The organism is Bacillota bacterium (assembly GCA_012842395.1).
Taxonomy (GTDB): domain Bacteria; phylum Bacillota; class SHA-98; order UBA4971; family UBA4971; genus UBA6256.
In genome coordinates, this window is record DUSX01000002.1 from 173014 (window position 1) to 230031 (window position 57018).

General features: G+C 62.0%; 60 protein-coding genes and 4 tRNA genes (2 of these 64 cut by a window edge). 62 read left to right on the forward strand and 2 right to left on the reverse strand.

All coding sequences use genetic code 11. The features are described 5' to 3' along the window. From GX515_01005 to disA, 12 genes are all read left to right on the forward strand, one after another. A protein-coding gene (locus GX515_01005) for a methylated-DNA--[protein]-cysteine S-methyltransferase (GenBank protein HHY31591.1) crosses the window boundary here: on the forward strand, window positions 1-458 show its 3' portion. Its footprint begins 64 nt before the window's first position; the window shows 458 of its 522 coding nt (coding positions 65-522); its start codon lies off the left edge, out of view; the stop codon is at window positions 456-458. A gap of 340 nt (window positions 459-798) precedes the next feature. Continuing rightward, complete coding sequence (locus tag GX515_01010) at window positions 799-1260, forward strand: CtsR family transcriptional regulator (GenBank protein HHY31592.1); 462 nt, start codon at window positions 799-801, stop codon at window positions 1258-1260. Window positions 1261-1610: 350 nt separating this feature from the next. Beyond that, window positions 1611-2135: a hypothetical protein gene (locus GX515_01015; protein ID HHY31593.1), complete on the forward strand. Its 525-nt coding sequence runs from the start codon at window positions 1611-1613 to the stop codon at window positions 2133-2135. A 15-nt stretch (window positions 2136-2150) separates the two neighbouring features. After that, window positions 2151-3218 (forward strand): protein arginine kinase, encoded by a 1068-nt coding sequence (locus GX515_01020; protein ID HHY31594.1) that lies wholly within the window; start codon window positions 2151-2153, stop codon window positions 3216-3218. A gap of 8 nt (window positions 3219-3226) precedes the next feature. Further along, the gene (locus GX515_01025) at window positions 3227-5668 is read left to right on the forward strand and encodes an ATP-dependent Clp protease ATP-binding subunit (GenBank protein ID HHY31595.1); all 2442 of its coding nucleotides are present in this window, start codon (window positions 3227-3229) and stop codon (window positions 5666-5668) included. Between the two features lie 374 nt (window positions 5669-6042). Further along, window positions 6043-6648, forward strand: coding sequence for a sigma-70 family RNA polymerase sigma factor (locus GX515_01030; protein HHY31596.1), 606 nt, complete (start codon window positions 6043-6045; stop codon window positions 6646-6648). A 38-nt stretch (window positions 6649-6686) separates the two neighbouring features. Further along, window positions 6687-7133, forward strand: coding sequence for a hypothetical protein (locus tag GX515_01035; protein ID HHY31597.1), 447 nt, complete (start codon window positions 6687-6689; stop codon window positions 7131-7133). A gap of 109 nt (window positions 7134-7242) precedes the next feature. Further along, the gene (gene lepB, locus GX515_01040; GenBank protein ID HHY31598.1) at window positions 7243-8424 is read left to right on the forward strand and encodes a signal peptidase I; all 1182 of its coding nucleotides are present in this window, start codon (window positions 7243-7245) and stop codon (window positions 8422-8424) included. Window positions 8425-8613: 189 nt separating this feature from the next. Next, window positions 8614-9009 (forward strand): DUF1893 domain-containing protein, encoded by a 396-nt coding sequence (locus GX515_01045; protein HHY31599.1) that lies wholly within the window; start codon window positions 8614-8616, stop codon window positions 9007-9009. Between the two features lie 19 nt (window positions 9010-9028). Beyond that, entirely contained in the window at window positions 9029-10075 is a 1047-nt protein-coding gene (locus GX515_01050; protein ID HHY31600.1) for a lipoate--protein ligase family protein, read from the forward strand. Window positions 10076-10295: 220 nt separating this feature from the next. Further along, window positions 10296-11657, forward strand: coding sequence for a DNA repair protein RadA (gene radA / locus GX515_01055; GenBank protein ID HHY31601.1), 1362 nt, complete (start codon window positions 10296-10298; stop codon window positions 11655-11657). A 49-nt stretch (window positions 11658-11706) separates the two neighbouring features. Further along, a complete protein-coding gene (disA, locus tag GX515_01060; GenBank protein ID HHY31602.1) occupies window positions 11707-12756 on the forward strand; it encodes a DNA integrity scanning protein DisA in 1050 nt (349 codons plus the stop codon). A gap of 60 nt (window positions 12757-12816) precedes the next feature. Here the strand turns inward: disA and GX515_01065 are convergent, their stop codons facing one another. Continuing rightward, window positions 12817-13212 (reverse strand): DUF1573 domain-containing protein, encoded by a 396-nt coding sequence (locus GX515_01065; GenBank protein HHY31603.1) that lies wholly within the window; start codon window positions 13210-13212, stop codon window positions 12817-12819. Window positions 13213-13777: 565 nt separating this feature from the next. On the opposite strand from GX515_01065, the gene GX515_01070 reads away from it, so the two are divergent. From GX515_01070 to GX515_01130, 13 genes are all read left to right on the forward strand, one after another. Then, entirely contained in the window at window positions 13778-14254 is a 477-nt protein-coding gene (locus tag GX515_01070; protein HHY31604.1) for a CarD family transcriptional regulator, read from the forward strand. Window positions 14255-14557: 303 nt separating this feature from the next. Further along, window positions 14558-15667: a PIN/TRAM domain-containing protein gene (locus GX515_01075; GenBank protein ID HHY31605.1), complete on the forward strand. Its 1110-nt coding sequence runs from the start codon at window positions 14558-14560 to the stop codon at window positions 15665-15667. A 94-nt stretch (window positions 15668-15761) separates the two neighbouring features. Continuing rightward, window positions 15762-17036 carry a 2-C-methyl-D-erythritol 4-phosphate cytidylyltransferase gene (gene ispD, locus GX515_01080; protein HHY31606.1) on the forward strand — a complete coding sequence of 425 codons (1275 nt, stop codon included), beginning with the start codon at window positions 15762-15764 and terminating at the stop codon, window positions 17034-17036. 450 nt (window positions 17037-17486) lie between these two features. Next, window positions 17487-18239, forward strand: coding sequence for a CBS domain-containing protein (locus tag GX515_01085; protein HHY31607.1), 753 nt, complete (start codon window positions 17487-17489; stop codon window positions 18237-18239). Between the two features lie 157 nt (window positions 18240-18396). Next, window positions 18397-19668 carry a UDP-N-acetylglucosamine 1-carboxyvinyltransferase gene (gene murA / locus GX515_01090; protein ID HHY31608.1) on the forward strand — a complete coding sequence of 424 codons (1272 nt, stop codon included), beginning with the start codon at window positions 18397-18399 and terminating at the stop codon, window positions 19666-19668. 392 nt (window positions 19669-20060) lie between these two features. Beyond that, on the forward strand, window positions 20061-20642 hold the full coding sequence (locus GX515_01095; protein HHY31609.1) for a septal ring lytic transglycosylase RlpA family protein: 582 nt from the start codon (window positions 20061-20063) through the stop codon (window positions 20640-20642). A 119-nt stretch (window positions 20643-20761) separates the two neighbouring features. Beyond that, on the forward strand, window positions 20762-22270 hold the full coding sequence (locus GX515_01100) for a cysteine--tRNA ligase (protein HHY31610.1): 1509 nt from the start codon (window positions 20762-20764) through the stop codon (window positions 22268-22270). Then, a complete protein-coding gene (locus GX515_01105; GenBank protein ID HHY31611.1) occupies window positions 22267-22689 on the forward strand; it encodes a ribonuclease III in 423 nt (140 codons plus the stop codon). Before GX515_01100 ends, GX515_01105 begins: the two co-directional genes overlap by 4 nt. Next, window positions 22686-23420: an FAD-dependent thymidylate synthase gene (locus GX515_01110; GenBank protein HHY31612.1), complete on the forward strand. Its 735-nt coding sequence runs from the start codon at window positions 22686-22688 to the stop codon at window positions 23418-23420. Before GX515_01105 ends, GX515_01110 begins: the two co-directional genes overlap by 4 nt. Then, window positions 23407-24243 carry a 23S rRNA (guanosine(2251)-2'-O)-methyltransferase RlmB gene (gene rlmB, locus GX515_01115; GenBank protein ID HHY31613.1) on the forward strand — a complete coding sequence of 279 codons (837 nt, stop codon included), beginning with the start codon at window positions 23407-23409 and terminating at the stop codon, window positions 24241-24243. The genes GX515_01110 and rlmB overlap by 14 nt, the downstream gene beginning before the upstream one ends. A 4-nt stretch (window positions 24244-24247) precedes the next feature. Continuing rightward, complete coding sequence (locus GX515_01120) at window positions 24248-25624, forward strand: hypothetical protein (protein ID HHY31614.1); 1377 nt, start codon at window positions 24248-24250, stop codon at window positions 25622-25624. A 102-nt stretch (window positions 25625-25726) separates the two neighbouring features. Next, window positions 25727-26383 carry an RNA polymerase sporulation sigma factor SigH gene (gene sigH / locus GX515_01125; GenBank protein ID HHY31615.1) on the forward strand — a complete coding sequence of 219 codons (657 nt, stop codon included), beginning with the start codon at window positions 25727-25729 and terminating at the stop codon, window positions 26381-26383. 234 nt (window positions 26384-26617) lie between these two features. Then, window positions 26618-26692: transfer RNA gene (locus GX515_01130), tRNA-Thr, on the forward strand. A 949-nt stretch (window positions 26693-27641) separates the two neighbouring features. Here GX515_01130 and GX515_01135 read toward each other — a convergent pair. Beyond that, entirely contained in the window at window positions 27642-28946 is a 1305-nt protein-coding gene (locus GX515_01135) for a cysteine desulfurase-like protein (GenBank protein HHY31616.1), read from the reverse strand. A gap of 539 nt (window positions 28947-29485) precedes the next feature. Here GX515_01135 and GX515_01140 point away from each other — a divergent pair. The 37 genes from GX515_01140 to rpmD all read left to right on the forward strand — a co-directional run. Continuing rightward, window positions 29486-29571, forward strand: a tRNA-Tyr gene (locus GX515_01140). Window positions 29572-29586: 15 nt separating this feature from the next. Next, a tRNA-Gly gene (locus GX515_01145) sits at window positions 29587-29663 on the forward strand. Window positions 29664-29677: 14 nt separating this feature from the next. Next, window positions 29678-29753, forward strand: a tRNA-Thr gene (locus GX515_01150). Window positions 29754-30149: 396 nt separating this feature from the next. Further along, window positions 30150-30299 carry a 50S ribosomal protein L33 gene (gene rpmG, locus GX515_01155; protein ID HHY31617.1) on the forward strand — a complete coding sequence of 50 codons (150 nt, stop codon included), beginning with the start codon at window positions 30150-30152 and terminating at the stop codon, window positions 30297-30299. Between the two features lie 269 nt (window positions 30300-30568). Further along, on the forward strand, window positions 30569-30769 hold the full coding sequence (secE, locus tag GX515_01160) for a preprotein translocase subunit SecE (protein HHY31618.1): 201 nt from the start codon (window positions 30569-30571) through the stop codon (window positions 30767-30769). 82 nt (window positions 30770-30851) lie between these two features. Beyond that, window positions 30852-31517 (forward strand): transcription termination/antitermination protein NusG, encoded by a 666-nt coding sequence (nusG, locus tag GX515_01165; GenBank protein HHY31619.1) that lies wholly within the window; start codon window positions 30852-30854, stop codon window positions 31515-31517. A gap of 133 nt (window positions 31518-31650) precedes the next feature. Next, a complete protein-coding gene (gene rplK / locus GX515_01170; protein ID HHY31620.1) occupies window positions 31651-32079 on the forward strand; it encodes a 50S ribosomal protein L11 in 429 nt (142 codons plus the stop codon). Window positions 32080-32271: 192 nt separating this feature from the next. Continuing rightward, entirely contained in the window at window positions 32272-32982 is a 711-nt protein-coding gene (gene rplA / locus GX515_01175) for a 50S ribosomal protein L1 (GenBank protein HHY31621.1), read from the forward strand. 669 nt (window positions 32983-33651) lie between these two features. Continuing rightward, entirely contained in the window at window positions 33652-34185 is a 534-nt protein-coding gene (locus tag GX515_01180) for a 50S ribosomal protein L10 (protein HHY31622.1), read from the forward strand. A gap of 132 nt (window positions 34186-34317) precedes the next feature. Then, window positions 34318-34695 (forward strand): 50S ribosomal protein L7/L12, encoded by a 378-nt coding sequence (rplL, locus tag GX515_01185; protein HHY31623.1) that lies wholly within the window; start codon window positions 34318-34320, stop codon window positions 34693-34695. 272 nt (window positions 34696-34967) lie between these two features. Further along, complete coding sequence (rpoB, locus tag GX515_01190; GenBank protein HHY31624.1) at window positions 34968-38906, forward strand: DNA-directed RNA polymerase subunit beta; 3939 nt, start codon at window positions 34968-34970, stop codon at window positions 38904-38906. A gap of 24 nt (window positions 38907-38930) precedes the next feature. Then, a complete protein-coding gene (gene rpoC / locus GX515_01195; protein HHY31625.1) occupies window positions 38931-42806 on the forward strand; it encodes a DNA-directed RNA polymerase subunit beta' in 3876 nt (1291 codons plus the stop codon). A 202-nt stretch (window positions 42807-43008) separates the two neighbouring features. After that, the gene (locus tag GX515_01200; protein ID HHY31626.1) at window positions 43009-43260 is read left to right on the forward strand and encodes a 50S ribosomal protein L7Ae-like protein; all 252 of its coding nucleotides are present in this window, start codon (window positions 43009-43011) and stop codon (window positions 43258-43260) included. 110 nt (window positions 43261-43370) lie between these two features. Next, window positions 43371-43790 carry a 30S ribosomal protein S12 gene (gene rpsL / locus GX515_01205; protein ID HHY31627.1) on the forward strand — a complete coding sequence of 140 codons (420 nt, stop codon included), beginning with the start codon at window positions 43371-43373 and terminating at the stop codon, window positions 43788-43790. Window positions 43791-43930: 140 nt separating this feature from the next. Further along, the gene (gene rpsG / locus GX515_01210; protein HHY31628.1) at window positions 43931-44401 is read left to right on the forward strand and encodes a 30S ribosomal protein S7; all 471 of its coding nucleotides are present in this window, start codon (window positions 43931-43933) and stop codon (window positions 44399-44401) included. A gap of 97 nt (window positions 44402-44498) precedes the next feature. Beyond that, window positions 44499-46577, forward strand: coding sequence for an elongation factor G (gene fusA, locus GX515_01215; protein ID HHY31629.1), 2079 nt, complete (start codon window positions 44499-44501; stop codon window positions 46575-46577). Window positions 46578-46615: 38 nt separating this feature from the next. Continuing rightward, complete coding sequence (tuf, locus tag GX515_01220) at window positions 46616-47821, forward strand: elongation factor Tu (protein ID HHY31630.1); 1206 nt, start codon at window positions 46616-46618, stop codon at window positions 47819-47821. 221 nt (window positions 47822-48042) lie between these two features. Further along, a complete protein-coding gene (gene rpsJ / locus GX515_01225; protein ID HHY31631.1) occupies window positions 48043-48351 on the forward strand; it encodes a 30S ribosomal protein S10 in 309 nt (102 codons plus the stop codon). Between the two features lie 76 nt (window positions 48352-48427). Continuing rightward, the gene (gene rplC / locus GX515_01230; protein ID HHY31632.1) at window positions 48428-49072 is read left to right on the forward strand and encodes a 50S ribosomal protein L3; all 645 of its coding nucleotides are present in this window, start codon (window positions 48428-48430) and stop codon (window positions 49070-49072) included. A gap of 15 nt (window positions 49073-49087) precedes the next feature. Then, on the forward strand, window positions 49088-49714 hold the full coding sequence (gene rplD, locus GX515_01235; protein ID HHY31633.1) for a 50S ribosomal protein L4: 627 nt from the start codon (window positions 49088-49090) through the stop codon (window positions 49712-49714). Next, on the forward strand, window positions 49711-49998 hold the full coding sequence (gene rplW / locus GX515_01240) for a 50S ribosomal protein L23 (protein ID HHY31634.1): 288 nt from the start codon (window positions 49711-49713) through the stop codon (window positions 49996-49998). The genes rplD and rplW overlap by 4 nt, the downstream gene beginning before the upstream one ends. Window positions 49999-50069: 71 nt before the next feature. Next, window positions 50070-50894, forward strand: a complete 825-nt coding sequence (rplB, locus tag GX515_01245; protein ID HHY31635.1) for a 50S ribosomal protein L2 — start codon at window positions 50070-50072, stop codon at window positions 50892-50894. Window positions 50895-50915: 21 nt separating this feature from the next. After that, window positions 50916-51200, forward strand: a complete 285-nt coding sequence (gene rpsS, locus GX515_01250; GenBank protein HHY31636.1) for a 30S ribosomal protein S19 — start codon at window positions 50916-50918, stop codon at window positions 51198-51200. Between the two features lie 33 nt (window positions 51201-51233). After that, window positions 51234-51572 (forward strand): 50S ribosomal protein L22, encoded by a 339-nt coding sequence (rplV, locus tag GX515_01255; GenBank protein ID HHY31637.1) that lies wholly within the window; start codon window positions 51234-51236, stop codon window positions 51570-51572. A 3-nt stretch (window positions 51573-51575) separates the two neighbouring features. Then, the gene (gene rpsC, locus GX515_01260; protein ID HHY31638.1) at window positions 51576-52235 is read left to right on the forward strand and encodes a 30S ribosomal protein S3; all 660 of its coding nucleotides are present in this window, start codon (window positions 51576-51578) and stop codon (window positions 52233-52235) included. A 2-nt stretch (window positions 52236-52237) separates the two neighbouring features. Further along, complete coding sequence (rplP, locus tag GX515_01265; protein ID HHY31639.1) at window positions 52238-52672, forward strand: 50S ribosomal protein L16; 435 nt, start codon at window positions 52238-52240, stop codon at window positions 52670-52672. Next, window positions 52662-52865: a 50S ribosomal protein L29 gene (rpmC, locus tag GX515_01270; protein ID HHY31640.1), complete on the forward strand. Its 204-nt coding sequence runs from the start codon at window positions 52662-52664 to the stop codon at window positions 52863-52865. Before rplP ends, rpmC begins: the two co-directional genes overlap by 11 nt. A 28-nt stretch (window positions 52866-52893) precedes the next feature. Beyond that, entirely contained in the window at window positions 52894-53136 is a 243-nt protein-coding gene (rpsQ, locus tag GX515_01275) for a 30S ribosomal protein S17 (GenBank protein HHY31641.1), read from the forward strand. Between the two features lie 64 nt (window positions 53137-53200). Beyond that, window positions 53201-53569 carry a 50S ribosomal protein L14 gene (rplN, locus tag GX515_01280; protein HHY31642.1) on the forward strand — a complete coding sequence of 123 codons (369 nt, stop codon included), beginning with the start codon at window positions 53201-53203 and terminating at the stop codon, window positions 53567-53569. Between the two features lie 30 nt (window positions 53570-53599). Then, window positions 53600-53920: a 50S ribosomal protein L24 gene (locus GX515_01285; protein ID HHY31643.1), complete on the forward strand. Its 321-nt coding sequence runs from the start codon at window positions 53600-53602 to the stop codon at window positions 53918-53920. 19 nt (window positions 53921-53939) lie between these two features. Next, window positions 53940-54482: a 50S ribosomal protein L5 gene (gene rplE, locus GX515_01290; GenBank protein ID HHY31644.1), complete on the forward strand. Its 543-nt coding sequence runs from the start codon at window positions 53940-53942 to the stop codon at window positions 54480-54482. A gap of 190 nt (window positions 54483-54672) precedes the next feature. Beyond that, complete coding sequence (locus GX515_01295; GenBank protein ID HHY31645.1) at window positions 54673-54858, forward strand: type Z 30S ribosomal protein S14; 186 nt, start codon at window positions 54673-54675, stop codon at window positions 54856-54858. 43 nt (window positions 54859-54901) lie between these two features. Next, window positions 54902-55300 (forward strand): 30S ribosomal protein S8, encoded by a 399-nt coding sequence (gene rpsH, locus GX515_01300; protein HHY31646.1) that lies wholly within the window; start codon window positions 54902-54904, stop codon window positions 55298-55300. Between the two features lie 104 nt (window positions 55301-55404). Then, window positions 55405-55962, forward strand: a complete 558-nt coding sequence (gene rplF / locus GX515_01305) for a 50S ribosomal protein L6 (GenBank protein ID HHY31647.1) — start codon at window positions 55405-55407, stop codon at window positions 55960-55962. 33 nt (window positions 55963-55995) lie between these two features. After that, the gene (locus GX515_01310; protein ID HHY31648.1) at window positions 55996-56364 is read left to right on the forward strand and encodes a 50S ribosomal protein L18; all 369 of its coding nucleotides are present in this window, start codon (window positions 55996-55998) and stop codon (window positions 56362-56364) included. A 25-nt stretch (window positions 56365-56389) separates the two neighbouring features. Next, the gene (gene rpsE / locus GX515_01315; GenBank protein ID HHY31649.1) at window positions 56390-56881 is read left to right on the forward strand and encodes a 30S ribosomal protein S5; all 492 of its coding nucleotides are present in this window, start codon (window positions 56390-56392) and stop codon (window positions 56879-56881) included. A 58-nt stretch (window positions 56882-56939) separates the two neighbouring features. Further along, window positions 56940-57018, forward strand: the beginning of a protein-coding gene (gene rpmD, locus GX515_01320) for a 50S ribosomal protein L30 (protein ID HHY31650.1). 101 nt of this gene lie beyond the right edge of the window; 79 of the gene's 180 nt are visible here — the first part of the coding sequence; it begins with the start codon at window positions 56940-56942; its stop codon lies off the right edge, out of view.

Genomic DNA, 57018 nt, shown 5'->3' on the forward strand with positions numbered 1-57018 from the left:
CAGGGGGTCTGGTGAAGGTGAGCCTCCCGGCCGAAGGCGAGAACGGGTTCCTGGCATGGCTGGCGCTCCGGTTCCCCGGCGCGGACCTCGTTTGCTCAAGCGACGAGAATGGCGAGTTTCATCGGCAGCTCGAAGAGTACTTTCAGGGTTCCCGGACGGCCTTCGACTGCCGGGTCAAGGTCGCCGGGAGCGCGTTCACCAGGCAGGTCCTGGAAGAGACTAGAAGGATCCCGTTTGGCGGCACGGCCTCTTACGGTGAAGTTGCGGCCGCCATAGGTCAACCGCTTGCGGCGAGGGCGGTTGGCAGAGCTCTCGCGGCCAACCCACTTCCCATAATCATCCCCTGCCACCGGGTGATCGGGAAAGGCGGATCGCTCGTGGGGTTCGGCGGGGGCCTTGTCTTGAAAGGGTGGCTCCTTGCTCACGAGCGCAGGGTGCTGTATGGGCAGCCCACATAGCACGTCTGGGTCAGGGAACGTCTTGCCACCCCCCTGCCGTGCGAGCGGAGTCGAGCAAGGCCATGGGTCGCCTTGCGGCGACCCGCGCCTCCATATTGTCTGTGGGCGTGTTGACGCGCGCGAGCGAACAGTGGCGCGATATATAGTGAAAGTGCAAGCTCGCCCCGCGAGTCCGGCGATCGCGGCCGCACACGGCGCATCGCGCCGGTTATTCCATGATGCATCTTTTAGAAGGCTTGGTGCTATAATATGGTCGAAAGGTCAGGAAAGGTCAAAGTGGTTCCTGGCAATACCAAATCGTAGATGCCGCGATATCGCAGGACATCGGGAAGGGAAATCCGTGGGCAACCTCGCAGACTACATTGAGAGCTACCTGAAACGGCTCCTCGAAAACGCCGAGCAGGGCATGATAGAGCTGCAAAGGCGCGAGCTTGCGGAGATGTTCAAATGCGTGCCTTCACAGATCAACTACGTGCTGACGACGAGGTTTACGCCTGATAGGGGTTACATCGTGGAGACCCGCAGAGGGGGTGGCGGTTACATCCGCATAGTCCGGCTGTCCTTTCGACCGAGCCAAGACCTGAGGTCTCTCATTGAGGCGGAGATTGGGGACGAGATCACGGAGAGGCGGGCTGACGCGCTGCTGCTCCGGCTCGAGGACGAGGGGCTGCTCGATGAGGGCGATCGCGCATTTGTGAAGGCCGTCATCGAGCGTGAGACGGGAAGGCTGCACCCGAGCTACCGCGGTATGGTACGGGCGAGCCTTCTGAGAGCCATGGTGATGTCGTTGCTGCGCGAGTAAGGTGTGAGCACGCCCGTAAGTCACGGCGGGGAAATGCTCCCGGCTTTCGGGCGGGGCTGCCGGTCGTTGCACGAGGTGTGTCAGAATCCAGCCGCTTGCGGTGCGGGCGGGATTCTGGCGGAGCGCTTCCCGGTTGAGGCGCTGTCCCTGGATGCGGCACGGGCGACCCTGCACGTGACGGGAACAGTCCGTCGATGGACGTAGCTTCGTCGACGCAACCTTACTTGGGGCCGCGGGCGTTGTGCGGGAATGGCGCGAGAGATGGCGAAGAGATGACGAGAGCCACGCGAGAAACTCGTGGCGCCATACTTAGACACATAGACACATACGGAATGTGGGGGGTGTGAGCGATGGTATGCGACGAATGCGGAAAGAGACCCGCGAACGTTCACCTAACCAAGATAATCAACGGTGTGAAGACCGAGTCGCACCTTTGTGAGCAGTGCGCGCGTGAGAAGGGCGAGCTCGACTTCTTCTCCGAGCCCAAGTTCTCGTTTCCAAGCCTTCTCGCAGGGCTGCTCCAATATGACCCCGGCTTCACGGCGCCGCTCACCATACCGGGCGGCGTGACAAGCCGCTGCCGGAGTTGCGGCCTGGACTTCTCAGAGTTCCGGAACACCGGGTTCCTCGGATGTCCCGACTGCTACGAGGAATTCCGCGGGAGGCTGGAGCCGCTTCTGAGGCGCGTCCACGGCAGCGTGCGCCATACTGGGAAGGTTCCTGGAAAGACGGGCGCGACAGCGGGCAAGAGGCGGGAGATCGAGGAGCTGCGTGCCGAGCTTGCGAGATTGGTGGCGAAGGAGCAGTACGAGGAGGCCGCGAAGGTCCGGGACAGGATCCGCGCTCTTGAGAAGGATCTCGCGGGCGAGTCGTGAGAGGAGGGTGCCGACGTGTCTCTTGAGGACATAATAGACAAGACGACCAGCGCTTGGATGCAGGCCGACGCGCCGTCCGCCGACGTGGTTTTGAGCTCTCGAGTGAGGCTCGCCCGGGATCTCGCGGGCATACCCTTTCCGCACCGGGCGTCAGAAGCGGACCTAGCGAGGGTGGCGGACCAGGTTCAGCGGGCGATTAGGACCACGAAGGAGCTCTCAGACCTCGTTGTGATCCGCCTGGCGGAGACGCCCGCACTTGACCGACAGATCCTCGTCGAGAAGCATCTCATCAGCCCGCAGCACGCGCAGGGCGCGAGACACCGGCTCGTGGCGATTCGTCCAGACGAGACCGTGAGCGTGATGGTGAACGAGGAAGACCACCTTCGCATCCAGGCCCTTCTCCCGGGGCTGCAGCTCGAGGAGGCCCTCAAGCTTGCGAGCCAGGTTGACGACCTGTTCGAGACCAAGCTGGATTACGCCTTCGACGAGAAGCTGGGCTATATCACGGCGTGCCCCACAAATGTGGGCACGGGGCTGCGCGCATCGGTCATGGTGCACCTGCCCGCCCTGGCCGCTACAGGCCAAGTCGGTCGTGTGCTGGCCACCGTTTCCAACGTGGGCATCGCCGTCAGGGGACTATATGGCGAGGGGTCCGAGGCCACGGGCAATGTGTTCCAGCTTTCGAACCAGGTGACCCTGGGTCGCTCCGAGGACGAGCTCGTGGACAACCTCGTGGGCGTGACCAAACAGATCATCGGCCAGGAGCGGAGCGTGCGCGAGAAACTGGTGCGTGACAGGAGAGACCAACTTGAAGACAAGGTGAATCGCGCCTACGGGCTCCTGTCTCACGCCCGGCTCATAACATCCCAGGAGGCGTTGGGGCTCTTGTCGGACGTACGGCTCGGCGTCGAGGCTGGGCTCCTCCCCGGCGTCGACGCGAAGACCCTGAACGAGCTCATGGTCATCACGCAGCCCGCATACCTCCAGAGGATAATGGGGAAGGAGCTCGGGCCCCACGAGAGAGACGTGCGACGGGCCGCGCTGATAAGAGAGAAGATAAAGGCGAGGAAGGAAGGTAGATAAACATGATGATGTTTGGAGGGCTTACCGAGAGGGCGCAGCGAGTCCTTCAGCTCTCGCAGGAAGAGGCGAGAAGGCTCGGCCACGACGTCGTCGGAACCGAACATCTCCTGCTCGGCCTCGTCGGTGAGGGACAGGGCATCGCCGCCCGCGCGCTGCAGAATCTTGGCATAAACCTGGACAACGTGCGCCAGGCTGTCGAGAGCATGGTCGGCCGTGGCGACCCGGACCGGGTGCGCATGTTGACGCTCACGCCTCGCGCCAAGAAGGTACTGGAGCTTGCCATGGCTGAGGCGAGGCAGCTTGGCCAGGGCTACATCGGCACGGAGCACATCCTTCTTGGGCTCATCCGGGAGGGCGAGGGCGTGGCCGCTCAAGTGCTCACGAGCCTCGGCGCTGACCTCGAGAAGGTGCGCAAAGAGGTCGTGAGTCTGCTCGGTGAGGCCCCAGGTGCGGCTGTCAAGGGCAAGAAGGCGCACAAGACGCCCACCCTGGACCAGTTCGGCCGCGACCTCACCGCTATGGCCGAGGAGGGCAAGCTTGATCCGGTCATAGGACGCGCCAAGGAGATCGAACGGGTGATCCAGGTCCTGAGCCGCAGGACCAAGAACAACCCAGTGCTCATAGGCGATCCGGGTGTTGGCAAGACCGCCATCGTCGAGGGGCTCGCCCAGAACGTGGCGCGGGGCGACGTGCCGGAGGTGCTTCGCGGGAAGCGCGTCATCGCCCTCGATATGGGGTCGATAGTGGCAGGCACGAAGTTCAGGGGCGAATTCGAGGAACGCCTCAAGCGCATAGTGGACGAGATCAGGGCTTCCGGCGATGTGGTGCTCTTCATAGATGAGATGCACACGATAGTGGGGGCAGGCGCGGCCGAGGGGGCGATCGACGCTGCCAATATCCTCAAGCCCGCGCTTGCCAGGGGTGAACTCCAGTGCATCGGCGCGACGACCATTGACGAGTACCGCAAGTACGTTGAGAAAGACGCCGCGCTGGAGCGGCGGTTCCAGCCCATCATGGTCGGCGAGCCGACCGTGGATGAGACTATCGCTATCTTGGAGGGGCTGCGCGACAGGTATGAGGCCCACCACCGGGTGAAGATCACCGATGAGGCGCTCCGCGCCGCGGCGCGTCTGGCTGACAGGTATATCACTGACAGGTTCCTGCCGGACAAGGCCATCGATCTTGTGGACGAAGCGTCGTCGAAGGTCCGGCTCGCGACGACCATCGAACCGCCCGACATCAAGAAGCTCGAGGACGAGTTCAACAGGATAAGGACGGAGAAGGAGGCTGCCATCAAGAACGAGGAGTTCGAGAAGGCGGCGGCCCTCAGGGACAAGGAGCAAAAGATCAAGGAAGAGATCGACGCGAAAAAGAACGAGTGGCAGAGCAAGCGCGGCATGGCCGAGGCCACCGTCACCGCGGAGGACATCGCCCAGGTTGTGTCGTCGTGGACTGGAATCCCCGTGGCACAGCTTGCTGAGGAGGAAACCCAGCGGCTGCTCAAGCTGGAGGAGACCCTCCACAAGCGGGTCATAGGCCAGGACGAGCCGGTCGAGGCCCTTGCCAGGGCCATCCGGAGGGCGCGCGCAGGGCTCAAGGACCCGAGGCGCCCGATCGGGTCGTTCATCTTCCTCGGGCCGACGGGTGTTGGCAAGACCGAGCTTGCGAGAGCGCTCGCCGAGGCCTTGTTTGGCGACGAGGACGCAATGATAGCGTTCGACATGTCCGAGTACATGGAGAGACATACGGTGTCGAGGCTCATAGGCGCGCCTCCTGGCTACGTCGGCTACGAGGAAGCTGGCCAGCTCACGGAGAGAGTGCGAAGGCGGCCGTACTCGGTGGTCCTGTTCGACGAGATCGAGAAGGCGCACCCGGACGTGTTCAACGTCCTGCTGCAGGTGCTCGAGGAAGGTAGGCTCACGGATGGCAAGGGACGGACTGTGGACTTCCGAAACACGGTCATAATAATGACCTCTAACGTGGGCGCGAACCTTATCGACCGGGAGTCCCGGCTGGGGTTCACCGCCCGTGAGGATGAGGAATACAGCTACGAGCAGATGAAGGAAAAGATCACGTCGGAGCTGCGACGGACTTTCAGGCCGGAGTTCCTCAACAGGGTGGACGAGATCATCGTGTTCCGTGCGCTTACCCCCGAGCAGATCAGGCGGATCGTCGATCTCCAGCTCAAGGACGTGGAGGCGAGGCTCAAGGATCACGACATCCATCTGGAAGTGACGGATGAAGCCAAGGACCTCCTTGCGAAAGAGGGGTTCAGCAAGGAATTCGGAGCGCGTCCGCTCAGGAGGACCATCGAGCGCATGATCGAGAACAGGCTCTCCGAGGAGCTCCTCCAAGGCCGCATCAAGGATGGCGACACGGTGCGAGTCTCGGTTGTGGACGGGACCATCGCCGTGCAGCGCAAGGAAAGAGAGGCCGTGCGTCAGGCATAGCGCAGGCGCAGGCGTCACTCGCCGGCCCGACGGGCGCGACCAGCGCAGCCTCGCCGCCCCGCGACTCGCGGAGGTCGCGCGTCATCCCATGACGGAAAGTAAAGAGCCCCGGGCGCGGACGCCACGGCGCCCGGAAAGTTCGGTGGGCTGCGGGCAATCCTGAGCAACGAAAACGGCCGAGCAGGGACTCGTCTCAAGAGGCGACGCCTTGCTCGGCCGATTCATGCTTTTGGGTGAAGGGGATCCGTCGTCGCGCGGCGAACCCTGCCACAAGCCTATTCCATTGAAGAATCTCCGCGCCACAGCGTCTGATCATACGAGACCTCAAGAACGTGCGGGTGCGGCGCGGGGCAGGGATGAGGAGGGTCGCGGGGGTGGTGACGCCCGACGATGCCCTCATAGAACGGTGTCGCGCCGGGGAGCAAGCGGCATTCGAGGAAATGGTTGCGATTTACCACCGGCGAGTGTGGAGCATCGCATATCAGATGAGCGGTGACCCTGACGACGCGGACGATATCACTCAAGAGACGTTCGTCAGGGTTTACCGGGCCATTGGCAAGTTTCGAGAGAGGTCATCGTTCACCACGTGGCTCCATCGGATCACGTTGAACCTGTGCACCGACTTCCTAAGGCGGCGTCGACGCCACTACGACACCATATCGCTTGACCTCGTCGACGCCGAAGGGTGCGGTGAAGTGAGGCAAACGCCGGTTGCCGCCGGCAGCCCTGCCGGAACCCACAATCCCTCGGCAAGTCCGCTGCGGGAGGCAGAGACCGCGGAACTCCGGGCGAAGCTGCGAGAAGCCATACTCTCTTTGCCGGAGCACTACCGTGCGGTGATAGTGCTGCGAGACATCGAAGGCATGTCGTACCGGGAGATTGCGTCCGTGCTCGCCTGCCCAGAAGGAACCGTCATGTCGAGGCTTTTCTACGCGAAGAGAGCGCTGCGGGAAAAGCTGCGCGGCTATGTAGAGGAATGATGTGCGTGGGACGAGTTCGCCGACAGAGGAACCGGCCGTTGAGCTGTCGTGACCTTCGTTGGAAGGTGCTTATGTACGCGGAGGGGACACTTGAAGGGCCGGAGCGCGGGGCGGTGGAGGCTCACCTCGAGGCGTGCGAAAGCTGCAGAACCACGGCGGGGCACATGCGCGACGTCACCAACGCGCTCACCGTGCTGCGCGACGAGCCTGCGACCCAGCTCGACCCCGTGAGGCTCGCGCTGATCGCGCGGCGAGAGGTTGCCCGGAGACGCGGCGTCCGTGGCCTGGCCCTCCAGGTGGGCTCGAGGATGGATGCCTTGGTTGGCCCGGTGCTGGACCACCCCACCGAAACCCTCCTGACCTCGGGGGCGGTGATGTGGCTCGCGACTTTGAACGTGGCCGAAGTCTCTGGTCTTGAGAAGTTCGTGGTGAAAGCCGCGCTATTCGTGCTCGATCACTTGAGGCTACCGGGCTGCGCGCGATGAAACCGCGCTCACCCCGCACGCGGTGTTTCATGCGGGACGCGAGCACGAGTGCCCGCGAGCCTGACGCGGGCGGTTCGAACTCGCGGCTGGGGGAGGAGGCGTTGGCAGGATGAGGGGCGCCTGGGTTTGGCTGAGCGGGCTCGTTGCACGTCCTGGGGTCTTCTTCCAGGACGTCAAGGCGGGCGCGCCAGTCTGGCCATCCTTCGCCATCATGACGTTCATGTGTTGGGGCACCGGCATGTACCTCTCGGAGTCTCTGTGGCCCAGCATGCCATGGTTGCCTGCGCACGTCCTTGCAGGCGCGGTCCTGGCTGCCCTCATCGCGGCGGCGTCCCTCGCCGTGATTCACATCATCGCTCGAGCGCTGGGTGGACGCGGTGACATGCGCAGCCTTTCCGCGCTATGGGGATACACTTACATACCTGAGATCGCGACCGGCCTTCTGATGGCGCTCGTGCTGAGGTTAGCTGTGTTCGGGAGGCAGGTCAACGGTGGTGGGAGCGGCATAGGTCTCGGATGGCTTGTCGGGATTGCGATCTTGGCACTAGTCGTCGCCATATGGTCGCTCGTGCTGCGCCTGCAGGCCCTCAGAGCAGTGTACGCGCGCAGCGTGCTGATATGCCTACTGATACTGATCCTGTCCGATGCGGCGACGGATGTGGCGGGCTGGATCCCGCAGCTTGCCGTGAGGGCCGTGCTCGTGCCGATGGAGCCGACCTCGACCGGAGTCATGGATCCGATGGATCCGCGGGTCGCCCGCGACATCCGGACGATCCTCGAGAAGGAGATGTCGCTCGTCCCGGCATCCGGAGAAGAGGCCGAAGCCGGGATGAGCATGCATATACCCGTTAACGCTAGAGCATACCCTCCCAAGAGAGGCGATGCCGTCGTTTTCTGCCGCGACGAGCACACACGTCGCGACCTCAAGCGACGCATAGACATCGGGATACCTACGAGGCACGGCATTGGTGGGAGCACGTCTCAGCTCGTCGCGGACGTCGCGGTGGCCCGGGTGGTCGGTCTTGAGGGAGAGGTAATTGAAGTGAGGGCCGGCCGAGTGCTCGTGAACGGCCGGGCCCTGGACGAACCTTACGTGAAAGTCCCCGGCAACCTTGCCACCTCGCCCACACTGGTCCCGGAAGGGTCATTCTTCCTGTTGGGGGACAACAGGTCGCTCGATCCCGGAGCGTATGGAGGAGGGATAGTTCGAGCAGAGAAAATCCTCGGGAGGGTGCTCCGTACCTGGGCCGACGTCATGGTCCCGCTTTCTCGACTTCTCGTGTTTGGCTGAGGCGCCATTTGCGCGGATATCCTCTCGGGCTATCCTCAGAGATGTCCGATGTATGATAGAATTGGTTCGTGAGAAGGTGCAGGCTGCGGGCCACCTTTCTCACGGACCTTTTTTAACGGGAGTGCTGATGTTGTGAATCACGCCTGTTGTCCCCCGGGGATCCGGTCAGACGTCGAGGTGGCACGCGAGATGGTTCTTAAGAGAGGTCTCGGCCTCGTGGCGGTGAAGGATGGCGAGGTTGTCATAGGGTCACGGGAGCGCGGCGTCCGCCCCCTGGTCGAGGCGGTCCTCCGCGCGGGCGAGAGGTTGAGAGGTGCAGTCGTGGGGGATCGAGTGGTCGGGCGGGCCTCAGCGATGTTGTGCGTCTACACCGGTGTCGGCGCGGTGTACACACCGCTTGCGTCGGAGGGTGCCCTCCGCGAGCTCGCGCTGGCTGGCATCCCCGCGATCGCGGACAGCACCGCCCCGGCGATCCTTAACAGGGACGGCACTGACAGGTGTCCGTTCGAGAAGATGACGGACGGGCTCCGCACACCCGCGGAGGTCGTGGAGGCGCTGAAGGCGTTTTTCCAGACGCGTACGTGAGTCGGGGAGGTGCGCGGGGGTGCGATTGTACCGACTGGGGAAGCTCGGCGGGCAGCAATCGATGCTCGTGTTCCACGCTCTTGCAAGGATGGGCCGGGAAGGCCTCATACTCGTGTCGCCAGCGGAGCCGATCGTGAGCATAGGCTATTTCCAAGACGCCCGAAAGGTGGCGGACCTAGACTACTGTAAGGCCCGAGGTATCTCGGTGATGCGGCGCGAGATCGGCGGCGGCACGACGTACCTCGATGAGAATCAGATCTTCTTTCAACTGGTCTTGAGACGGGACAACGCGGCCTTCCCGAGGCAGATCGCAGCCCTATACCAGCTTGTAGCCGGGCCCTGCGTAGATACCTACCGGGACCTTGGCGTGGACGCCGTCTTCCGCCCCGTCAACGATGTGGTCACGAGGGAGGGGCGCAAGCTTTCCGGCCTGGGTGGGGCAGACATCGGAGAGTGCATGGTATTTGTGGGAAACATAATCCTAGACTTCGATTACGCTGCCATGGCGAGGATTCTGAAGGTGCCCAGCGAGAAGTTCCGCGACAAGGTTCACAAATCCCTCGAGGACAACCTCACCACCCTGCTCCGGGAGACTGGGAAAAGGCCACCGCGCAAGCAGGTTGAAGATCTCCTCGCGAGACACTTCTCAGAGCGAGTGGGACAGCTCGAAGAGGCCCCGGTTGAAACCGAGGTTCTCAAGGCTGCGCGGGCTCTGGAGAGGGAGTTCATGTCAGATGAATTTCTCTTCAAGAAGGGCAGGGCCCGCGAAGGCCAAGTAAAGATCGCCGAAGGAGCCTGTGTTCTGGAACGAAACCACAAGGCTCCCGGGGGGCTCATCACGGTCACGTGCGCGATCTCGAACCATACCATACGAGACATGTCCATTTCCGGTGATTTCACGTTTTACCCGAGAGAACGGTTGAACGACCTCGAAGAAGCGCTCGTGGGAGTGAAACATGAGGCCGCCGAGGTCGAGCGGGCCGTCCGCCGTTTCTACGAGGAATTCCACATTGACTCGCCGGGCGTTGCCCCTGCCGATTTCGCCGAAGCTATCTGCGGCGGGTGAGAGGGGCCAACCTGCCAGCCGAGCGTGGGTGCGCCGGGGAAGGCTGCCGCCGTGAAGAGTCGGGCCCGCGGCCTGCGGCATGCGGCCTGCGGCTGCGGAGGTCGCGGCGGCGCTCGCGAGCGAACGGGTCGACTGACCGGCGGGAGCTCGCAAGCGGTCGTGCGCGGGAGCTCGGAAACGGTCGCGAGCGTGTCACGCGTTCATCAGGAGGGGGCGCGACGTGACGAAACCGAGAACCAATTATGTCTGCCAGGAATGCGGGTACGAAGCTCCGAGATGGCTCGGAAGGTGCCCGGGATGCGGGGCATGGGGGTCCCTGGTTGAGGAGGTCGTGGCAAGACCCCTCGCAGTTCCGGCCGGCGGCGGCGTTGCCGAGAGCTCGCCCGTGCCGATCACTGAGATCGAATCCACATCGGAGTACCGGTTTTCCAGCGGCTCTCTTGAACTCGATAGGGTGCTCGGCGGGGGGATCGTCCCCGGTTCCGTGGTGTTATTGGGCGGCGACCCCGGCATAGGCAAGTCTACTCTGCTCTTGCAGGTATCGAACGCCGTCAGCGCAAGCTTTCCCGTTCTGTACGTGTCGGGTGAGGAGTCAACAAGGCAGATAAAGCTTCGTGCGGAGAGGCTGCAAGTGCACTCAAGAGGTCTCCTCGTGGTAGCTGAGGTGGACCTGGAGAGGATCGAGCAGCACATTGATGAGGTCCGTCCTGGCCTGGTGGTGGTGGACTCGATTCAGACGGTGTACACCCGGGAACTCGGCTCCGCGCCCGGGAGCGTGTCCCAGGTGAGGGAGTGCGCGGGGCGCCTCCTCAGAAAGGCAAAGGAAGCGCAGGTGCCCATCTTCCTCGTGGGGCATGTCACTAAGTCGGGGATGCTCGCGGGCCCACGTGTGTTGGAGCACGTGGTTGACACGGTCCTGTACTTTGAAGGCGAGCGCAACCACAGCTTCAGGGTGTTGAGGGCGGTCAAGAACAGGTTCGGCTCGACCAACGAGATCGGCGTGTTCGAGATGAGTGACTCCGGGCTGGTGGAGGTGAAGAACCCGTCGGAGCTGTTCCTCTCGGGGCGGGTGCGGGAGGTGAGCGGCCTCTGCGTCACCGCGAGCATGGAAGGGTCCAGGCCCATCCTAGCGGAGATCGAGGCTCTGGTCTGCTCAGCGCCTTTTGGAACACCGAGGCGCACCACCACGGGGGTGGACGCGAGCCGGGTCGCCATCATCCTCGCGGTGCTCGAAAAGCGTGCCGGCCTGCTGCTTTCATCACACGACGTCTACGTGAGCGTGGCGGGCGGGGCGCGGCTCGACGAGCGTGCCAGCGACCTCGCCATTGCGTGCGCGATCGCGTCGAGCTTCAGGAACGCCATCTGCGGTCCGAAAACAGTGGTGATAGGGGAAGTGGGGCTGTCGGGTGAGGTTCGAGCGGCGGGCCGAGCGGACGCGCGGATAGCTGAGGCAGCTAAGCTGGGCTTCGAACGGTGCGTGGTGCCGCTTGCCAACGCGAAGGCCCTGAAAGGCGACCGCGGCTTGCGAGTTGAGGGAGTGGCGACGGTCGGCGAGGCTTTGGAGATCGTGCTGGGGGGATAAGTCGGTGCCAGTGACGGATGTAAGACCTTCGGAAGACGTGCTCCTCAAGATGCTGAGGACGGTCGCGCCCGGCACCGTCCTGCGCGAGGGGCTTGACAGCATAATCAGCGCGAGGACTGGCGCTCTCATAGTGGTGGGTGATTCCCCCGAGGTGATGTCGCTTGTTGACGGGGGATTCCGCCTGGACTGTGACCTCACGTCCGCCCGTCTGTACGAGCTGTCGAAAATGGATGGCGCGATCTTGCTAAGCGCGGACGCCCGGAGGATTCTTGTGGCCAACGCCCTGCTCGTGCCGGATCCTACCATCCCGTCGGGCGAGACTGGCACGCGGCACAAGACTGCCGAGAGGGTCGCGAAACAAACAGGTGAGCTCGTCATCGCCATCTCGCAGAAGAGGAACGTTATCACGCTTTACAAAGGCGGAATCAGGTACATGATTCCGGAGACCGGCGTGACCCTGGCTAGGGCCAACCAGGCCCTTCAGACGCTTGAAAAGTACCGCAGCGTAAGGGATCATGCCATGACGGAACTGAACGCCTTGGAGTTCGAAAACTCGGTGACCCTCGGGGACGTTGCAGTGGCTGTGCTCCGCACGGTGATGGTGCGGCGAATCGCGAAGGAGATAGAGAAGTACATCTGCGAGCTCGGAAGCGAGGGCCGGCTCGTCCGGATGCAGCTCGCGGAGCTTGTGGCGAACATCGACGACGAGGGCGATCTGCTCATAGAGGACTACATCGCCAAACCTGACGCCCGTTCCATTGACGCGGCAAGGCGCGAACTCGATGCCGCCCCCCAGGACGAGATCTTGGATCCCGTGGCGATAGTGAAGGCGCTGGGATACTCGGCGGGCGCAGCCGGCCTGGAGACCCCGGTCTCGCCCCGGGGTTACAGGACTCTAGCCAGGATCGGTAGGCTCCCGAAGTCCGTGGCGGACAATCTCGTGGCGAAGTTCAAGAGTTTACAAGGGATTCTCGACGCGTCGACCGACGACCTCGACCAGGTCGACGGGATCGGTGCCGCCCGGGCCCACGCCATAAAGCACGGCCTCCAACGCCTGCGCGACCAGGCCCTTCTTGAGGGCCTGCGACGAGGCTCGTGAAGGCCCCGACCCCGGACCGGGCCGGGAAAGGAACAGTGAGGCCTCGAGTCACTCGGGTCATCAGGTGAGTCCGAAGACGCCAAGGGTCGAGAGCCTGCTGCGCTCTATCTCCATGATGTGTTCCAGGTCGAGATCTAGCAGATCGCACAGCGCTGCCATATAGAACAGCGCCCTGCCGAGCTCACTTTCGACGATCTCTCGGCATTCGGGGCATAGCTTGCCGTCGAGATGGGAAGCGGTGTACTTCCGGAGGTCAGCCAGAGAAGCGTCCGGCGGGAACGTTTGGCGGGAAGCAGATATCTTCACGCAGCCGCAATTCGTGACCGCCTTGATTATCGCGCGGTTGACCCGCGCCGATGCCTCATCGAACTTGGAGATGCAGTCGAGGATGCTTCTGTGCCTTATCAGGTATTCCGAGACCGCCTCTTGAAAGGACGGGACATCAACGTGTTCCACCCGTGTCACCTCGCCTCGCAGAGTGTACCGGAGGAGGCGTCGGCTCTTCCCCCGTTAACTGCCAGCAGTTGCCAGGTTGCCAGCATCGCATCCGAGGACGGCGCCTCAAGCGGAACATGCTTTACCGAGGTCGGGTCTGCTGAAGGCCCACTCCCCGATCAATGAGGTGTCGTCACTTGACAGCTCCGAGCCCAGCGGCCACGACTCAATTATACTGATGCGTTTCTCAGGTTGTCAATGTTACGGGGCGCTTGGAAATACGGGCGGTCTAGCAGGCGGTGGCAACGCTGTCAGCCTATGGTATTCAATTGACACCCTGAAGGCGTCCGTGTTAGAATCAAAAAGCAGGAAGTGCTCATGATTCCGTTGTTGTCCTCCTCTTTGAGTCTTGAGTCTCGCAAGGTCCTGCGGCCAGCGGCAGGCGGTGGACGACGGGCATCGTTCGCATGGCGGCGGTTCTCTTTCGGAGGCTTGTCTTGGTTTTGACGAAACCGTCGGGGCGGGTGTCCGGGTCGGGACTCGGTCCGGGCTGGGGCGGCGACGTGTGATTGGGGGGAACATGGCCGTGTTCAACGTCGGCGACAAAGTGGTCTACCCAATGCACGGGGCTGGCGTCATCGAGGCTGTCGAAGAAAGGGAGGTCCTGGGCGAAAGGCAGAAATACTATATCCTTCGCATCCCGCTTGGTGACATGAGGGTCATGGTTCCTCTCAGCAACGCCCATGAAGTCGGCCTCCGGAGCGTGATAGGCGAGGAAGACGTCAAGAAGGTGTACGAGATACTGGGTGGGGCCAAGACGAAGATGTCCTCGAATTGGAACCGCAGGTACCGCGCCAACCTCGAGAAGATGAAGAGCGGCGACGTATTCGCGGTGGCCGAGGTCGTGAGGAACCTCGCGTACCGTGATCGAGAGAAGGGCCTGTCCACGGGCGAGCGACGGATGCTCGACAATGCCAAGCAGATTCTCGTGAGCGAGCTGGTCGTAGCCCAGGAAGCCGAAGAGGCCGAAGTTCTCAAGGCTATCGATGAAGTCCTGCAATAGCCGCGGACACGCGGGGGAACCTGCTCACCCTTAGGCGCGTTTACAAAGTTTAGACAGGTCGATCCTGATGCTCCGGCTCCGCGACCACCTGGCCGAACGGATAGAACCGAGCCGAGCCGAAATGAACCGTGTGAAGCGTGGGGAGCACCATCACGCGAGAGCCGCGATGCCGGACGACTTGCGAGCGAGGCACGGATATCAGTGGCGCGCAATTCCCATAATAACCCCGACAACCAGCGTGAGATATCGCGGAAGCTCATGCGCCCCCGGAGTCCCAGGGGGCGATCAACTGTCTTGGGCGGGATGGAGGTGAGAAATCGCGTGCTTGACAGGTTAATCCGTCTCATCTTCCTAGTAGGTGGCTCGTTTCTGGGCGTTTTCATGTATCGGATAATGGGGGGAGTCGCGCCAGCGGCCCTCGGAACAGGTAATGAGGCGGCAGTTTTCGTTCTCATGGCGTCGGGTGGCGGACTCCTTGGTCTCCTCGTTGCACCTCTGGCCACCCAGGGTCTGCGCAGAATCACATCGAAGATGGAATCCAACCTTCACAGAACGCCGACTCAAGACCTTGTGGTGGGCGCGTTCGGCGCCATAGTCGGCCTTCTCATCGCAGTCTTGCTGACATTGCCTTTTTCTCAGCTACCTTACATAGGGGTATACCTTCCGATAGGTTTCACGCTCTTCATGGGCTATCTCGGGATGCACGTCGCTGTGAAGAAGCGCGAAGACTTGCTCAACCTCTTCATGGCGGTCCCGCGCTCCGTGGAGCGGGCGGTCAGCACCTCGAGAGAGAGGAGCGGGAGGCACCAAAGCCCGTCTAGCTGCAAAGTGCTTGACACGAGCGTCATCATCGACGGCCGGATCCTAGACATCTGCAAGAGCGGCTTTATTGAAGGGACGCTCATTGTCCCGACGTTTGTTCTTGAGGAACTCCAACGGATAGCGGATTCGTCGGACCCGCTCAAACGTAACAGGGGGCGCAGGGGCCTTGACGTGCTCAACGGCATGCAGAAAGAGGAGGGCATCCAGATCCAGATCGTCGATACGGACCCGGGTGAGGGCCTCGACGTGGATTCGAAGCTTCTGAGGCTCGCCGCAGACCTCGGCGCGAAGATCATCACGAACGACTTCAACCTCAACAAAGTCGCGGAACTTCGGGGCGTCAAGGTCTTGAACATCAATGAGCTGGCTAACGCCTTGAAGCCTGTGGTTCTTCCTGGCGAAGAGATGACCGTGCGCGTCATCCGCGACGGGAAGGAGGTCGGCCAAGGCGTGGGTTATCTCGATGACGGCACGATGATCGTCGTTGACGGCGGCAGGCGGTTCATCGGGGAGGACATCGGGGTGACCGTGACAAGCGTGCTCCAGACCTCGGCAGGCAGGATGATATTCGCGAAGCCCAAGGCCATGTGAGCGGGTGGACCGGGGGAAGGGCGCGGTGGGCGAGGCGGGCCAGGTCTTCTTCGGCCCGTTCCGCCTCCTCGAGAGCTGAGAGGGGTGCAGGTGCGTGAGCGTGTGTGCTTTGATAGCCGCGGCCGGGGCGGGCCGCAGGATGAAAGCTGGGCTCAACAAGGTGTTTCTACCCCTCCTCGGCGAGCCCGTGTTGCGCCACACCCTTCGGGCATTTGAGGAATGTCCCAGTGTCGATGACGTGATCGTCATAGTGGCCCCGGGCGAGGTTGAGTCGACGCTGAGCGTCGTGGGCACTTGGAGCGAGATCTCGAAGGTGCGGAACGTCGTGGCCGGAGGCGCCACGCGGCAGGAGTCGGTCTCCAGGGGGCTTGCCCACCTCGGTGCGGCGTGCGACATCGTGGTCGTGCACGATGGCGCACGGCCCTTGATTCGTCCTCACACGATCTCGCGTGTCGTGGGCGAGGCACGTGCATCCGCAGCGGCGATCGTCGCGGTTCCGGTTAGGGACACGATCAAGACGGTGCGTGGAGGCGAGGTCGTGTCGACGCTTGACCGCGATTCTTTGTGGGCAGCGGCGACCCCGCAGGCTTTTCGGAGGGACCTGATCGAAAGCGCGCACGAGACCGGCACAGGCGGCGGCATTTCGGCGACTGATGACTCAATGCTGGTGGAGAGGACAGGCGTGAGAGTCAAAGTGGTCCAAGGGGAATACGCTAATATCAAGATCACCACGCCGGAGGACCTCGTGATCGCGGAGGCGCTGCTCGCTGCGATGAAGACGAATCGAATCCCGGAGGGCGGACCGGCATCTCTCGTCGAAGAAGGGCCGCAGCTGGCGAAGCTCTGGGCGCGAGGTGCGCCCAACGATGCGGCGGACCACGGGCCATGGGTGAGGGTGGGGATCGGCTTCGACGTGCACAGGCTGACTCGCGGGCGGGCCCTCGTCTTGGGCGGGGTTACCGTGCCTTTCGAACTCGGGCTTGAGGGACATTCCGACGCCGACGTCATTCTCCACGCCATCGCTGACGCTATGTTGGGCGCATGCGCGCTCGGTGACATCGGCCGTCTCTTTCCCGACACTGATCGGGCGTTCGAGGGAATGTCCAGCGCGGTCATCCTTGAAAGGGTCCGGCAGCTAGTGGAAGGAGCAGGCTACGTCGTGGACAACGTGGATGCAATGCTCCTCGCCGAGCGGCCCAAGATAGCTCCTTATGTGGACGCCATGCGGGAGAGGGTGGCTCGCGTTTTGGGGGTGCCTGTAGGCTGCGTGAGCATAAAGGCCACCACCATGGAGGGGATGGGGTTCGTCGGGCGCGGCGAAGGCATGGCTTGTTATGCAACGTGCAGCGTTCGGCGCGTGAAATCGTGACGCTTCAAGCTGACGGCGTCCACGTGGGCGCCGTAGGTTCGCGCTGGCGCTGCCTTGCAGTGTGCAAGCCGGCAAGTCCTGCCGAAGGCTATCGGCCTTGCCATCAGAAGACGGCCCGCCTGCAGTGCGCCCAGTTCGAGTTCATCGCGCAGCCTGGTCGAATTCTCGACGCCCTGTGGTGCAAGCACCGGCAGGCTTGGCGCCCCCAGAAAGAGGGGCGAAGACTCAGCTACTGGAAACAAGGCAAAGACTAACGCGCGAGACTGTTGAACTTCCCCCGCAACTACCAATCTACGCGGCCCCAGCGAAGGCTTTGCGGACTTCAACTGGGCCGAGACGGCATAATGTGGGGAAAACGAACGGTCTTGCGCACCGTCACTTAGGTTTGTTTATGCACAGAATACGAAATGAGCGATCCGGGAGGTAGAACAGGTGACAGTAAAGCGGATAATGAACGCGAATCCGGTGACGGTCGGGCCAGATACGCCCATCGCAGAGCTCCGAAGAGTAATGCTGAATAGCCGCACCAACTTCCTTCTCGTGACCGAGCCTGGCCGGGTGATCGGGATCATATCTGACAGGGATCTCCTCACCCCAGCCCAGGAAGCCTTGGTGGCACGGGACGTGATGGATACGAGGCTCATCAAGGTCTCGGACGAGTGCACCGTTTCGGAAGCGTGTTCATTCCTCGGCGATTCAAGCGCTCCAGCCCTGGTGGTCGTGGATAGCGAGGGCGAGCTCGCGGGGGTCGTGTCCCCGAGGGACATCGTCAAAGGGATGGCGGAGGATGAAGAGGTTACCAAGATCTCGGTGGAGTCCGCGTCCATATACCTCGTCATGACCCGCAGCCGGGAGTACGAGAAGTACTGGCTCGAGAAGGTTCGAGGATACGGGTACAGGGGTGCCATCACTCAGGTCGGTGCCAGCGCGGACCGCCTGGCTGCGAAGCTGCGCGAGAGCATGATCGCCGCTGCCGTCGCCCTTGGAGTGATCTCAGAGGACGCACGCGAAAAGATCGCGGTCTCCAACGCCGTGAGGGACGCTTACATACAGCTTTCCCTCATCAACCCCGGGCTCGGTGGAGGATTCAAGCTGGCTGCTGTGCGTGGGGATGGTAGAGTATCGGTGGCTATCTTCGGACGGTTCGGCCACGCGCTTGTCGACGGCCCGGAGCAGCTAGCCGTCGGCTACAGCGTGATATAGCCCGCGTCACGCTACATTATGTCCGGGAATCGCCGCCGACCCCGTGACATGGGACGTACGCCAAGGTTTTGGCGGTCATCGTGAGCACGGTTGGCCGACTGCGACTGGCCGGCTCGTCGTGCCCCCGTGTGGGAAGCGGAGCTGTGGAGGGGTTGTCGTGGCAAAGCTGGTGGTGACCGGGGGAAACAAGCTTTCTGGTTCGGTTCGGCTGACCGGCTCGAAGAACAGCGCTCTCGCGATCCTCGCCGGGGCGGCGCTCGGGGTCGGAAAGACCGTTCTTGACAACGTTCCCAACTATACGGATACGCTGGTGCAATGCCAGATCCTGGAGGAGCTCGGAGCCAAGATACGGTTCCTTGGGCCAGGCAAGGTCGAGGTTGACGGCTCCAACATCACGAACCATCGACCCTCGTACGAGCTCGTGAGGCGCCTTCGAGCGTCGTTTTACGCGGCGGGGCTGTTGCTGGCGCGTCTTGGGGCTGCAGAAGTTCCATTCCCAGGCGGGGACGTAATAGGCGCAAGGGGGATCAACTTTCATCTCGATGGGTTCAGGGCCCTCGGAGCCGAGGTTGCCGTCGAGCACGGGTACGTCAAGCTGCGGGCGAAGCGGCTGCGAGGGACCAGTTTCTACGTGGGCAAGGCAAGCCACGGCACAACCGTTAACATGTTGCTCGCGGCGAGCCTTGCGGAGGGCACCACCATCCTGGAAAACGCCGCCCGCGACCCCGAGATCGTCGACCTTGCGATTTTGCTGAACTCTATGGGCGCGCGCATACGAGGCGCGGGCACGAGCACCATAAGGATCGACGGCGTCGATCGACTATCCTCAGCGAGACACGAGATCATCCCCGACAGGCTGGAAGCGGGCACGCTCGCCATAGCGGCAGCCATGACGTCCGGCGACGTGACCATCGAAAACGCTGTGCCCGAACACCTCAGGACGGTCATCATTCAGCTTCAGGCGGCGGGAGCTGCCGTCGAGGAATACCAGTCCGTTCTGCGGGTTCGCGGGCCTCAGCGTTGCAACGCCGTGAACGTCGAGACGCAGCCGTATCCCGGGTTTCCCACAGACCTCCAGCCCCAGTTCGTTGCGATGATGACGCGCGCCACGGGAGTGAGCGCGGTTACCGAGACCCGGTTCGAGAACAGGTTCGGCTACGCTGATGAGCTCCGCAGGATGGGCGCGGACCTTCAGGTGGACAGGGACACGATAATCGTGCGGGGTGTCGAGAAACTCACTGGTGCTCCGGTGGAATGTCCCAGGGACATCCGTGGAGGGGCCGCCCTGGTGCTGGCGGGCCTCGTTGCTGAGGGCGATACGGAGATACGTGAGATTCACCACATAGATAGAGGGTACGACCGGATAGAAGAGAAGCTCGCCTCGTTGGGGGCCTGCGTGAAGAGGATCAAGGACGGGGATGATCCGTGAGTCTGCGTCTCTTTGCTTGTTTTCCGGGCATACGAATGCGCGGCAATGCGCTGCGCGCGGCGAAAAAGGCCTCTGTGTCCTTGATGGCGCGTCTCGTGCGCCCGGCCGCAGCTATGCTGGTCATCTGCGGCTGGCTTGCTGTGGTGGACTGGCCATCGTGGGCGGGCGCGATCGCAGGGGCGAGCGCGCGGGAGGCGAGTAGTACGGCGGCGACGACGGTCGCCGGAGCCGGGACTGGGGCCGGGGCTCCGGCCACGGCTGCCGCCGACGTGGCGCCCACGGCCGCGCGTCCTCCCGCGGTTGAGGTCGGGGAGTCGGCAGGCCAGGCCGGGGTGTGGGAGGTGACTGTGAACGGACAGGTCGCGATCCGCATCCGCGCGGGGTCTGGTGGCATGTCTGCTGAAGAGCGGGCGCGCGCCGTTGCCGAGAGACTTCGCAGGGGCCTTGAGTGTGCGGGGCCGGAGGCTGTGAAGCCAGCTATCGTCCGGGGCAGCTTCGCGGTGGCTGCCGGAGACCTGCTCGTTGTCACGGTAGACCCTCAGCATGGCGGGGCGAACGGCAGCTCGTGTTACGACCTAGCGTTGCGATGGGCCAACAATATCCGGGCCGCCTGCGGTGTCTCCGTGCTGAGCGAGAACGGCGGTCATCTCGTGTCCCTCGACGGAGAGAGGGGAAGGACCGTTCTCATCGGGCGTGCCTCCTGGTACGGGGGTCGCTGGCATGGGCGGCCGACGGCCACGGGTGAGGTTTACGACGAGAACAGCCTCACGGCTGCTCACAGGACCCTGCCGTTCGGGACCCTCGTTCGAGTCACGAATCTCTCCAATGGTAAACAGGTCACGGTCAGGATCAACAACAGGGGGCCGTACATCGCCGGTCGTGACATCGACCTCTCGAGAGCTGCCGCCGAGGCCATCGATCTCATCGAGCGAGGAGTCGCCCCAGTGGCAATCGAGGTCCTGAGTGCGAAATGAATTAGGGAGGCCGGACGGTGCGGGAGGAATTCCCGCACCCCTGGCGTATTGGGCAATTCATAGGCCGAGCAAACATGGACTCCACTGGGTCTTTGAGAGATACGGAAGGAGGGACCGAGATGGGGCTGCGCGTGTACAACACGCTCACCAGGACAAAGCAGGATTTCGTCCCTCGCACACCCGGGCGGGTGGACATATATCAATGCGGCATCACGCCATACGATTACACGCACATGGGTCATGCCCGCCAATACGTGTTCTGGGACACGGTCAGGCGGTATCTTAAATGGCGGGGCTTCGAGGTGTTTTGCGTCCAAAACGTCACGGACGTGGACGACAAGATAATCGCCAAAGCGAACGAACGGGGCACCACGCCGGCGGACATCGCCACGCAGTACCACGAAGATTTCCTGGACGTCATGGACAGGCTCGGTGTCCAGAGGCCCGATGTGTTCCCCAAGGTCACTGACCATATACAGGACATCATTCGTGTCATAGCCGGCCTTGTTGAGAAAGGCTATGCTTACCAGGCGGATGGCGATGTGTTTTTCGATGTCGCACGGTTTCCAAGCTACGGGAAGCTCTCGCGGCGGTCTCCCGATGAGATGCTGGCGGGGGCCCGCGTAGAAGTAAACCCGAAGAAGCGGAGCGCGATCGACTTTGCCCTCTGGAAAGCCTCGAAGCCGGGCGAGCCCGCATGGGAAAGCCCGTGGGGCCCGGGGCGCCCAGGCTGGCACATCGAATGCTCCGCGCTTGCACTGAAGTACCTGGGGAGCGGGTTCGACTTTCACGGGGGCGGCGACGAACTCATATTCCCGCACCATGAGAACGAGATAGCGCAGTCCGAGGCCTATACGGGTCAGGAGCCCTTCGCGCGCTACTTCGTCCACCACGCCATGCTCAACGTGGGCGACGCCAAGATGTCCAAGTCGCTCGGGAACTTCTTCGCTGTGCGCGACGTGCTGCGCGAGTACGAACCAGGGGTCATCAGGTATTATTTCGCATCGAGGCATTATCGCAGCCCGGCGAACTACGGTGCCGACGAGCTCGATTCGGCCCGCAGGGCCTACGAGCGCCTGCGCGCCACGTTGGAAGCGGCGAGGCGTTGCCTCGCGGCCCCGCAACGTGGAGGACACGCGGACGGCACAGAGCCCGGCGTAACGCCGGCGGCCTCCGCAGCGCGCGACGAGGCTGCGACTCGGGCGGAAAACTCACCAACCGATGAACTCTCCGAAGCCGCACGCGGGGCACGGGAGAAGTTCATACAGGGAATGGACGACGATTTCAATACCGCTGTCGCGCTCGCGGCGATCCACGACCTCGCGAGGTGTGTCAACGATGTGTTGCATTCAGGCAGCGAGGTGGACCGTTCGGCGCTTCAGCTTGCGGTGGGTGCCATGGAGGAGCTCGGCGGCATCCTCGGCCTGTTCCGCGAGGAGGGAGACGGCGGCACGAGCGGGGAGGCCGAGACCGTGGAAGGCCTTGTAAAGCTCTTGGTGGACGTGCGCGGGGAGCTTCGCGCCAAGAGAGAGTGGGCGCTCGCGGACAGGATACGGGGCGGCCTTCGCGACTTGGGGATCATACTCGAAGATACCCCGTCGGGCACGGTGTGGAAGCGCGAGAGATGACGACACCGACCTCCAGGGCTGACCAAGTGGAGAGGCTCCCCGCAGGCGTGCTGGCTTACGTCGGCGACGCTGTGTACGAGCTCTACGTCCGCGTTCGCCTCGTGCAGGGCGGCCTGCGCGACCTCGACGAGCTGCATAGGGGGGCTGTCATGCGGGTGAGCGCGAAAGCCCAGGCCCGCACCCTGGCGCAGCTAGATACGTTTCTCCGTTCAGATGAGCTGGAGGTGGCAAGGCGCGCGCGGAATGCCCATACCGGCCGTGGCCCCAGGAACGCGGCGGTCCTCGACTACAGGCATTCCACGGGATTCGAGGCTGTGCTGGGATATCTTTACTTATTGGGCCGCGAGGAGCGGCTCCGAGAGGTGATCGAAAAGGCGCTGACCATTGCGGACGCGCCTCCGGGAGGTCCGGGGCAATGAAAGTCGTACTAGTAAGTCACACACCGAATCCCGAAAGGGTCGTGGCGGTCGCGGCGAGGCAGTGCTACTCCGCGCTCGAAGCCGCCGAGCTCACGGAGGGGCTATCCGACGAGAAGGTGGGCGAACTCATTAGGACCATCATCGAGGCGGGACATCTCTCCCCTACTGAGCATGCCTCGTTTACGTTCGCCATTGAGGGCGTGAGCCGAGCTCTCAGCCATCAGCTCGTGAGACACCGCATAGCATCGTATTCACAGCAATCCCAACGCTACGTGAACGAACAGGGCTTTGCCTATGTTGTTCCCCCCTCGGTTGCGGCGAACCCCAGGGCGCGGACGCTCTTCGAACGGCATATGGAGGAGGCTCGCGAGACGTACCGGGAGCTTGCGAAGCTCGTGCCCAGGGAGGACGCGAGATTTGTCCTGCCGAACGCGTGTGAAACGCGGCTCGTGATGACCATGAATTGCCGGAGCCTCTACAATTTCTTCGAACGGCGTCTTTGCGAACGGGCGCAGTGGGAGATACGTGAGCTTGCCAAGGAGATGCTCGAACGCGTCCGGGAAGTCGCGCCGCGGTTGTTTTCATGGGTGGGTCCACCTTGCGAGATGCGGGGCTACTGCCCGGAAGGCAAGATGTCCTGCGGCCGGGTGGAGCAGGCAAGCCGACATCTCATAGCGGCAGCGGATGTCGCGAAGAATAACAGCGGGGCCGGTGGCGATGGGAGAGGGTGAAGTGGGCCGCCCGAGACGAAGTCGGCCCCTTGAAGAAAGCGAACGCGGCAGGCCCGTGGCAGCGCCGGAAGAGCGTGAGCGCGGGGCCACGCTCATGGGCCGCAACCCCGTCATCGAGGCGCTTCGGTCTGGCCGCCCGCTCACGAAGATCATGATCGCTAAAGGGATTGAGCCCGGGTTCGCCACGCTCGTCAGGTCCCTCGCGCGCGGCGCAGGCGTGCCTGTGATAGAAACTGGGCGGTCTGCGCTGGATGCGTTCGTGGACGGGCAGCCTCACCAGGGCGTGGTGGCCGTGGGAGCGGCCGCTAGGTACCACGAGGTGGACGACCTCCTGAAGCTGGCCGAAGGGACCGGGCAGGCGCTCATCGTCGTGCTCGATGGGATTGAGGATCCGCGCAACCTGGGGGCCATCATCAGGACGTGCGATGCCGTGGGCGCAACGGGTGTGATCGTGCCCAAGCGCAGAGCGTGCGGCCTAACAGCCGCTGTGGCTCGCGCGTCCGCAGGCGCGGTGGAGTATGTCCCGTGCGCCAGGACCGCAAACCTCGCACGCGAGGTGGAAAGGCTCAAGGAGCACGGCTTCTGGGTTTTCGGTGCCGATGCGTCAGCCACCACGACCATCTACGAGGCGGACTTCACGGGCAGGGTCGCGCTTGTCATCGGGTCCGAAGGGGGCGGGATATCGCGCTTGCTTGCGGAGAAGTGCGATTTCCTTGTGAGGATCCCCATGGCCGGCCGGGTGTCGTCTCTGAACGCATCGGTCGCCGCTGCGGTTGTCATGTTTGAGGCACTGCGTCAGCGGGAGGCGGCGAGAGGGGACTAACCTTGTGGTGAGGCTCCGTCTTGCTAGAGTTGTCTGCGGAATCATCCTGGTAGGCGCCTGCCTAGTGGCCGGGACGGCCCTCGGTGCGGGCGCGTTCTTTTGTGGAAGCGGAGGACGGGTTGCGCCCGGGGTGTGTCTCGGGGGCCTCGAGGTTGGCGGGGCGACTTCGGCTGAGGTGGCCGACATTGCGGCGCGCGTGGCGGCCCTCGCGAATGAGAAACCGATCGTGCTGATCCACAGAGACCAACGTTGGGAGCGCGACCTTAAGAGTCTGGGTGCGGAGTGCGACCCCGACGAGCTCGCGAGGCGCCTCATGGAAGTGGGTAGGAGAGGGGGCGTGGCGCGGAGGGTGCAGGAGCTCGCAGCGGCTGCCCTGGCCGGGCGGAACGTGGGCGTGGTCACGTACGTGGACGAGGACCGGCTGCTTGAGGCGGTTTTGACCCTGGCCGCGGAGATCAACGTCGAGGCACGGAATGCCACGTTCGACGTGCGGACGGGACGTCCCGTGCCCGAGAGGCAGGGGCGGAGGCTAGACGTTGCGCAGGCGGTAGCACGAATACAGGAGGCGCTGGCCCTCGTGGAGCGCTCCGCAGTATTCCTTAACTCCAGGGATGTGCGGCCTCTCACCACCCTTGGAGACCTCGCGGACCTCGGCATCAGAGAGCTTGTTTCCTCTTACTCGACAACCTTCGATCCCCAGCTTGAGAACAGGGCTCACAACATCCGCCTCGCGTCGGGGCGCATTTCCGGGGTGATGGTGCGGCCGGGGGAGGAGTTCTCATTCAACGAGGTGGTTGGGCCGCGGACACGTGAGTTCGGGTTCCTGGAAGCGCCCGAGATCGTGGAGGACGAATTTAGGCCGGGGATCGGCGGGGGCGTTTGTCAGGTCTCGTCAACGCTGTACAACGCTGCCCTGCTCGCTGACATGAGAATCACAGTGAGGCAGAGCCATTCCAGGCTGACAGGATACGTCCCGCCTGGGCGCGACGCGACGGTCTACTATGGCCGGCAGGATCTCAGGTTCCGTAACACTGGAAAGACGCCCGTTCTCATCCTCTCACAGGTGGTCGGGAACAGGATCACTGTGAGCATATTCGGCGACCGGCCAGAGGACCGGGAGGTGCGCATCGTGGCCTCACACCTGGAGAGCATCGAGCCGGGCGTGCGTGAGATACCAGACGCGGAGCTTGCGGAGGGCGAACGCGTGGTGGAAAGAGAAGGTGCTCCCGGTTGTGAGGTGGTGACGGAGCGGCTCGTGATCGTGGGAGGACGGGTCGAAAGACGGGAGGTGCTCTCGAGGGACAGGTACCGCGCCGAGGACACCGTGATCCGTGTCGGGACGAAGCCTCGCAACACGCCGCGGGGCGCGCAAGAGCGTTGACGCCGTTGCAGCGGCTCGCGGTAGCGGGGCGATTCCTTGACTTGTCCACGAACGGAAGTGTATAATTTCTACGTAGGTCGAGCGACATCACACCAGGGGGCGATGCTAGTGAATGCTGAACCGCAGCGCCAGCCATCTTCTGCGTATGATGACATGCTCGACGAGGAAATTGTCGAGAGTGCGAGATGCGGGGAAAGATCCGCCGAAGAGTACCTGATCAACAAGTACAAGAACTTCGTCCGCGCCAAGGCGCGCTCCTATTTTCTCATCGGTGCTGACCGCGAAGACATCGTTCAGGAGGGCATGATAGGGCTCTTCAAGGCCATCAGGGATTTCCGCAGCGATAAACTGGCGTCGTTTCGAGCGTTCGCGGAGCTCTGCATAACCCGACAGATAATAACTGCGATAAAGACCGCAACCAGACAGAAGCACATCCCCCTGAATTCGTACGTCTCGCTCAACAAACCCATATACGATGAGGAATCTGACCGCACCTTGCTCGATGTGCTGTCGGGCACGAAGGTCACCGACCCGGAGGAGCTCGTCATAAGCAAGGAAGAGTTCATGGACATCGAGTCGAAAATGGGCGAGTTCCTCAGCGACCTCGAATGGAAGGTACTTTCGGCGTATCTGGACGGGAAGTCCTATCAAGAGATCGCGGGCGAGCTACATAGACACGTGAAATCCATAGACAACGCGCTGCAGCGCGTCAAGCGCAAGCTCGAGCGATACATAGAAAAGAGAAACGAAGCGATCTAGTCGGCGGGGACCAATGCCACGGCGCATCGCCGGCGGGCGCGCTCTTGGCTTTGCGCGCGGCCCGCAGTGAGAAACACTCTGGAGGCGCGGATGGCCGTACGTGAGGGATGTGGCTGCCAGATACTGGAGCGGGCCGCTTGACACGGCGGCGGAGACGGGTTAAGATCCTAAGCGGATCGCTCTGAAAGACACCTCCGACATTGGCATGCCGACATGACGCATGCTCGATGTGGTGCCGACGTAGCTCAACGGTAGAGCAGCTGATTTGTAATCAGCCGGTTGGCGGTTCAAGTCCGCCCGTCGGCTCCAGCTATTTTGGGGGTTTCGACGCCAGTATCCGGCATTCGCGGCCCGGGCATGGTGCAAATCGGGTGAAAACGCATTCACCGCGTCACAAAAGCGCAGCTACGAGGGCTGCGCTTTCTTTCTTGGAGCGGCAGGTGCGGGGAAGAGGGTGTCCGTAGTGGCCCCACCTCATCCTCCATTTCATCCAGCACGTGCCCATGCAGATCGAGGGCAATCCCCGTCCCTGAATGCCAGAGACGGGCCGAGACTGTCTTGATCGGCACCCGCGCCGTGATGAGCAAGGCCGCGCTTGTGTGCCGCAGGTCGTGGACCCTCAATTGTTGCGACCTCGAAAGGGGCTGGTCACCACCGCCAAACCGCTGCCACTTTCCCTTCTTCCGTGACCCCGGTGTCTCTGGGCGGTCGCGATGGGAAGACACAATGGGAAGAAATGAGAAAACACCCATCCCTTGCCGCGTGCCGGGAGAATGCGTTTTGCGGCCAGCCCTCCTGCAATTGCTCTCGGGCACACGCCGTGTGCTTCTCTCGGTGGGATCCGCGGCATTCTCTGCAGACGTGGATAGAAGGAAGCGCCGGGCACCGCGCCGCAGCAGATGTCGCCAGTCACCTTCTTGCAGGCGCCATCGCCTCAGTGGCCTGGTCGCGCATCTCGGGAGACGTGGCCCAGACTTCGAAAGGTCCGGGAGACGCTGTACGAGGCGTCTTGTCCGGCGCTCGAGGAGATGGCCTGGAAGACGTCCCGCGGGATATGTCTCCAGGAGTCCCCTCGATCCTGAGTATTCCCAGACCTCGGGTCCACTAACCCAGTTAACCCAACCAATCCAGCCAACCCAGCTGACCCGAGCGGGCCGAGTAACCCGAGCCTTTTGCGTCGCCTCTTCAGGCGCGGCCTCGTCCCGTCGTGCGACGCGACGACTTGGCTACACCCGCCGTGGGTCTGTCATGCCTATCGTCAGTGCCTTGCGAACTCCTCGACCGCTTCGAGCAGGCGCTCCACTTCTTCCATGGTGTTGTAAGGCGCCATGCCGACCCTCACAACGCCGCCGGCCTTGGCGAGGCCCAGGCGTTCGATCAAGGTCGTGGCATAGAAGTCGCCGTGCCATACGAAAATACCGCGTTGCCCGAGGAATCTCGCGACGTCCAACGGGCGCCGTCCTTCTATCGTGAACGACACAGTCGGCGTCCGCTCGGCTTGTGCGGGGAGACCATATACAGTGACTTTGCGGATGCTTGCCAGCCCGTCCATGAGCCTGGAGAAAAGCGGCCGCTCATGCAGTTCGATGGCGCGTAGGCCCGCGAGGATGCGTGACCTCCGTTCACTCCGTTCGCTCGCCCCTTCCGGATGAGCCTGCAGGCCCCGGGCAGTCTTAGCGCCGTCGTTATGTCCTTCGACTCCCTCAGCAGCGTCACCGAGGCTGGCTATAAACTCCAAAGCCTCGATAACACCGGCTATGCCTTCGTGGTTGAGGGTGCCTGTCTCTATCTTGTAAGGAGCGGCGGGGTTCTGCGGACGTACCTTGTATGTGACCAGGCGCCCGAACACGTCGCGCCGACCGTACATGATGCCTATGTGCGGCCCGAAGAACTTGTAAGCGGAGCACAACAAGAAGTCGCATTCGATGTCACGTACGTCGATCACGCCGTGCGGTGCATAGTGAACCGCGTCAACGACGCACAGAGCCCCGACGGAGTGGGCGAGGGCAGATGCGCGCCTCACGTCGTTGATGGTTCCCACCGCATTCGATGCGTACCCGAGCGCCACAACCTTGGTTCGGTCGGTGATCGCCCGTTCCAGGTCGTCATAGTCGAGTGTGCACTCGGGGATGTTCACGCGCACGGATCGCACAACCACACCCTTCTCTTCAAGAGCTTGCCAGGGGCTGCGGTTCGCCTCGTGGTCAAGGTCAGTGATGACGATCTCATCACCGGGCGCGAGCGCGCGTCCTATGGCACGCGAAAGCGCGAAGTTCAGCGTGGTCATGTTCGGACCGAACGCGATCTCGTCGGCGTAGACGGCGCCGAGCATGTCTGCCACAGCCTGCCGCGCTGCCGAGATGATTTCGTCTGTGCGCTGGCTGGTCACGAACTCACCATGGCAGTTCGCGTTCGCTTCTCTGAAGTACCGCGTGACCGCCTCGATCACCCTTGTCGGCACCTGGGTTCCGCCTGGGCCGTCGAAATAGGCCGCAACGTTTCCGTTCACCCGAAGCGCAAGCGATGGGAATTCCCTCCTGCACGAAGAGAGATCGACGCTCATGAGCTGCTGCCTCCTTCTCGATTCCTGTCCTTCATGTGCCTTCCAGACCGTCGCAGGATTCGTGCGCAATGGGCCGGCCTCAGCGCTTGGCGCCTAACCGCTTCCCGCCACGCGGTCTGAACCTGCGCGTTCGCTTAGGTGGCTCATGACATGTCTTCGGCGGGGATGCCGCGAGTCCTGCTGCCGGCGATGCCGCGATCACCCCACTGTCGGCGGCACAAGTCACTGGACACGTCCGTGCGGCCTTGCGGCCGAAGCGAAGGTCGCGCCGTGACGCGCCCGACGCGCCTAGTGCGTGGCTCGTCAGCGTGCCCACGCGGGGCGGCTAGAAGGCACACACGAGGCGGATGATACTTGCGTACGGGTGGTCTCTATGGTAATATAATAAACGCAGCGCGGGGCGTTGCCTCAGGGTGGGGCGCAGATGCTGTGATGAGCACCCCGGGTCCGCGCTGAATCCCATGAATGTGCCCTAGGCACGTGCCCCAATTGTGCGGTCGCGGGCCGCGTTGAGTCGAGAAGTCGTCGAGATGTTTTGTGGAGAGGTTCCCGAGCTGGTCAAAGGGGGCAGACTGTAAATCTGTTGGCTCAGCCTTCGGTGGTTCGAATCCACCCCTCTCCACCAGTTCTTTTGTGGCGAGCGGGAATAGCTCAGTTGGCTAGAGCGTCAGCCTTCCAAGCTGAATGTCGCGGGTTCGAGTCCCGTTTCCCGCTCCAGGTTATGTTTAGGAGCCCATGTAGCTCAGCAGGCAGAGCACATCCATGGTAAGGATGGGGTCGCCGGTTCGATTCCGGCCGTGGGCTCCAGTCTTTTAGCCTCGCTAGGCGCCTCTGTCTATGGCGCTGTTTTGTTGTACCGCCGCCTGTCTTGCGGCCGGCTAGGCCGCCTGGTGTCCTACTTCGGGTATCCTCGGGTATCCGCGGTCGGCACGTTTACGTGTCAGCGGCGGCAGGTCGGGACCTCGGTGGTTGGTGGCTCTGTGCCAGGCGCGCTGCCGGCCCGCGACACCACACAGGGTTTGCCGGGCTTGCGGGACCTTAGGGAAACCGAGGGCGTGTGCAAGTGCCTGCGGGGCCGCAACCATTTCCTGCCTTCGGACAGCCGCCAGTCTGCGTGTGCGTCCGGCTGGCGCCAGTGCGTTATTGACATGCCTGGCGCGGTATGCTAGATTCTAGGAGTGACGTACCAGGGGGTGTAGGGAAGTGCGCGAGGGCATCACTCTTGAGTGCACCAAATGCAAGCAGAGGAACTACCGAACCGAGAAGAACAAGCGGAACGACCCCGACCGAATTGAGCTAAAGAAGTACTGCAAGTTCTGCCGCACTCACACTGTCCACAAGGAGACCCGGTAAGGGGCGACGTCCCTGCTTTCCTCCTCGCGTTTCGCGGCTGTGCGGAGGAGAGGGCGCGCGGTGACAGGCGTCAGGCGCGACGTAGTGGGCGTCATGTCCGGCGCGGAAACGGGTGAAAGCGGCTGACGCTGGGCGGATTTGGCGCTCGTTTCGCGGATCCGGTGCAGCTAGGCAGCATGGGGTCGGGTGATCCGTTAGGCATTCGCCGGCTTGTCGGGGCGCCCGTGTTCGGGCCGGCGGGCGACGAAGGGACGAGGAAGGGAGCGGTTATGCAGATCAAAGACAGGCTTGGCCGCATCGGGAAGTTCCTTCGAGAGGTCAGGGCCGAAATGAGGAAGGTATCATGGCCCGATCGAAAGGAACTTGTGTCTTCGACCGTGGTCGTGGTCACCGTGGTTGTGGTGGCCAGCGCGTTCATCGGTCTCATCGATTTCTTGTTTTCGCAGGGTCTGGCGCTGTTCATTCGATAGTGCGCGATAAAACTTCAGTAGGGGGTGGAGGGCTGCGCGGTCGTTAGGCGATGCAGCCCCTCGTGAGGTGGAGGAAAGAGAGATAACCCGGTCTGCTGAAGGAGAACTCGCTGCTTCTTTAGAGGAAGGCCCGCCGCGCCAGGAGGCGGGGGCCGGCGACCACGGGACGGGGCCCGGTGAGCAGGCAACTGGCTCTGGCAACAGGCCCTCGGAGCCTGAGAATCCCGATAAGAAATGGTACGTGATCCACACTTACTCAGGTTACGAGAACAAGGTCAAGGCCAACCTCGAGCGGCGGGTCAAGACCATGGAGAAGGAAGACAAGATCTTCCGGGTCCTTGTCCCGACTGAAGAGGAGTACGAGTTCAAGGACGGCAAGAAAAAGGTCATAAAAAAGAAGATCTTCCCGGGGTACGTGCTCGTCGAGATGGTGATGGAGGACGACTCCTGGTACGTTGTCCGAAATACCCCGGGTGTGACCGGGTTTGTGGGCTCGGGCTCGAGGCCGGTCCCGCTCCAGGAGACGGAGATGCACGACATACTCAGACGCATCGGTGTCGAGGAGGCCCGGCCAAGGATCGACTTCTCGGTCGGAGAGGGCGTGCGCGTGATCTCCGGTCCGTTCCAGCATTTCTCCGGGATAATCGAGGAAATCCAGCCAGATAAGGGAAAGGCCCGGGTGCTCGTGTCGATGTTCGGTCGCGACACGCCAGTGGAACTAGACTTCAGCCAGATCGAGAAGCTATAGGAGCCCAGGGCAACCGCGCGGCAGGCACCGTAAGTTGAATGCCCACACGTGGTCGGCCTAGCTGGTGTCACCCGGACGTCATCGGGGTCAAACCCATGTCACGTGTTGGGATCGCGTAGGAGGGACATATCTCATGGCCAAGAAAAAGGTCGCGGCGATCGTTAAGCTGCAAATACCCGCCGGCAAGGCCACGGCTGCGCCACCGGTTGGACCAGCGCTCGCGCAGCACAGCGTGAACATCATGGAGTTCGTGCGCTCGTTCAATGAAAAGACCGCGGCGCAGGCTGGCACGATCATACCGGTGGAGATCACCGTGTACGAGGACAGATCGTTCACGTACGTGCTCAAGACGCCTCCGGCCTCCTTCCTCATCAGAAAGGCCGCGGGCATCGAGAAGGGCTCCGGGAAACCCAATAGGGAGAAAGTGGCGAAGCTTACCCGCGCCCAGCTGCGTGAGATAGCTGAGCTCAAGATGAAGGATCTGAACGCCACCACCATTGAGGCAGCGGAGCGGATGATCGCCGGGACGGCGCGGAGCATGGGCGTGGAGATAGAGGCGTAGGGCTTGAGGCATCGCGTCTCAGCTCCGTCTCGGCTCCTGAGATGGTCGTGGCAAGGTCACAGCTCGTCAAGGCGCGCTGGAATCCGGCGCGCCAAGGCTCAAAGACCGGCCATGACAGGCGAGAGCAGCGGTCTTCGCGAGAAGATTTCAGTGGGAGGAGCAATCCGCTTGTACCACAAGGAGGTTTAGGTTATGGCAAAACGTGGCAAGAGATATGAGGAAGCCTTGAAGCAGTACGATAAGCAGGGGCTCTACTCACCGTCCGAGGCCGTGGAGCTCGTCAAGAAGACCGCGACTGCGAAGTTCGACGAGACTGTTGAAGCTGCTGTGCGGCTTGGAATAGACCCAAAAAGGTCTGATCAACAGGTGAGAGGGGCGGTTGTGCTTCCGCACGGCACCGGCAAGGCAGTAAGGGTCGCGGTGTTCGCCAAGGGCGAGAAGGCGAAGGAGGCTGAGGCCGCGGGGGCAGACTATGTCGGTGCAGAGGACCTCGCGGAAAAGGTGCAAGGCGGCTGGATGGACTTTGACGTCGCGGTCGCAACGCCGGACATGATGGGCATCGTTGGCAAACTTGGCCGCATCCTCGGCCCGCGGGGCCTTATGCCCAACCCGAAAACAGGTACGGTCACGTTCGAGGTGGCCAAGGCCATCCGAGACATCAAGGCCGGTAAAGTGGAATACCGGGCCGACAAGGCCGGCATCGTGCACGTTCCCATCGGGAAGGCCTCGTTCGGGGCGCCGCAGCTTCTCGGGAATCTGAGTGCGTTGATGGACGCACTGGTCAAGGCGAAGCCTGCTACCGCGCGTGGCACGTACATCAAAAGCGTGGTTCTCTCAACCACCATGGGGCCTGGAGTCAAAGTGAGCCCGCAGCAGGCAACGACGATTTCGGCGGAGAAATGAGGGTGCCGCGTATCGCGTATCGCGCGGCTCACGGTACCTGAGACAACTTGATATTCATATTCAGCGAACCTGTGGAAACGCGATTTCCATGACCCAAGACAGCGGGTGTTCGAGAGGGTTCGGCGTCGTCATCGAGACCGCCGACGGGCTCGAACTTAATGGGCCGCCCCGGGCTGCGACGCCCTCCGGGTGCGCTCGCCCGCCGAGGTCGGGGGACAGGCGTCAGGTCACAGATACGTGACGATGTGCGATCGATGACAGCGCTGACGGGACGGGATGACGCACGGTCCTACGGCAGCTGGCATCCGGTCGGCGCACGTCGGTGTATGAGCGCTTGTCAAAAGGCCCCCGCATGTCTTGCGGGGGCCTTTTTGGATCGCGGGATCGTGCGACAATCCGTCGCACCCTTGTGCCTGTGTCATCGGGATCATCGGGCATCCGGCGCTGCTCCTGCGGTCCTGCGACGCGCCTCGAAATCGCACGGGAGGCCGCGAGCGCGGAGGAGGCGTCGTCATTGGGGCGACGCGGGGGCCGGGCGACTCCCTGGTGGGATGGGGGAGGGCCCGCGCTGTCCCTGGGCAGTCGGATACGGGTGCTGTGCGTCAATGCGCTGCGGATCTCGTGATGATACTGAGGACGTTGTGAAAGTGAAAGGAGGTGCTAGTCTGAATGCCAAAACCGGAGAAAGAGGCTGCGGTACAGGAAATCCGGGAGATGTTGTCGAAGTCGCAGGCTGTCGTGCTTGCGAATTACCGTGGGCTTAACGTGGCGGCCATGACCGAGCTCCGGAGGAAACTAGGCGAAGCGGGCGCCGAGTTCAAGGTCGTGAAGAACACGTTGGCCCGAATCGCGTCGCGAGAGGTGGGTCTCGCGGGCTTGGAGCAATATCTCGAGGGACCGACCGCCATTGCGTTTGCGAGCGGTGACCCGGTGGCGCCCGCGAAGGTGATCTCGGAGTTCACCCGAGAGCACAAGGAGATGGAGATCAAGGGCGGTGCGCTGCAGGGTAAGATCATCGGGCCCGACGACGTGCGGAGCCTCGCCGAGCTGCCGTCGCGTGAGGTCATGCTGGGCCGCGTTGCGGCGACCATGGCGGCGCCGATATCAGGGCTGGCCCGTGCTCTCGCGGGCACCATCCGCAATCTCGCCTATGCTATCGATGCTGTGAAGCGTCAGAAAGAGGAGCAAGGCGCGGCGGCGTAAGCTCTGGCGTGTATATGCATGATGGCGCGAGTCGGTTCGAGTAGGCGTTACGATGGCGCACAAGACTCGTGAGAGATCCTATCGCCCCATCAGAGGGATCAGCAGAACACTGGCAAAGGAGAGGAACAGACAATGACGAAAGAAGAGATCATCGAGGCAATTGCCAATATGACCGTGCTTGAGCTTTCGGAGCTCGTCAAGGCGATCGAGGAGAAGTTCGGGGTGAGCGCGGCTGCGCCTGTCGCGGTCGCTGCCGGGCCTGCTGTGGCGGCGGCTCCAGCGGCCGAGGTGGAAGAGAAGACCGAGTTCGACGTCATCCTAGTGACCGCGGGCGACAAGAAGATCCCAGTGCTCAAGGTCGTCCGGGAGCTTACGGGCCTCGGGCTGAAGGAAGCCAAGGACCTTGTGGAGGGCGCGCCGAAGCCGGTGAAGGAGGGCGTCAAGAAGGAAGAGGCCGAGGCAATGAAGGCGAAACTCGAAGAAGCAGGGGCTACCGTGGAGATAAAGTGACAGGATCCGGCATGAAAGGACAAGGGGCGTCCGCGGAAACACACGGGCGCCCCTTTTATGCTTGACAGCAGCGAAGCCCTCTGCTACCATAAAAGAATGCGGCAACCTAACTCGGGCGCATGCTATTCATCTAATCTAGTAATACTACATGAGACCCTTCTTTTCCTTCACGCAAAGCGAATTTCTCAGGTCCTGACAGCAGGGAACACTCCGTGACCTGCTTATAGTGTTGTCATCCGCTCACATTCGGTGGGAGATAGGAGCGTGACGGGATGGCTGTTATGACACAGGTCGGCAGGCGGCAGCGGCTCAGTTTCTCCAAGATCAATGAAGTGCTTGACGTGCCCAACCTCATAGAGATCCAGCAAAGATCCTACGAGTGGTTTCTTTCCGAAGGCCTGCTCGAGACGTTCCGGGACATATCGCCAATCCAGGACTTCACCGGCAACCTCGTCCTCGAGTTCGTGGACTACTCGCTCGGCGAGCCCAAGTACTCGGTGGAGGAATGCAAGCAGAGGGACGTGACGTACTCGGCACCGCTCAAAGTGCGGGTCCGGCTCATCAACAAGGAGACCGGAGAGGTCAAGGAGCAAGAGGTATTCATGGGCGAGTTTCCGCTCATGACAGACAAAGGCACGTTCATCATCAACGGCGCGGAACGGGTCATCGTGAGCCAGCTGGTCCGCTCGCCCGGCGTCTATTACGGCCGGACCATCGACCCTAACGGCAAGGCTCTTTACTCGGCCAGCGTCATCCCGAACAGAGGGGCTTGGCTGGAGCTGGAGATGGACTCACAGGAATGCATTTGGGTGCGTGTGGACCGCACGCGGAAGATCCCTGTTACTGCCCTGATCCGTGCCATCGGGTACGGGACCGAGGCCCAGATCATCGACCTTCTGGGTGACAGCGAGGCGATACGCAACACGCTGGAGCGGGATAACACCGAATCCGAGGCGGACGGCCTGATAGAGATCTATAAACGTTTGCGCCCCGGCGAGCCGCCGACCGAGGAGAGCGCGCGTTCGCTCTTCGAGACGCTCTTCTTCGACCCGAGGCGGTACGATCTCGCCGCTGTCGGGCGCTACAAGCTGAACAAGAAGCTCTCGCTCACCGAGAGGCTCGTCGGTTGCACTCTGCTCGAGCCGTTTGTCGATCCTTCCACTGGTGAGGTGGTCATTGACGCCGGGCAGAAGGTCGACCGAAAGGCTGTCATGGCTATCCAGCGTGTTGCCGAGAAAAACAGAGGCACGGTACTCGAAGCTGTGGTGGCGGATGCGGACGGCAGGCCTATGAAGGTACTGGACAACGGCGCTCCCGCGCCCGATGTGAAGACCATCACGCGCGAGGACATAGTGGCAGTGGTGAACTACCAGCTCGGCTTGATCCGTGGTGTGGGGAACATCGATGACATAGATCACCTCGGCAACCGCCGGCTGAAATCCGTCGGAGAGCTACTGCAGAACCAGTTCCGGATCGGCCTGTCCCGGATGGAACGCGTCGTTAGGGAGCGCATGACCATCCAGGATGTAGACGTCATCACCCCGCAGACGCTCATCAACATCAGGCCCGTGGTTGCGGCGATAAAGGAGTTTTTTGGCTCGAGCCAGCTTTCGCAGTTCATGGACCAAACCAACCCTCTGGCCGAGCTCACGCACAAGAGGCGCCTGTCGGCTCTGGGGCCTGGCGGGCTCAGCCGCGAACGCGCTGGGTTCGAGGTAAGGGACGTCCATCACTCGCACTACGGGCGCATGTGTCCCGTGGAGACGCCCGAAGGTCCAAACATCGGGCTCATCGGGGCTCTGTGCACGTATGCGCGCATAAACGAGTATGGCTTCATCGAAACGCCTTATCGAAGAGTCGTTGATGGGAAGGTCACGGATGAGATCCTCTATCTCACCGCCGATGAAGAGGACAAATACGTGATAGCCCAAGCGAATGAGCCGCTCAACGACGACGGGTCGTTCGCGAATCCGAAGGTGGCAGCCAGGTACAAGGACCAGATCGTCGAGGTGCCGGGCGAGCAGGTCGACTTCATGGATGTCTCGCCGAAGCAGATCGTCAGTATCGCGACTGCGCTCATCCCCTTCCTAGAGAACGACGACGCTGGTCGCGCGCTCATGGGTTCAAACATGCAGCGCCAGGCGGTCCCGCTCGTGCGCACGGAGGCGCCGCTGGTCGGCACGGGCATGGAGTACAAGGCGGCCATCGACTCCGGTGCCGTGGTACTGGCGCGGAACCCGGGGCGGGTCGTGCGCGTAGCATCCGACGAGATCATCGTGGAGACGGACGCGGGCACGACCGACACATATAAGCTTTTGAAGTTCACGAGGTCTAACCAGGGAACGTGCATAAACCAAAAGCCTGTGGTGAAGAAGGGGGACCGCGTCGAGCGCGGGGACGTGATCGCTGACGGGCCCTCGACCGATAACGGCGAGATGGCCTTGGGAAGAAACGTGCTCGTCGCGTTCCTGCCCTGGGAAGGGTACAACTACGAAGACGCCATCCTCATCAGCGAGAAGCTTGTCAAGGAGGATACCTTCACATCCATCCACATCGAGGAATACGAGTGCGAGGCGCGCGACACTAAACTCGGCTCCGAGGAGATCACGAGGGATATCCCGAACGTGGGGGAGGAAGCCCTCAAGGATCTGGACGAGCGGGGGATCATCCGCGTGGGTGCGTACGTGCGCCCCGGCGACATACTGGTCGGGAAGGTGACGCCCAAGGGTGAGACCGAGCTCACTGCGGAAGAGCGTCTCCTACGGGCGATTTTCGGCGAGAAGGCCCGTGAGGTGAGGGACACCTCCTTGAGGGTGCCGCACGGCGAATCCGGGAAGGTCGTTGCGGTCTACGTGTTTTCTCGTGAGGCCGGCGACGAGCTAGGCCCCGGGGTTAACCGGCTCGTCCGCGTTTACATCGCGCAGAAGCGCAAGGTATCCGAGGGCGACAAGATGGCCGGACGCCACGGAAACAAGGGAGTCATTGCAAGAATCCTGCCTGAGGAGGATATGCCGTTCATGCCTGACGGGACGCCGATAGAGGTGGTCTTGAACCCGCTCGGCGTGCCGTCTCGAATGAACCTCGGTCAGGTGCTCGAGACACACCTGGGGTGGGCCGCCAAAGTGCAGAATACGCCCGTGGCAAGCGCCGTGTTCGATGGCGCTACGGAGAAGGAGATCCTGGAAGCGCTCGAGAAGGCCGGGCTTCCGGCAAACGGCAAGACGATTCTGTACGACGGCCGTACGGGGGAGCCCTTCGATAACCCGGTTACGGTTGGGTACGCCTACTTGATGAAGCTCCTACACCTCGTGGATGACAAGATTCACGCGCGGTCCACCGGCCCCTACTCCCTTGTCACCCAGCAGCCCCTGGGGGGCAAGGCACAGTTCGGCGGGCAGAGGTTCGGTGAGATGGAGGTATGGGCCCTTGAGGCGTACGGGGCTGCTTACACCCTTCAGGAGCTTCTTACCGTGAAGTCCGACGATGTGGTGGGCCGCGTCAAGACGTATGAGGCGATCGTAAAGGGCGAGAATGTGCCCGAGCCTGGCGTGCCCGAGTCGTTCAAGGTGCTCATAAAGGAGCTGCAGAGCTTGGCGCTGGACGTCAAGGTCCTCAGCGAGGATGAGCGCGAGATCGAGATCGGCGAGTCCGACGACGACATCGTGGACACCGCCAGGGATCTCGGCATCGACATCGAGGGAAGGGAGACCGATGACCTCTCGCCCGAGGAGCGCCTGTTCGGCGCGCGGCGGTCGGAGGCGGATCTCCTCGAGGAATCGAACGAGGCCGGTGCTGAGACTGAGGAGGACGAGGACGCTCTTGCGATGGCGATCCACGCGGGCCCTGCTCCCGGCCAAGGTGAGGACGAGGAAGGCAACGAGGAGATAGACGAGGCTACCGAGGAAATCGCGGGCGCCGAAGAGGCGGAGGTTCTCGAAAGCAGACGGCGAGCCGCCCGCGGCGTGGGTGGCCCCGGCGGGCTCGAAGACGACGATGACATCGTCGGCGAGCTTGACGAGGTCGATGTCGAGAGCGAGGACGATGAGCCTGCTGAGGAAACGGATGAAGAAGACTTCTGCGTGGCTGAGGACGACGAGGATACCTCCGGCTACATCGAAGATGACGAGGACGACGAGCTGGGAGACGTTTTCGATGATGACGTGGATGACTCCGACGACGGCGACGATGACGATGACGACGAGCGCGCGTAGCATGCAGGAGAGGAGGAGAGGCCGGTGCTAGACGTCAACAACTTCGACAAGATCCGTATTGGCCTCGCGTCCCCTGAGCAGATCAGGCAATGGTCGAGTGGCGAGGTGAAGAAGCCGGAGACGATCAACTACCGGACGCTCAAGCCCGAGCGCGAGGGACTTTTCTGCGAGAAGATCTTCGGGCCCACCAGGGACTGGGAGTGCCATTGCGGCAAGTACAAGAGGGTCCGGTACAAGGGAATCGTCTGCGACAAGTGTGGCGTCGAGGTGACCCGTTCCAAGGTGCGGCGTGAGCGTCTCGGCCACATCGAGCTCGCGGCGCCTGTGACGCACATATGGTACTTTAAAGGTATCCCCAGCCGGATGGGCTTGCTCCTCGATATGTCTCCGCGCGCCCTCGAGAAGGTCGTTTACTTCGCGTCCTACATCGTGATCGACCCGGGAGACACTCCGCTCACAAAGAAGCAGTTGCTTTCGGAGGCGGAGTACCGCGAGTACCGCGAGCGATTCGGAAACCTGTTCGAGGCTGGCATGGGCGCGGAAGCCATAAAGAAGCTGCTCGAGGAGATCGACCTCGACGAGCTCGCGGAGGAGTTGCGCGCCGAGATACGTGATTCCTCAGGCCAGAAGAGGCTGCGGGCCACAAGGCGCCTCGAGGTCGTGGAGGCGTTTCGCAAGTCCGGAAACCGGCCGGAGAGGATGGTCCTCGACGTCATCCCGGTGATCCCCCCTGACCTCCGTCCGATGGTGCAGCTGGACGGCGGGAGGTTCGCCACCTCAGACCTCAACGACCTTTACAGGAGGGTCATCAACAGGAACAACCGTCTGAAGAGGCTTCTGGAGCTCAAGGCGCCCGACATCATCGTGAGAAACGAAAAGCGCATGCTTCAGGAGGCCGTGGACGCCCTCATCGACAACGGGCGGCGCGGGCGGCCGGTTACCGGCCCAGGAAGCCGTCCTCTCAAGTCCCTTTCGGACATGCTCAAAGGGAAGCAGGGGCGTTTCCGCCAGAACCTCCTCGGCAAGCGCGTTGACTACTCGGGTCGGTCGGTCATCGTTGTCGGGCCTGAGCTCAAGCTTCACCAGTGCGGCCTTCCCAAGGAGATGGCGCTGGAGCTCTTCAAGCCCTTCGTCATGAAGAAGCTGGTGGACCGGGGTTACGCCCACAACATCAAGAGCGCCAAACGGATGGTGGAGAGGGTCCGCGATGAGGTGTGGGACGTGCTCGAGGAGGTCATCAAGGACCACCCGGTGCTCCTAAACCGCGCGCCGACCCTGCACCGCCTGGGCATCCAGGCGTTCGAGCCCGTGCTCGTCGAGGGCAAGGCCATAAAGATCCACCCGCTGGTGTGCGCGGCGTACAACGCGGACTTTGACGGCGACCAGATGGCTGTGCATGTGCCGCTTTCCGCGGAGGCGCAGGCCGAGGCGAGGCTTCTGATGCTCTCGGTGAACAACCTCCTGTCGCCCGCGCACGGCAAGCCCATTGCTACTCCCGGGCAGGACCTGGTTCTCGGCTGTTACTACCTGACGTTGGAGCAACAGGGCGCGAAAGGCGAGGGCAAGATCTTCGGCAGCCCCGACGAGGCGATGATGGCGTATAGTGAGGGCGCTGTGTCGCTGCATGCGCGCGTAGCTGTGAGGATGCCTGCGGGGAAGAACGTCCTCGGCATGAGCGAGGAAGACAAGAAGAGGAAGCTTCTCGTCACCACAGTCGGGAAGCTCATCTTCAACACGATATTCCCGGACGACTTCCCGTACATCAATGACGCCGTGGAGAACGCGGTGGACGAAACGGTGTTCACCGGAACCATCATTGATGTGCAGGGGGGCAAGCCGCTCACAGCCTGGATGCAGGAGGCTCCCACCACTCGGCCGACGAGCAAGGGCTTCCTCGCGCAGCTGGTGGCGATGTGCCAGCGCAAGTACGGGAACACGAAGACCGCGGAGATCCTCGATAACCTGAAGCGGATCGGGTACCGGTACGCGACGCAGTCCGGAACGACCGTGGGCATCGAGGATATCAATATACCCCCGGAGAAGCAAGAGATCATCCGGGAGACCGAAAAGAAGGTCGAGGCCATCGAGCAGCAGCATAAGCGGGGGCTCATCACGAGCGACGAGCGGTACCAGCTGGTGATCGACCGCTGGACCGAGGCGCGCGAGAAGGTCCAGGAGGCCATGCTGGCCCACCTCGACAAGTTCAATCCGGTTTACATGATGGCGACCTCCGGTGCCCGAGGCAACATCTCGCAGCTCAGCCAGCTTGCAGGCATGAGGGGGCTGGTGGCTGACCCGTCGGGACGGACCATTGACTTCCCGATCAAAGCCAACTTCCGTGAGGGTCTGACAGTGCTCGAGTACTTCAGCTCAACCCACGGCACACGCAAGGGTCTTGCGGACACGGCGCTCCGGACCGCCGACTCTGGCTATCTGACTCGGCGTCTCGTGGACGTGGCTCAGGACGTGATCGTCCGCGAGGAAGACTGCGGGACCGACGATGGCATAGTGGTCAGCGCCATCCGGCAGGGCGATGATGTGGTCGAGACCCTGCGTGAGCGAGCCCTGGGCCGGGTCGCCGCCGAGGACATCGTGCACCCCAAGACCGGCGAGGTGATCGTGAAGGCGGGCGAGGAGATCCTCGAGGAGCATGCCAAGGCGATAGACCTTGCGGGCATCGAGGAGGTCAAGGTGCGCTCGCCGCTTACCTGCCGCACCAGGTGTGGTGTGTGCGCGAGGTGCTACGGCCGCAACCTTGCAACCGGAAGGATGGTTGAGGTGGGCGAGGCCGTCGGCATTATCGCAGCTCAGTCCATCGGCGAGCCCGGCACGCAGCTCACCATGAGGACGTTCCACACTGGCGGCGTGGCAGGCGACGACATCACCCATGGTCTGCCGCGGGTGGAGGAGCTCTTCGAGGCCCGGAAGCCCAAGGGCCAGGCGATCATTAGCGAAGTGGACGGCGTGGTGCGTATCACGGAGGCCAAGGGCACGCGGAAGGTTATCGTTCGTACCGATGAGGGCGAGGAAAAGGTGTATACGGTGCCCTACGGCGCGCGGCTCGAGGTCAAGGACGGCGACAGGGTGTACGCGGGCGACCAGATCACCGAGGGGTCATTGAATCCCCATGACATCCTGAGGGTCAAAGGCGTCCGGGCCGTGCAGAACTACCTAGTGCGCCAGGTGCAGGATGTCTACAGGTCGCAGGGAGTGGAGATCAACGACAAACACATAGAGGTGGTCATCCGCCAGATGCTTCGCAAGGTGCGTGTGGATGACCCGGGCGACACCGACCTTCTCATGGGCGGGCTTGTGGACATGTTCGATTTCGAGGACGAGAACCGGCGGGTTGTGGAGGCTGGCGGCCGTCCGGCCACGGCGAGGCCGGTGATCCTCGGGATCACGAAGGCGTCCCTCGCGACCGACAGCTTCTTGTCGGCGGCGTCGTTCCAGGAAACGACGCGGGTGCTCACCGAGGCGTCGATCAAGGGGCGCACCGATCCCCTGATCGGGCTGAAGGAAAACGTGATTATAGGAAAGCTCATCCCCGCCGGGACCGGGATGGCCCGCTACCGGAACGTCAAGCTTTTGTTGCCTGAGGAAGTCCGGATAGGCGAGGAGGAGGCCGCCCCAGTCGAAGCGGTGACGGAGCCCACGGAACCTGTCGGGCCTGAGGCAGGCGTCGAGGCTGAGACAGGCAAGGATGGCGAGGCGGAGACGCCGGGAGAGGCTGAAGCCGCCGAGAGATCGGATCTCCTCGAGGACGTGTACGACGCTGGCGGTCCCACCTTAGAGTCAGTAGGCACTGCGCCCGGGGCGACGAGCGAGGCACTCGGGGAGCTTTCACAGGCGGAGGCAAGTGCCGAGACGAAGGACGGCGCCGGGCACGGTGAGGCGTGAGCGTGCGGCCGAAAGGTCGATGACGCCCGAGGAAGGGGGCCGTGAGGCCCTGGAAACAGAGCTCTGTGCAAACCTCCAAAGCCGCGAAGTATTCTTGACAGGGCTATGGGGCGATGCTAAAATGTGAACGTGTGCGAAAAGGCCGTGTCCTCGGGTGTCTTGGGTCTGGGAGAGGATCTCCAGGGAGGAGAGAAGACGCAAGATGTCCCACGAAGAGTTGAGGATGGCGAAGCGTAAGGCTGTCGGCACGAAGCAAACCATCAAGGCTCTCGAAAGGGGAGAAGCAAGAGTCATCTATCTGGCCAGGGATGCTGAGGAACGGGTCATAAAGAACGTAATAGAGTTGTGCAAGGCGAATGGTGTCAAGGTCGTCCACGTAGATACCATGGCGCAACTCGGGAAAGCATGCGGTATTGAAGTAGGCGCGGCCTCAGCCGCAATCCTGGTGGATTGAAGCCGGGGTCAAAGGACCGAAGGAGACGATCCTGCATGCCCCTTGCACCCTGAGGTGGAAGGGGCATGTTCTGTGTATGGAGGACTCAAGGGAAGGAGGTGCCAGGTCGCATGCCAACCATCAGTCAACTGGTACGCAAAGGCCGGGAGAAGGTTGCGGAAAAGTCCTCGGCGCCGGCGCTTAGGTGGCATTACAACTCTTTCACTCGGCGGTCGGAGTACACAGCGAAAGGGTCCCCCCAGAAAAGGGGAGTGTGTACCGTAGTGAGGACGACGACGCCCAAGAAGCCCAACTCCGCGCTTCGCAAGATCGCGCGTGTGCGGCTCACGAACGGGCTCGAGGTGACGGCGTATGTTCCGGGGATAGGTCATAACCTGCAGGAGCACTCCGTGGTGCTCATAAGAGGCGGCAGGGTCAAGGACCTCCCTGGTGTTCGGTATCACATTATCCGCGGCACGCTCGACGCCGCGGGCGTCGCAAATCGCAAGAAGGGGCGCTCGAAGTACGGGGCGAAGCGTCCAAAGGCGTAGCATTGACTCTCAAGCAAGGCGGCCGGGGAACCCACTGCGGAACGGTGGCTGCTGGTAGGTCCATCCCGGCGTCAGACGGCATAGGCCGGCCAGGGTAGCCAGATACTATAAAGAATGTGCTTGGGAAAGGAGGGGTGCGGATGCCCAGGAGGGGCGGGGTGGTGAAACGTGAGACCGTGCCAGATCCGGTGTTCCAAAACGTCCTCGCGGCGCAGATGATCAACAAGCTGCTTCTCAGGGGTAAGAAAGGCGTTGCGGAGTCCATCTTTTATGGCGCCATGGACATTGTTCGGGAGAAGAGCGGCAAGGATCCGATGGAGGTTTTCGAGCGGGCGGTCAAGAACGTCATGCCTGTGCTCGAGGTGAGACCGCGGAGGGTCGGCGGGTCAACCTATCAGGTGCCGATGGAGGTGCGCCCTGAAAGGCGCACGGCGCTCGCGCTGCGCTGGCTCGTGCAGAACGCTAGAGCACGCTCGGAGAGGAGCATGGCCGAGAAGCTGGCGGGTGAGATTCTCGACGCGTCGGCTGGCCAGGGGGCTTCCGTGAAGAAGAAGGAAGACACCCACAGAATGGCCGAGGCCAACAAAGCGTTCGCTCATTACAGATGGTAGGTCTTTCTTTTGAAGTCGCAAGTGGCATGGGATTTGGAACGTTACTTGAGTCCGGCTTCCCGCTTGACATTCGTTGCGAGAAAGGAGGGGATGGAAGGTGGACGAAAGGTTCCCACTTGAAAAGACGAGGAACATCGGCATAATGGCACACATCGACGCCGGGAAAACCACGACCACCGAGCGCATCCTCTTCTACACCGGGCGCGTGCACAAGATTGGGGAAGTGGACGAGGGCGCGGCAACGATGGACTGGATGGTCCAGGAACAGGAGCGCGGCATCACGATAACCGCTGCGGCCACAACGTGCTTCTGGAAGGGCCATCGGATAAACATCATAGACACGCCCGGGCACGTGGACTTCACCATGGAGGTTGAGCGGTCGCTTCGCGTGCTAGATGGCGCGATCGCAGTGCTGTGTGCCGTGGGCGGTGTGGAGCCTCAGACGGAGACCGTATGGCGGCAGGCCGACCGGTACCACGTTCCGAGGATCGTCTTCGTGAACAAGATGGACCGTGTTGGGGCGGATTTCGACCGCGCGGTGGACATGATCCGCGCTAGGCTCGGTGCGCGGGGTGTTCCGATCCAAATGCCCATAGGGTGTGAGGAAGGCTTCAAGGGCGTAATCGACCTCATCGAGGGAAAGGCCGTGGTTTACCTCGACGACCTCGGCATGCAGACGGAGGTTACCGACATACCTCCGGAGATGCGCGAAGAGGCTGCAAGGCGACGCGAGGAACTCATCGAAGCCCTGGCTGATCTAGATGATGCCATAATGGCAAAGTACATCGAGGGTGAGGAGATATCCGCGTCAGAGCTGAAGCGGGCGCTTCGCGAGGCGACCCTCGCGGCGAAGATCGTCCCGGTGCTTTGCGGCGCGGCGTTTCGCAACAAAGGCGTCCAGCCCCTTCTCGACGCGGTGGTGGAGTATCTTCCGGCGCCGAGTGACCTTCCGCCGGTGAAGGGGATCAACCCCAAGACCGGTGAGGAGGAGGAAAGGGCGCCAGAAGACGGCGAGCCGCTTGCCGCTTTGGCGTTCAAGATAGCGGCCGACCCGTACGTGGGCAAGCTCACGTATTTCCGGGTGTACTCTGGAGTCGTGCGGGCTGGGTCATATGTCTACAACGCGACGAAGGGCAAGAAAGAGAGGCTCGCGCGGATACTGCTGATGCACGCGAACCACCGCGAGGATGTGGACGTGGCGCGCGCGGGCGACATCGTCGCGGCTGTGGGCCTCAGGGAGGTCACAACCGGCGACACGCTCAGTGACGAAGAAAGGCCGATCGTCCTGGAGGCCATAGAGTTTCCGGAGCCCGTTATTTCGGTGGCGGTGGAACCGAAGACCAAGGCCGACGAGGACAAACTCGGCGCTGCGCTCGCCAAGTTGGCTGAGGAGGATCCGACCTTTCACGTCCGGCAGGATCCCGAGACAGGGCAGACCGTGATCTCGGGCATGGGCGAGCTACACCTGGAGATCATCATCGACAGGCTCGTCCGCGAGTTCAAGGTCGAGGCGAACGTCGGCAAGCCGCAGGTGTCGTACAGGGAAACCATACGGTCAACCGTGGAGAGCGAGGGCCGGTTCATCAGGCAGACGGGTGGCAGAGGACAGTACGGCCACGTGAAGCTGGTGCTTTCGCCGCTGCCTGCGGGAAGCGGGTTCGAGTTCGAGGACAAGGTTACCGGGGGAGCTATACCCAAGGAGTTCATCCCGGCGGTGGAAGCTGGCGCCCGCGAGGCCATGGAGTCCGGGGTGCTTGCGGGCTATCCTCTGGTAGACATCAAGGTCACGCTCTTCGACGGATCGTACCACGAGGTGGATTCGTCCGAGATGGCCTTCAAGATAGCGGCATCCATGGCCGTCAAGGATGGTGCGAGGCGGGCCAACCCGGTGTTGTTGGAGCCTCTGATGCGCATGGAAGTAGTCATCCCGGAGGAGTTCACCGGGGATGTCATTGCGGACATCAGCGCCAGGCGTGGCAGGGTGCAGGGCATGGAGAGGCGAGGCCCGTCCCAGATTATCAGGGCTCACGTGCCTCTTGCGGAGACATTCGGGTACGCCACTGACCTGCGGTCGCTTACGCAGGGGAGAGGAACCTACGTCATGCATTTCATGCGTTATGAGGAGGTTCCCGCGCAGATCGCTGAGGCCGTGTCTGCGCGCGGGAGGTACTCGTGATAAAGTGAAGACCTATGCCAAGGGAGGATGACTTGAGAATGGCCAAGCAGAAGTTTGAGAGGACAAAGCCGCATGTGAACGTGGGGACCATCGGGCACATCGACCACGGCAAGACAACCTTGACCTCGGCGATCACGCTGGTCCTGAGCAAGCACGGCATGGCTACCTACAAGAAATTCGAAGAGATCGACAATGCTCCGGAGGAGCGGGAGCGTGGCATCACCATCTCCACTTGCCACGTGGAGTACGAGACCGAGAAGCGTCACTACGCGCACGTGGACTGCCCTGGCCACGCCGACTACATCAAGAACATGATCACCGGCGCGGCACAGATGGACGGCGCCATCCTCGTGGTGAGCGCTGAGGACGGACCGATGCCTCAGACGAGGGAGCACGTGCTGCTCGCGAGGCAGGTCGGTGTGCCTTACATCGTGGTCTTCCTGAACAAGGTCGACAGGATGGAGGGCGAGGAGGAGCTCATCGACCTGGTCGAGATGGAGGTCAGAGAGATCCTCTCCAAGAACGAGTTCCCTGGGGACGAGATCCCGTTCGTGAGGGGCTCTGCCCTCAAGGCGCTCGAGTGTGGCTGCGGGAGCAGGGACTGCAAGTGGTGCGGAAGCATCATGAAGCTCATGGATGCGGTCGACGACTATGTTGCCACACCGCAGCGTGAGGTAGACAAGCCGTTCCTGATGCCTGTGGAGGACGTGTTCTCCATCACCGGCCGCGGCACCGTGGCCACGGGCAGAGTGGAGCGCGGCACCGTCAAGGTCGGCGACGAGGTTGAGATCGTAGGGCTCAGTGATGAGGTCAGGAAGACCGTGGTCACCGGCGTCGAGATGTTCCGGAAGACCCTCGATATGGGCCAGGCAGGCGACAACATCGGTGTGCTCCTCCGGGGCATCGACAAGGACGAGATCGAGAGAGGCCACGTGCTCGCAAAGCCCGGCTCAATCACGCCTCATACCAAGTTCACGGCTGAGGTGTACGTGCTGAGCAAGGAGGAGGGCGGCCGTCACACGCCGTTCTTCACCGGATACCGTCCGCAGTTCTACTTCAGGACGACCGACGTTACCGGCACCGCGGTCCTTCCTGAAGGGGTAGAGATGGTAATGCCCGGCGACAATATCAGAATGACCATCGAGCTCATCACGCCCATCGCCATGGAGGAGGGGCTCCGGTTCGCCATCCGCGAGGGCGGGCGCACCGTGGGCAAGGGCGTGGTCACGTCGATACTCGCGTAAGAGTGCGCGTAGCGGGCATGCCCATCTTCGAGGTGAAGGGATGGGGCAGGCCGCCGGCCTGGCCGGCACGCGACCGCGCCGTGGCGCGAATTGTCGGATGGCCGGCATGACGCGGCCTGCCCCTCCTGGCGATGATGCCGGAGGTTGCCTGCGTGGCAGGGGAATTCCGGCGGAGTATGTCTGCGAACGTGATCAGGCGATGACTGGGAGGTATGCTAGACATGCCTGAGCAGAGGATCAGGATCAGGCTGAAGGCGTTTGACCACCGGCTGCTGGACCAGTCGGCGGAGAAAATCGTGGAAACGGCGAGGCGCAGCGGAGCACGTGTCTCCGGTCCCATACCGCTTCCGACCGAGAAAAGCGTATACACGGTTTTGAAGTCGGTTCACGTGGACAAGGACTCGCGCGAGCAGTTCGAGATGAGAACTCACAAGAGGCTCATCGACATAATCGATCCCACGCCCAAGACCGTAGACGACCTGATACGGCTGGACCTTCCTGCCGGAGTGGGCATCGAGATCAAGCTCTAGCCTTGCGGCCTGGGGCGCCGCACGGGGCCCCGGGTAGGTGCGCAGGGCACATGAACAGCAGGGAGGTGCGCGACAAATGCCCAAAGGCATACTCGGACGGAAACTCGGCATGACACAGGTGTTTGGCGAGAACGGGGAGGTCATTCCCGTGACCGCCATCGAAGCCGGGCCATGTGTCGTCGTTCAAAAGAAGACCAAAGAAAGCGACGGCTATACAGCGATTCAACTTGGGTTCGGGGAGATCCGTGAGAGCCTCCTGACAAAGCCTGAGCGCGGCCATTTCAAACGCGCGCGGGTTAAGCCCATGCGGTATCTCAGGGAGATCCGGGTGAAGGACGACAGCCCCTACGACGTGGGGACTGAGATCAAGGTGGACATCTTCACTAAGGGTGACCGAGTCGACGTAGTGGGTACCTCGCTCGGCAAAGGGTTTGCCGGCGTCATCAAACGGTGGAATTTCAGGAGGGGCCCCATGGGCCACGGCTCGATGTACCATCGTAGAGTAGGGTCCCTAGGCGCGACTGACCCCGCCCGGGTCTTCAAAGGGCGGAAGCTCCCAGGACGGATGGGCGCAGAGCGGGTCACCATTCAGAACCTCGAGGTCGTAAAGGTCGATCCTGAGCGGAACCTCCTCCTGGTAAAGGGGTCCGTTCCGGGACGGCGCGGGGGGCTGCTCCTCGTCAAAGAGGCAGTCAAGACCACCGTCAAAAAGAAGAAGTGAGGCAGGTGGAAGTAGATGCCAATGGCGCCTTTGTACAACATGAAGGGTGACAAGATAGGCGAATACGAGCTGCCTGACTCCATCTTCGGCGTCCCGGTGAACGAGGCCGTTCTCCACGAAGCTGTGGTTATGCAGCTTGCATCGAGAAGGCGGGGAACCGCGAAGACGAAGACCATAGGCGAGGTGTCGGGCGGCGGGATAAAACCCTGGCGTCAGAAGGGGACGGGCCGCGCGAGGCAGGGAAGCCGCAGGTCGCCCCTATGGCGCGGTGGGGCAACCCTTTTCGGGCCAACGCCGAGGGACTACGCATACAGACTTCCTAAGAAGGTCCGTAGGCTGGCTCTTCTCTCGGCGCTGTCTTCGAAGGCGCAAGCCAACGAGATAGTCGTTCTCGAGGGGCTGACGTTTCAGGAACCAAAGACCAAGCAGATGGCGGCCATTCTCAAGAAGCTCGATGCGGACGGGAAGGCCCTGGTGGTGACGAGGGAACCCGACAAGAACGTCGAGCTTTCGGCGAGAAACCTGCCGGGGGTGAAGATGCTCGTGCCTTCCGGCCTCAATGTATACGACATCCTAGACCATGAGAAGCTCGTTTTCACCCGCGACGCGGTTGAGGCCGTCGGGGAGGTGCTTAGCAGGTGAAGTCGCCTAGAGATGTGATCATAAGGCCGCTCGTTACAGAGAAGAGCACGAAGCAGCTCGAGGAGAACAAGTACGCTTTCATGGTGGATGTCAGGGCTAGCAAGACCGAGATAAAAGAGGCCGTCGAGGAGATCTTCAAGGTCAAGGTGAAGGAGGTCAATACCCTCCGCGTGCCTGGCAAGACCAAGAGAATGGGCCGGTTTGAGGGCAAGACCCCTGATTGGAAGAAGGCTGTTGTAACCCTGGAGAAGGACCACAAGATCCCGCTCTTTGAGGGTGTATAGTTGCTGTGACAGCCGGCTGTGGCAGCCGGCTCCCCCTCTGGCGGTATCGTTAGGTTAAGGAGGGGCGAAAGGTGGCAGTTAAAAGGTATCGGCCGGTGACACCGGGAAGGCGGTTCATGACCGCGCTGACGTATGAGGAGCTCACGGCGAAGGAGCCTGAACGATCTCTCCTCGCTCACAACCCGAAAACCGGCGGCCGCAATGTGTATGGCAGGATAACGGTGAGGCACAGGGGCGGCGGAGTCAAGCGCAAGCTTCGCATCATCGATTTCAAGCGCGACAAGGATGGGGTGCCCGCGAAGGTCGCCAGCATCGAATACGACCCCAACAGGTCCGCGAGGATCGCGCTGCTTAACTACGCCGATGGCGAGAAGAGGTACATCATCGCGCCGCTCGGCCTCGAGGTCGGCAGCACGGTGATGTCAGGTCCAGGGTCTGACATAAAGCCTGGAAACGCGCTTCCGTTGCGTGAGATACCAGTTGGGACAGTCGTCCACAACCTGGAGCTCGTGCCCGGGAGAGGCGGGCAGCTTGCAAGGGCAGCGGGCATGAGCGCCCAGCTGATGGCCAAAGAGGGTGACTACGCACACGTGAGGCTTCCTTCCGGCGAGGTGCGGCTGGTGCGCCTTGAGTGCAAGGCCACCATCGGGCAGGTCGGAAACGTGGAACACGAGATCGTGCGTCTCGGCAAGGCCGGGAGAAAGCGTCACATGGGCTGGCGGCCTGAGGTACGGGGCGTTGTCATGAACCCCGTCGACCATCCGCACGGCGGTGGAGAGGGCCGCGCTCCGATAGGGCATCCTTCACCGCTCACCCCTTGGGGGAAGCCCACGTTGGGCTACAAAACGAGAAAGAGGAAGCCGTCGGATAGGCTCATTGTCAGGAGACGGAAGTAGCCAGGGGAAGGAGGTAGGCTGATGTCACGGTCGCTGAAGAAGGGCCCTTACGTGAATGAAAAACTGCTCGCAAAGATACGGGCGCTCAACGAGAAGGGTCACAAAGAAGTCATAAAGACGTGGTCCAGAGCCTCAACCATCTTCCCCGAGATGGTGGGCCACACGATCGCGGTCCATGACGGCCGCAGGCACGTTCCGATCTACATCACCGAGGATATGGTCGGTCACAAGCTGGGAGAGTTCGCTCCGACGAGGACCTTCCGCGGGCATGGGGCCCACACTGAAAGGTCCACGGCGTTGAAGTAAGGTGCCTGTCGAGGCCCGGAGGGGGTGGCAAGCATGGAAGCTCGCGCTGTTGCGCGTTACGTGAGAATAGCTCCGCGAAAGGCTAGGCAGGTCATGGACCTGATACGGGGCAAGAGCGCTTCGGACGCCATGGCGATCTTGAGGTTCACGCCCAAGAAAGGCGCGAGGATCATCATCAAGGTCCTGAAGTCAGCTATGGCGAACGCGGAGCACAACTTCGAAATGAACAAGGACGACCTCTACGTGGCAGAGGCCAGGGTCGATGAAGGCCCTACCATGAAACGTTGGCGGCCGAGGATGCGCGGGATCCCAGTGAGGATCATGAAGCGCACGAGCCACATAACCGTAGTCCTGAAAGAGAAGGAGGGGTGAGGAGTGGGCCACAAGGTTCATCCCCTTGGCCTGAGGCTCGGGATTATCAAGGACTGGTCCGCGAAATGGTATGACAAGAAGGCCTATCGCGAGCTGGTGCACGAGGACCGCGAGATCAGGCAGTTCGTGAAGACCAGGTTCTACAACGCGGGGGTCTCCCGGGTCGAGATCGAGAGGGCGGCCACACGCGTCAAGGTCAACATACACACGGCGCGTCCCGGCATGGTGATCGGAAGGGGCGGGCAGGAGGTTGAGCAGCTCAGGCGAGATCTCGAGGCGATCACTGGCAAGCACGTGTCGGTGAACATCGTCGAGGTCAAGAACCCGGAGATCGATGCCCAGCTCGTGGCGGAGAACATCGCTTCCCAGATAGAGAAGCGCATCTCCTTCCGGCGTGCTATGAAGCAGGCCTTGACGAGGGCCATGAAGATGGGCGCCCAGGGCATGAAGGTGAAGGTCGGAGGCAGGCTCGCTGGCGCGGAGATCGCCCGCACCGAGGGTTACAGCGAGGGGAAGATCCCCCTTCATACCCTAAGGGCTGACATAGACTATGGATTCGCTGAGGCACACACCACTTACGGCAGAATCGGCGTCAAGGTGTGGATATACAAGGGCGACGTGCTTCCTGAGAAAGAGAAGGCCGCTGGCGAAGGGAGTCGGTGAAAATGCTGCAGCCCAAGAGAGTCAAGCACCGTAAGGTCCAACGTGGGAGGATGACGGGCAAGGCCGTCCGCGGCTCCGAGCTCTTTCTCGGCGAATACGGGCTTCAGGCGCTCGAACCCGGGTGGATAACCGACCGGCAAATAGAGGCCGCGAGGATCGCCATGACAAGGTACATCAAGAGGGGTGGGAAGGTTTGGATCAAGATCTTCCCGGATAAGCCCGTCACGAAGAAGCCCGCGGAAACCCGCATGGGGAGCGGGAAGGGGAACCCCGAGTACTGGGTGGCGGTGGTGAAGCCCGGCAGGGTGATGTTCGAGATCGCTGGGGTGCCGGAGGAAGTTGCGCGAGAGGCGATGCGTCTCGCAGCGTTCAAACTTCCCATAAAGTCCAAGTTCGTCAAGCGAGAAGAAGTAGGTGGTGAGGCAAGTGAAGGTTAAGGACATCCGCGACCTCACCAGCGAGGAGCTCCAGCGCAGGCTGGAATCGCTGAAGGAGGAGCTTTTTAACCTTCGATTTCAGGTTGCCACCGGTCAGCTCGATAATCCCATGCGCATGCGCGAGGTCCGCAAGACGATAGCGCAAGTCAAGACGGTCCTGCGCGAGCGGGAGCTTGGAATTAACCAGGCATAAGGAGGGTTGCTTTGTGGATGACCGGGGTATGCGCAAGATTCGCGTAGGCACCGTCGTCAGCGACAAGATGGATAAGACCGTCGTGGTAGCGGTTGAGCGGACCATCAGGCATCCGCTCTATAAGCGAACGATCAAGAGAACCACGAAATTCATGGCCCACGACGAGCAAAACCAGGCGAAAGTCGGCGACAAGGTGCGGCTCATGGAGACAAGGCCCCTCAGTAAGCGTAAGAGGTGGCGTGTAGTGGAGATCGTGGAAAGGGCGAGATAGCGGGCGCACCCAAGGCCCCCGGCCGGGTGTGGCCAGTGCCCTTTTGTCGAGGAGGGTGGGCGAGATGATTCAACCGCAAACCATGCTTTCCGTCGCGGACAACACCGGCGGGAAGAAGATCATGTGTATACGGGTGCTCGGGGGCGGGAACAGGAAGTTCGCTGGAATCGGCGATGTTATCATAGCGAGCGTCAAGGAGGCTGCGCCCGGGGGCGTGGTCAAGAAGGGCGAGGTCGTGAGGGCCGTAATAGTCCGGACGAAAAAGGAGATCCCCCGCCCCGACGGATCTTACATCAGGTTCGATGAGAACGCCGCGGTCATCATAAACGACCAGAACAATCCCAGGGGCACTAGGATCTTCGGTCCCGTCGCAAGAGAGCTGCGGGACAAGGATTTCATGAAGATAGTCTCCCTCGCCCCTGAAGTGCTGTAGAGCCACAAGGAGGCGGGCGCTTTGAGCCGGATGAAACCTAACGTAAAGAAGGGCGACATGGTCATCGTCCTGTCTGGCAAGGACAAGGACAAGAAGGGGAAGGTCCTGCGGGTGCTTCCCGCGGAGGGACGCGTGCTCGTGGAGGGCGTCAATGTGGTGAAGCGCCACACCAAGCCGACACGCCTGGTTCCCCAGGGGGGTGTCATCCAAAAGGCGGAGCCCGTGCCCCTGGCGAAGGTGATGGTTATTTGCCCGAAGTGCAGCAGGCCGACGCGGGTCGCAAGGCACATCGCCGAGGACGGCGAGCACGTGCGGGTATGTAAGGAGTGCGGGCGCGAGATAGACAAGTAGGACACGGGGGTGACGGTAAGTGGCGGCGCGGCTCAAGGAAAGATACCTGAAGGAAGTTGCACCTGCCCTCCGCGAGAAGTTCGGCTACAAAAGTGTGATGCAGATTCCCAAGGTCGAGAAGGTCGTCGTGAACATGGGGGTAAGCGACGCAGTCGCGGACCCCAAGATGCTCGACTCGGCCGCGGCGGATCTCGCGGCGATATCGGGGCAGAAGCCGCTCATCACCAGGGCCAAGAAGTCCATCGCAGCCTTCAAGCTGAGGGCGGGAGTCCCGATAGGCTGCAAGGTAACTCTCCGGGGGGAGAGGATGTACCACTTCCTTGACAAGCTGTTCAACGTGGCCCTGCCGAGGATCCGCGACTTCCGGGGAGTCTCTCCGGACGGGTTTGACGGCAGGGGGAACTACTCCCTAGGTGTGAAGGAGCAGCTCATTTTCCCCGAGATCGTTTACGACAAGGTTGACAAGATACGGGGTATGGACATCACCATAGTTACGACGGCGAAAACCGATGAGGAAGCGTACGAGCTCCTCAAAGCCCTTGGGATGCCATTCAGAAGGTAGCCCAACAGAACCCGCTCGGGTGGTTTCCCCTGGAATGGGGACGCGGGTGACGCGGGCAGCGCGGCGCAGCGCTGGCATCGGACCTGCGACTTACGGGCGGCGGGCGGCGCGCGGCGCGGGTGGCGCGACGCGATATGACGAAATGTTGAGACGCTAAAAGGGTTTCCAGTGCTTTATTGGAGGGATGGCTTTGGCGAAGAAGAGCCTTATCGAGAAGCAGAAGCGGCCGCCGAAATTCCGCGTGAGGGCCTACCACAGGTGTCCCATTTGCGGGCGGCCGAGGGCGTACATGAGGAAGTTCGACATGTGCAGGATCTGTTTCCGTAGGCTCGCTCTCCGGGGCGAGATCCCTGGAGTGACCAAGGCGAGCTGGTGATAGGTCCATCGGGAAGGCCTGCAAGTGGAGGAGGTCGATGCGAATGGTAACGACGGACCCCATCGCTGACATGCTAACGAGGATCCGAAATGCCAATACTGTGGCAAGGGACGTCGTTGAAGTCCCCTCCTCGCGGGTGAAGCGCGAAATCGCGAAGATCCTCAAGGAAGAGGGATTCATCAAGGACTTTGAGGTCATAAGCGACGGCAAGCAAGGGACGCTGCGCATATACCTCAAGTATGGTCCGAACAAGCAGAGGGTCATAACCGGCTTGAAAAGGATAAGCAAGCCCGGACTGCGGGTTTACGCCGGGAAGGACGAGCTGCCCAGGGTCCTCGGGGGTCTTGGGATCGCGGTTATCTCCACGCCCAAGGGCATCATGGCCGACAGAAAGGCGCGCAGAGAGGGCGTGGGTGGCGAGGTCATCTGCTATGTCTGGTGAGACTAGACCGGTGGGACCACGCGCATATAGTGCTTGCGACATCGAGCACGGCTGCGCGCGGAAACATCTGGAGGCTCCTGGACAGGTCGTGAGGGGGTGAAATGATGTCCCGGATCGGGAGAATGCCGATAGTGCTGCCGAAAGGCGTCGAGGTGGAGGTCAGCGGCAATACCGTTGTAGTCAAGGGGCCCAAGGGCAAGCTCCAGAGAGACGTCGCCCGGAACATGAAAGTCTTCGTCCAAGGCGACAGGGTTGTAGTGGAGCGGCCCAGCGATGACAGGGAGAGCAGGGCATTGCACGGCCTGACGAGGACGCTCGTAGCTAACATGGTCAAAGGTGTTACGGAGGGCTACGAGAAGTCGCTCGTTATCTCCGGCACCGGCTACAAAGCGGCCAAACAAGGCAGGAAGCTGGTGCTTAGCATAGGGTTCTCGCACCCTGTCGAGATAGAACCGACTGAAGGCCTCGAGATAGAGGTTCCAACCCCTACGAAGGTGGTGGTCAAGGGCATAGACAAGGAGCTTGTCGGCCAGACCGCCGCGAACATCCGGGCCGTGCGGCCGCCTGAGCCATACAAGGGCAAAGGGATCATGTACGAAGGCGAGCACGTTCGCAGAAAGGCTGGCAAGGCCGGCAAGGCTGCTGCGGGCGGGAAGAAGTAGTAGGCTCGGAGCCATGGAGGGTGAGGATAGGCTATGTTCAAGCGCAAGGATAGGAAGGTTGCCCGGGCCAAGCGGCACATGCGGATAAGAAAGAAGGTCTCCGGCACGTCGGAGGTTCCGAGGCTCTCTGTAGCGAGGACGCTCAGGCACATCTACGCCCAGGTCATCAACGACGAGTCGGGCACCACCCTCGCGTTTGCGTCGAGCCTCGACCCAGAGGTGAGAGCCCAGGTCAAGAACGGGGGCAACGTGGAGGCCGCGCGCTTGGTGGGCAGGGTCATCGCGGAGCGGGCGCAAGCGAAGGGGATCAAGAGAGTGGTGTTTGACCGCGGGGGCAACCTGTTCCATGGAAGGGTTGCCGCTGTTGCAGAGGGCGCGCGCGAAAGCGGGCTTGAGTTCTAGCGTCCGGGGGAGTTGGTGAAAAACGATGATGGAGTTTGAAAGCCAGGAGCTTAAAGAGAAGGTTGTCAGCATTGACCCTGTGGCCAAGACAACCAAGGGCGGCCGCACCCGGAGCTTTCGCGCCCTCGTCGTGGTGGGCGACGAGAACGGGCACGTAGGCACGGGCATCGGCAAAGCGTCTGAGGTTTCCGAGGCGATACGCAAGGGAGCTGAGGAGGCCCGCAAGAACATGTTCGATGTCCCGGTGGTGGGGACGACGATCCCTCACGAGATCATCGGTGAATTCGGGGCGGGCAAGGTTTTGTTGAAACCTGCGGCTCCCGGCACGGGCGTGATAGCTGGCGGGCCGGTTCGGGCCGTCTTGGAGCTCGCGGGCGTAAAGGACATCCTGACCAAGTCCCTGGGGTCGTCCAACCCGTTCAACATGGTGGGTGCCACCGTGAAGGGGCTCAAGTCTCTCAGGAAAGCCGAGGATGTCGCCAAGTTGCGCGGGAAAGCCGTGTCGGAGCTGCTGTAGGGAAGCGGGGGTGTATTGGATGTCCTTGGGCGCAAACGGTGCCGGCAAGGCAGCCAAGATGTTGAAGATAACGCTCAAACATAGCACGATAGGTGCGCCGAGGGTGCAGAGGGCAACCGTGCAGGCCCTCGGCCTTA

Excerpts from the sequence above, each read along its gene's own strand:
- GX515_01015 (HHY31593.1), top strand. The coding sequence starts at position 1,611 with ATGGTATGCGACGAATGCGGAAAGAGACCCGCGAACGTTCACCTAACC.
- GX515_01025 (HHY31595.1), top strand. The coding sequence starts at position 3,227 with ATGTTTGGAGGGCTTACCGAGAGGGCGCAGCGAGTCCTTCAGCTCTCG.
- lepB (HHY31598.1), top strand. The coding sequence starts at position 7,243 with ATGAGGGGCGCCTGGGTTTGGCTGAGCGGGCTCGTTGCACGTCCTGGG.
- GX515_01045 (HHY31599.1), top strand. The coding sequence starts at position 8,614 with ATGGTTCTTAAGAGAGGTCTCGGCCTCGTGGCGGTGAAGGATGGCGAG.
- disA (HHY31602.1), top strand. The coding sequence starts at position 11,707 with ATGCTGAGGACGGTCGCGCCCGGCACCGTCCTGCGCGAGGGGCTTGAC.
- GX515_01075 (HHY31605.1), top strand. The coding sequence starts at position 14,558 with ATGGAGGTGAGAAATCGCGTGCTTGACAGGTTAATCCGTCTCATCTTC.
- GX515_01085 (HHY31607.1), top strand. The coding sequence starts at position 17,487 with ATGAACGCGAATCCGGTGACGGTCGGGCCAGATACGCCCATCGCAGAG.
- GX515_01095 (HHY31609.1), top strand. The coding sequence starts at position 20,061 with ATGTCTGCTGAAGAGCGGGCGCGCGCCGTTGCCGAGAGACTTCGCAGG.
- GX515_01100 (HHY31610.1), top strand. The coding sequence starts at position 20,762 with ATGGGGCTGCGCGTGTACAACACGCTCACCAGGACAAAGCAGGATTTC.
- GX515_01105 (HHY31611.1), top strand. The coding sequence starts at position 22,267 with ATGACGACACCGACCTCCAGGGCTGACCAAGTGGAGAGGCTCCCCGCA.
- GX515_01110 (HHY31612.1), top strand. The coding sequence starts at position 22,686 with ATGAAAGTCGTACTAGTAAGTCACACACCGAATCCCGAAAGGGTCGTG.
- rlmB (HHY31613.1), top strand. The coding sequence starts at position 23,407 with ATGGGAGAGGGTGAAGTGGGCCGCCCGAGACGAAGTCGGCCCCTTGAA.
- sigH (HHY31615.1), top strand. The coding sequence starts at position 25,727 with ATGCTAGTGAATGCTGAACCGCAGCGCCAGCCATCTTCTGCGTATGAT.
- GX515_01135 (HHY31616.1), bottom strand. The coding sequence starts at position 28,946 with ATGAGCGTCGATCTCTCTTCGTGCAGGAGGGAATTCCCATCGCTTGCG.
- secE (HHY31618.1), top strand. The coding sequence starts at position 30,569 with ATGCAGATCAAAGACAGGCTTGGCCGCATCGGGAAGTTCCTTCGAGAG.
- rplK (HHY31620.1), top strand. The coding sequence starts at position 31,651 with ATGGCCAAGAAAAAGGTCGCGGCGATCGTTAAGCTGCAAATACCCGCC.
- rplA (HHY31621.1), top strand. The coding sequence starts at position 32,272 with ATGGCAAAACGTGGCAAGAGATATGAGGAAGCCTTGAAGCAGTACGAT.
- GX515_01180 (HHY31622.1), top strand. The coding sequence starts at position 33,652 with ATGCCAAAACCGGAGAAAGAGGCTGCGGTACAGGAAATCCGGGAGATG.
- rplL (HHY31623.1), top strand. The coding sequence starts at position 34,318 with ATGACGAAAGAAGAGATCATCGAGGCAATTGCCAATATGACCGTGCTT.
- rpoB (HHY31624.1), top strand. The coding sequence starts at position 34,968 with ATGGCTGTTATGACACAGGTCGGCAGGCGGCAGCGGCTCAGTTTCTCC.
- GX515_01200 (HHY31626.1), top strand. The coding sequence starts at position 43,009 with ATGTCCCACGAAGAGTTGAGGATGGCGAAGCGTAAGGCTGTCGGCACG.
- rpsL (HHY31627.1), top strand. The coding sequence starts at position 43,371 with ATGCCAACCATCAGTCAACTGGTACGCAAAGGCCGGGAGAAGGTTGCG.
- rpsG (HHY31628.1), top strand. The coding sequence starts at position 43,931 with ATGCCCAGGAGGGGCGGGGTGGTGAAACGTGAGACCGTGCCAGATCCG.
- tuf (HHY31630.1), top strand. The coding sequence starts at position 46,616 with ATGGCCAAGCAGAAGTTTGAGAGGACAAAGCCGCATGTGAACGTGGGG.
- rpsJ (HHY31631.1), top strand. The coding sequence starts at position 48,043 with ATGCCTGAGCAGAGGATCAGGATCAGGCTGAAGGCGTTTGACCACCGG.
- rplC (HHY31632.1), top strand. The coding sequence starts at position 48,428 with ATGCCCAAAGGCATACTCGGACGGAAACTCGGCATGACACAGGTGTTT.
- rplD (HHY31633.1), top strand. The coding sequence starts at position 49,088 with ATGCCAATGGCGCCTTTGTACAACATGAAGGGTGACAAGATAGGCGAA.
- rpsS (HHY31636.1), top strand. The coding sequence starts at position 50,916 with ATGTCACGGTCGCTGAAGAAGGGCCCTTACGTGAATGAAAAACTGCTC.
- rplV (HHY31637.1), top strand. The coding sequence starts at position 51,234 with ATGGAAGCTCGCGCTGTTGCGCGTTACGTGAGAATAGCTCCGCGAAAG.
- rplP (HHY31639.1), top strand. The coding sequence starts at position 52,238 with ATGCTGCAGCCCAAGAGAGTCAAGCACCGTAAGGTCCAACGTGGGAGG.
- rpsQ (HHY31641.1), top strand. The coding sequence starts at position 52,894 with ATGCGCAAGATTCGCGTAGGCACCGTCGTCAGCGACAAGATGGATAAG.
- rplN (HHY31642.1), top strand. The coding sequence starts at position 53,201 with ATGATTCAACCGCAAACCATGCTTTCCGTCGCGGACAACACCGGCGGG.
- GX515_01285 (HHY31643.1), top strand. The coding sequence starts at position 53,600 with ATGAAACCTAACGTAAAGAAGGGCGACATGGTCATCGTCCTGTCTGGC.
- rpsH (HHY31646.1), top strand. The coding sequence starts at position 54,902 with ATGGTAACGACGGACCCCATCGCTGACATGCTAACGAGGATCCGAAAT.
- rplF (HHY31647.1), top strand. The coding sequence starts at position 55,405 with ATGTCCCGGATCGGGAGAATGCCGATAGTGCTGCCGAAAGGCGTCGAG.
- GX515_01310 (HHY31648.1), top strand. The coding sequence starts at position 55,996 with ATGTTCAAGCGCAAGGATAGGAAGGTTGCCCGGGCCAAGCGGCACATG.
- rpsE (HHY31649.1), top strand. The coding sequence starts at position 56,390 with ATGATGGAGTTTGAAAGCCAGGAGCTTAAAGAGAAGGTTGTCAGCATT.